General features: G+C 37.2%; 47 protein-coding genes (2 of these 47 running past the window's edge). 30 read left to right on the top strand and 17 right to left on the bottom strand.

What is annotated here, in order from left to right; genetic code table 11:
* On the bottom strand, positions 1-807 hold the 5' portion of the coding sequence (locus tag AC3FI7_RS17455; RefSeq protein WP_491460603.1) for a quinone-dependent dihydroorotate dehydrogenase. The gene continues 231 nt to the left of window position 1, outside the view; only the first 807 of its 1,038 coding nucleotides appear in the window; it begins with the start codon at positions 805-807; its stop codon lies beyond the left edge, outside the window.
* Positions 808-1,164: 357 nt separating this feature from the next.
* Entirely contained in the window at positions 1,165-1,860 is a 696-nt protein-coding gene (locus AC3FI7_RS17450) for a pseudouridine synthase (RefSeq protein ID WP_142726362.1), read from the bottom strand.
* Between the two features lie 184 nt (positions 1,861-2,044).
* On the opposite strand from AC3FI7_RS17450, the gene AC3FI7_RS17445 reads away from it, so the two are divergent.
* From AC3FI7_RS17445 to AC3FI7_RS17435, 3 genes are all read left to right on the top strand, one after another.
* Positions 2,045-3,586: a glycine--tRNA ligase gene (locus AC3FI7_RS17445; protein ID WP_142726361.1), complete on the top strand. Its 1,542-nt coding sequence runs from the start codon at positions 2,045-2,047 to the stop codon at positions 3,584-3,586.
* Positions 3,587-3,692: 106 nt separating this feature from the next.
* Positions 3,693-4,526 (top strand): hypothetical protein, encoded by an 834-nt coding sequence (locus tag AC3FI7_RS17440; RefSeq protein ID WP_491460602.1) that lies wholly within the window; start codon positions 3,693-3,695, stop codon positions 4,524-4,526.
* Positions 4,527-4,623: 97 nt separating this feature from the next.
* The gene (locus AC3FI7_RS17435; protein WP_142726359.1) at positions 4,624-6,153 is read left to right on the top strand and encodes a hypothetical protein; all 1,530 of its coding nucleotides are present in this window, start codon (positions 4,624-4,626) and stop codon (positions 6,151-6,153) included.
* A 126-nt stretch (positions 6,154-6,279) separates the two neighbouring features.
* Here the strand turns inward: AC3FI7_RS17435 and AC3FI7_RS17430 are convergent, their stop codons facing one another.
* A complete protein-coding gene (locus AC3FI7_RS17430) occupies positions 6,280-7,608 on the bottom strand; it encodes a M48 family metalloprotease (protein WP_491460601.1) in 1,329 nt (442 codons plus the stop codon).
* 99 nt (positions 7,609-7,707) lie between these two features.
* Between AC3FI7_RS17430 and AC3FI7_RS17425 the strand changes: the two genes are divergently transcribed.
* Both AC3FI7_RS17425 and AC3FI7_RS17420 read left to right on the top strand, forming a co-directional pair.
* A complete protein-coding gene (locus AC3FI7_RS17425) occupies positions 7,708-8,841 on the top strand; it encodes a serine hydrolase domain-containing protein (RefSeq protein WP_491460600.1) in 1,134 nt (377 codons plus the stop codon).
* A gap of 5 nt (positions 8,842-8,846) precedes the next feature.
* Positions 8,847-9,458: a YdeI/OmpD-associated family protein gene (locus AC3FI7_RS17420; RefSeq protein WP_491460599.1), complete on the top strand. Its 612-nt coding sequence runs from the start codon at positions 8,847-8,849 to the stop codon at positions 9,456-9,458.
* A gap of 30 nt (positions 9,459-9,488) precedes the next feature.
* On the opposite strand, the gene AC3FI7_RS17415 is transcribed toward AC3FI7_RS17420, so the two are convergent.
* The 3 genes from AC3FI7_RS17415 to AC3FI7_RS17405 form a co-directional block, all read right to left on the bottom strand.
* Positions 9,489-9,758: a hypothetical protein gene (locus AC3FI7_RS17415; RefSeq protein ID WP_491460598.1), complete on the bottom strand. Its 270-nt coding sequence runs from the start codon at positions 9,756-9,758 to the stop codon at positions 9,489-9,491.
* Positions 9,759-9,812: 54 nt separating this feature from the next.
* Positions 9,813-11,084, bottom strand: a complete 1,272-nt coding sequence (locus AC3FI7_RS17410; protein ID WP_491460597.1) for a Y-family DNA polymerase — start codon at positions 11,082-11,084, stop codon at positions 9,813-9,815.
* 194 nt (positions 11,085-11,278) lie between these two features.
* Positions 11,279-12,862 carry a Na+/H+ antiporter gene (locus tag AC3FI7_RS17405; protein WP_343660366.1) on the bottom strand — a complete coding sequence of 528 codons (1,584 nt, stop codon included), beginning with the start codon at positions 12,860-12,862 and terminating at the stop codon, positions 11,279-11,281.
* A gap of 237 nt (positions 12,863-13,099) precedes the next feature.
* On the opposite strand from AC3FI7_RS17405, the gene AC3FI7_RS17400 reads away from it, so the two are divergent.
* From AC3FI7_RS17400 to AC3FI7_RS17340, 13 genes are all read left to right on the top strand, one after another.
* A complete protein-coding gene (locus AC3FI7_RS17400) occupies positions 13,100-13,600 on the top strand; it encodes a M15 family metallopeptidase (RefSeq protein ID WP_142726352.1) in 501 nt (166 codons plus the stop codon).
* Positions 13,601-13,844: 244 nt separating this feature from the next.
* Positions 13,845-14,882 (top strand): patatin-like phospholipase family protein, encoded by a 1,038-nt coding sequence (locus AC3FI7_RS17395; RefSeq protein ID WP_142726351.1) that lies wholly within the window; start codon positions 13,845-13,847, stop codon positions 14,880-14,882.
* 154 nt (positions 14,883-15,036) lie between these two features.
* The gene (locus AC3FI7_RS17390; protein WP_491460596.1) at positions 15,037-15,282 is read left to right on the top strand and encodes a hypothetical protein; all 246 of its coding nucleotides are present in this window, start codon (positions 15,037-15,039) and stop codon (positions 15,280-15,282) included.
* A gap of 235 nt (positions 15,283-15,517) precedes the next feature.
* Entirely contained in the window at positions 15,518-17,746 is a 2,229-nt protein-coding gene (locus AC3FI7_RS17385) for a M14 family zinc carboxypeptidase (RefSeq protein ID WP_491460595.1), read from the top strand.
* A 225-nt stretch (positions 17,747-17,971) separates the two neighbouring features.
* Positions 17,972-22,126 (top strand): hypothetical protein, encoded by a 4,155-nt coding sequence (locus tag AC3FI7_RS17380; protein WP_491460594.1) that lies wholly within the window; start codon positions 17,972-17,974, stop codon positions 22,124-22,126.
* Between the two features lie 17 nt (positions 22,127-22,143).
* Positions 22,144-22,506 (top strand): hypothetical protein, encoded by a 363-nt coding sequence (locus AC3FI7_RS17375; protein ID WP_491460593.1) that lies wholly within the window; start codon positions 22,144-22,146, stop codon positions 22,504-22,506.
* Positions 22,499-25,177, top strand: coding sequence for a hypothetical protein (locus AC3FI7_RS17370; protein ID WP_491460592.1), 2,679 nt, complete (start codon positions 22,499-22,501; stop codon positions 25,175-25,177). The genes AC3FI7_RS17375 and AC3FI7_RS17370 overlap by 8 nt, the downstream gene beginning before the upstream one ends.
* A 15-nt stretch (positions 25,178-25,192) precedes the next feature.
* Positions 25,193-25,531: a YrhB domain-containing protein gene (locus AC3FI7_RS17365; protein ID WP_343686806.1), complete on the top strand. Its 339-nt coding sequence runs from the start codon at positions 25,193-25,195 to the stop codon at positions 25,529-25,531.
* A 307-nt stretch (positions 25,532-25,838) separates the two neighbouring features.
* Positions 25,839-26,225 (top strand): hypothetical protein, encoded by a 387-nt coding sequence (locus tag AC3FI7_RS17360; protein WP_142726344.1) that lies wholly within the window; start codon positions 25,839-25,841, stop codon positions 26,223-26,225.
* A gap of 140 nt (positions 26,226-26,365) precedes the next feature.
* Positions 26,366-27,286, top strand: a complete 921-nt coding sequence (locus AC3FI7_RS17355; RefSeq protein WP_142726341.1) for a helix-turn-helix transcriptional regulator — start codon at positions 26,366-26,368, stop codon at positions 27,284-27,286.
* A gap of 53 nt (positions 27,287-27,339) precedes the next feature.
* The gene (locus tag AC3FI7_RS17350) at positions 27,340-27,957 is read left to right on the top strand and encodes an energy transducer TonB (RefSeq protein ID WP_491460591.1); all 618 of its coding nucleotides are present in this window, start codon (positions 27,340-27,342) and stop codon (positions 27,955-27,957) included.
* Positions 27,957-28,388, top strand: a complete 432-nt coding sequence (locus AC3FI7_RS17345) for a nucleoside deaminase (protein ID WP_491460590.1) — start codon at positions 27,957-27,959, stop codon at positions 28,386-28,388. Before AC3FI7_RS17350 ends, AC3FI7_RS17345 begins: the two co-directional genes overlap by 1 nt.
* Before the next feature lie 107 nt (positions 28,389-28,495).
* Complete coding sequence (locus AC3FI7_RS17340) at positions 28,496-28,678, top strand: hypothetical protein (RefSeq protein ID WP_491460589.1); 183 nt, start codon at positions 28,496-28,498, stop codon at positions 28,676-28,678.
* Positions 28,679-28,776: 98 nt separating this feature from the next.
* Here AC3FI7_RS17340 and AC3FI7_RS17335 read toward each other — a convergent pair whose 3' ends face one another.
* Positions 28,777-29,304 carry a GNAT family N-acetyltransferase gene (locus AC3FI7_RS17335; protein WP_491460588.1) on the bottom strand — a complete coding sequence of 176 codons (528 nt, stop codon included), beginning with the start codon at positions 29,302-29,304 and terminating at the stop codon, positions 28,777-28,779.
* Positions 29,305-29,374: 70 nt separating this feature from the next.
* Entirely contained in the window at positions 29,375-30,133 is a 759-nt protein-coding gene (locus tag AC3FI7_RS17330; RefSeq protein ID WP_142726338.1) for a type III pantothenate kinase, read from the bottom strand.
* Between the two features lie 200 nt (positions 30,134-30,333).
* Between AC3FI7_RS17330 and AC3FI7_RS17325 the strand changes: the two genes are divergently transcribed.
* Positions 30,334-30,939: a hypothetical protein gene (locus AC3FI7_RS17325; protein WP_142726337.1), complete on the top strand. Its 606-nt coding sequence runs from the start codon at positions 30,334-30,336 to the stop codon at positions 30,937-30,939.
* 55 nt (positions 30,940-30,994) lie between these two features.
* Here the strand turns inward: AC3FI7_RS17325 and AC3FI7_RS17320 are convergent, their stop codons facing one another.
* The 3 genes from AC3FI7_RS17320 to AC3FI7_RS17310 all read right to left on the bottom strand — a co-directional run bounded on the left by AC3FI7_RS17320 (position 30,995) and on the right by AC3FI7_RS17310 (position 35,297).
* The gene (locus AC3FI7_RS17320; protein WP_491460587.1) at positions 30,995-32,833 is read right to left on the bottom strand and encodes a M1 family metallopeptidase; all 1,839 of its coding nucleotides are present in this window, start codon (positions 32,831-32,833) and stop codon (positions 30,995-30,997) included.
* 213 nt (positions 32,834-33,046) lie between these two features.
* Positions 33,047-33,517 carry a DUF1572 domain-containing protein gene (locus AC3FI7_RS17315; protein WP_491460586.1) on the bottom strand — a complete coding sequence of 157 codons (471 nt, stop codon included), beginning with the start codon at positions 33,515-33,517 and terminating at the stop codon, positions 33,047-33,049.
* A gap of 88 nt (positions 33,518-33,605) precedes the next feature.
* Positions 33,606-35,297 (bottom strand): DUF6909 family protein, encoded by a 1,692-nt coding sequence (locus tag AC3FI7_RS17310; protein WP_142723396.1) that lies wholly within the window; start codon positions 35,295-35,297, stop codon positions 33,606-33,608.
* Positions 35,298-35,602: 305 nt separating this feature from the next.
* On the opposite strand from AC3FI7_RS17310, the gene AC3FI7_RS17305 reads away from it, so the two are divergent.
* The 7 genes from AC3FI7_RS17305 (at position 35,603) to AC3FI7_RS17275 (ending at position 46,899) form a co-directional block, all read left to right on the top strand.
* Positions 35,603-37,798: a glutamine synthetase III family protein gene (locus tag AC3FI7_RS17305; RefSeq protein ID WP_142723397.1), complete on the top strand. Its 2,196-nt coding sequence runs from the start codon at positions 35,603-35,605 to the stop codon at positions 37,796-37,798.
* A 134-nt stretch (positions 37,799-37,932) separates the two neighbouring features.
* Positions 37,933-38,625 (top strand): response regulator transcription factor, encoded by a 693-nt coding sequence (locus tag AC3FI7_RS17300; protein ID WP_291901350.1) that lies wholly within the window; start codon positions 37,933-37,935, stop codon positions 38,623-38,625.
* Positions 38,622-39,974 (top strand): sensor histidine kinase, encoded by a 1,353-nt coding sequence (locus AC3FI7_RS17295; RefSeq protein ID WP_142723399.1) that lies wholly within the window; start codon positions 38,622-38,624, stop codon positions 39,972-39,974. Before AC3FI7_RS17300 ends, AC3FI7_RS17295 begins: the two co-directional genes overlap by 4 nt.
* An 80-nt stretch (positions 39,975-40,054) precedes the next feature.
* Positions 40,055-41,446 (top strand): TolC family protein, encoded by a 1,392-nt coding sequence (locus AC3FI7_RS17290; protein ID WP_491460585.1) that lies wholly within the window; start codon positions 40,055-40,057, stop codon positions 41,444-41,446.
* Positions 41,447-41,478: 32 nt separating this feature from the next.
* Positions 41,479-44,748, top strand: coding sequence for an efflux RND transporter permease subunit (locus tag AC3FI7_RS17285; RefSeq protein ID WP_491460584.1), 3,270 nt, complete (start codon positions 41,479-41,481; stop codon positions 44,746-44,748).
* Positions 44,749-44,775: 27 nt separating this feature from the next.
* The gene (locus tag AC3FI7_RS17280; RefSeq protein WP_491460583.1) at positions 44,776-45,882 is read left to right on the top strand and encodes an efflux RND transporter periplasmic adaptor subunit; all 1,107 of its coding nucleotides are present in this window, start codon (positions 44,776-44,778) and stop codon (positions 45,880-45,882) included.
* Positions 45,883-46,188: 306 nt separating this feature from the next.
* Positions 46,189-46,899, top strand: coding sequence for a C40 family peptidase (locus AC3FI7_RS17275; RefSeq protein WP_142723403.1), 711 nt, complete (start codon positions 46,189-46,191; stop codon positions 46,897-46,899).
* A 186-nt stretch (positions 46,900-47,085) separates the two neighbouring features.
* Here AC3FI7_RS17275 and AC3FI7_RS17270 read toward each other — a convergent pair whose 3' ends face one another.
* From AC3FI7_RS17270 to AC3FI7_RS17245, 6 genes are all read right to left on the bottom strand, one after another.
* Positions 47,086-47,667: a pentapeptide repeat-containing protein gene (locus AC3FI7_RS17270; protein ID WP_142723404.1), complete on the bottom strand. Its 582-nt coding sequence runs from the start codon at positions 47,665-47,667 to the stop codon at positions 47,086-47,088.
* Between the two features lie 89 nt (positions 47,668-47,756).
* Positions 47,757-48,986, bottom strand: a complete 1,230-nt coding sequence (gene rodA / locus AC3FI7_RS17265; protein WP_343660397.1) for a rod shape-determining protein RodA — start codon at positions 48,984-48,986, stop codon at positions 47,757-47,759.
* Positions 48,983-51,028, bottom strand: coding sequence for a peptidoglycan D,D-transpeptidase FtsI family protein (locus AC3FI7_RS17260; RefSeq protein ID WP_142723406.1), 2,046 nt, complete (start codon positions 51,026-51,028; stop codon positions 48,983-48,985). The genes rodA and AC3FI7_RS17260 overlap by 4 nt, the downstream gene beginning before the upstream one ends.
* Positions 51,025-51,531 carry a rod shape-determining protein MreD gene (locus AC3FI7_RS17255; protein WP_142723407.1) on the bottom strand — a complete coding sequence of 169 codons (507 nt, stop codon included), beginning with the start codon at positions 51,529-51,531 and terminating at the stop codon, positions 51,025-51,027. Before AC3FI7_RS17255 ends, AC3FI7_RS17260 begins: the two co-directional genes overlap by 4 nt.
* Positions 51,524-52,378: a rod shape-determining protein MreC gene (mreC, locus tag AC3FI7_RS17250; protein WP_142723408.1), complete on the bottom strand. Its 855-nt coding sequence runs from the start codon at positions 52,376-52,378 to the stop codon at positions 51,524-51,526. Before mreC ends, AC3FI7_RS17255 begins: the two co-directional genes overlap by 8 nt.
* A 27-nt stretch (positions 52,379-52,405) precedes the next feature.
* Positions 52,406-53,431, bottom strand: a complete 1,026-nt coding sequence (locus tag AC3FI7_RS17245; protein WP_002982450.1) for a rod shape-determining protein — start codon at positions 53,429-53,431, stop codon at positions 52,406-52,408.
* Positions 53,432-53,819: 388 nt separating this feature from the next.
* On the opposite strand from AC3FI7_RS17245, the gene hemA reads away from it, so the two are divergent.
* The 4 genes in view from hemA to hemE are tightly spaced (at most 56 nt apart) and all read left to right on the top strand, a layout consistent with a single transcriptional unit that may run on beyond the window.
* A complete protein-coding gene (hemA, locus tag AC3FI7_RS17240) occupies positions 53,820-55,094 on the top strand; it encodes a glutamyl-tRNA reductase (RefSeq protein WP_142723409.1) in 1,275 nt (424 codons plus the stop codon).
* Positions 55,081-55,989 carry a hydroxymethylbilane synthase gene (gene hemC / locus AC3FI7_RS17235; RefSeq protein ID WP_343660400.1) on the top strand — a complete coding sequence of 303 codons (909 nt, stop codon included), beginning with the start codon at positions 55,081-55,083 and terminating at the stop codon, positions 55,987-55,989. The genes hemA and hemC overlap by 14 nt, the downstream gene beginning before the upstream one ends.
* A gap of 56 nt (positions 55,990-56,045) precedes the next feature.
* Positions 56,046-56,729: a uroporphyrinogen-III synthase gene (locus AC3FI7_RS17230; protein WP_491460582.1), complete on the top strand. Its 684-nt coding sequence runs from the start codon at positions 56,046-56,048 to the stop codon at positions 56,727-56,729.
* 33 nt (positions 56,730-56,762) lie between these two features.
* A protein-coding gene (gene hemE, locus AC3FI7_RS17225) for a uroporphyrinogen decarboxylase (RefSeq protein WP_291901275.1) crosses the window boundary here: on the top strand, positions 56,763-57,671 show its 5' portion. The gene runs 123 nt beyond the window's last position; only the first 909 of its 1,032 coding nucleotides appear in the window; its start codon is at positions 56,763-56,765; its stop codon lies off the right edge, out of view.

Below are 57,671 nucleotides of genomic sequence, written 5' to 3'. Positions count from 1 at the left end.
CTTTCCGCTTAACCCTCCATTTCCTATCTGTTCTAAAACTTCCGGGGAAGTCTTCAGTCCTTCACGGTTTACAGAGGTATTGGAAACTACAATACCATCGATTTTTGTTTCTGCAATCAGCTCAATAATTTCGTCTAATTGATTGTCATTAAGGTCCGGTGCAATTTTCAGGAGTATGGGTTTCTGTACAGTTTTTGACTGATTTATTTTCTTTACTTCTGTAATCAGCTCTCTAAGATATTCTACATCTTCAAGTTTGGCATGACTTCCTACATTCGGGCAGCTTACATTCAGTACAAAATAGTCTACATAAGGATGAAGACCTTCAAAGCAGTCCAGATAATCCTGGGTATAGTTTTCAGGGCTTGTATCCGTATTTTTTCCGATGTTTCCACCGATGATTATTTTTTCTTTGTTGGATTTAAGTTTTTCAATAGCGGCCTGCAAACCGTCATTATTGAACCCCATCCTGTTGATGATCCCACCGTCTTCAATGAGACGGAATAATCTTTTTCTGGGATTTCCGGCCTGAGCTCTTGGCGTAACAGTTCCGATTTCTACAAATCCAAAACCTAAGTCTGCCAGTTCATTGAACAGTACTGCATTTTTATCAAAACCGGCAGCCAGTCCTACAGGATTTTTAAATTTCAATCCGAAAACTTCTCTTTCCAGACGTTTGTCTTCGACAGGTTTCGGGAAGAATAATTTAGTGAGAAATCCAAAATTCTTAAGTACCGAAAAAGTAAAGTGGTGGACATCTTCGGGATCAAATTTGAAAAGAATCGGACGAATGATCGATTTGTACATTGAAAAAAAGTTTTACAAAATTACTCATTTTAAAATTAATCATGGATTAACCTATGATATTTTATCAAAACGTCTGATATATAGTATCTATAAACCAGAAACATTTTGTCCAAACTGCGAATGAGTAAGATATTTTAACGCTACGATCGCAAAGAAATATGATCTGAAAACATTTTGTTCGCAAGGTCGTTTCACTAAACGAAGCCCGCGCTATCAGCCTTCCTGAATGAAGTGACTTAGCGATCAATAAATCATTCTTCAATAAACTTTGGAGCATTGCGTCAAAGCAATAGAAACAGAGAAATACCTACATCATCCCTGTCAAGATTTAAAAACCTTGACAGGGATATTAAAATCTTAAAGGTAAGCACCCAGATCAAAATTCAGAATATCTCCTACTCTTTTAAATTCCTCATCTATAGTAGCATTTACGGTAATTCTTTCGTTAGAAATAGGATGATTAAAAATCAACTGATGGGCATGAAGCGTCATTTTATTGATACCAAATGTTTGAAGCCACAACTTATTTTGTTTATTACAACCGTGTTTTCTGCAGCCTAAAATAGGATGCAGAATATGTTTAAAATGTTTTCTCAGCTGATGAAATCGTCCCGTTTCAGGAATGGCTTCTACCAAAGAATATCTTGAAGTCTGATGTTTTAAAAAAGGGAGATCTATTTCCGAAGTCTGCAAACGGCGATAGTTTGTAACTGCATTCTGCCTGACTTCATTTTCATTAATTAAATCATAATCAATCGTTTCTTCTTCTTTTGTCCAGCCTCGAAGAATGGCCAGATATTTCTTCTCTACTTCGCGTGAAGCAAACTGTTCGCTCATGATTTTAAGAGTGTCTTTATCTAAAGTAAAAAGCAGAACACCTGAGGTTTTCCGGTCTAACCTATGTACAGGAAACACTTTTTGTCCAATTTGTTTCTTCAGCTCCTGAATAGCATAGGTATCAGCTTCTCCGGCATAAAAGGATTTATGAACCAGTAATCCGCTGGGTTTGTTGATGGCAATAAGATGTTCGTCGCGATAAAGAATTTCTAACATGTTGCAAAAGTAGAGATTTTCAACCGATATAGCCCTGATTGCAACGGCATCCTTTTGCGAAGCAAAAGATATAGTGAAAAGCAGGTTCCCGGCTCCTAAATTCCTGCATCATAAAAACTTCCATCTTGCCGCTTCTATCTTCCCACATTTTCACTATTTTTGCACATCAGACGTTAAAAAAATTATGGCAAAGCAAGAAGATGTTTTCAAGAAAGTGATTTCTCACGCTAAAGAATATGGTTTTATTTTCCCATCGAGTGAGATCTATGATGGTTTATCCGCTGTTTATGATTATGGACAGAATGGGGCCGAACTAAAAAATAATATCAAACAATACTGGTGGAAAGCTATGGTACAGCTTAACGAAAATATTGTGGGTATTGATTCGGCAATTTTGATGCACCCGACAACATGGAAAGCATCAGGCCACGTAGACGCTTTCAACGATCCATTGATTGACAATAAAGATTCCAAGAAACGTTTCAGAGCAGACGTTCTGGTGGAAGACTACTGTGCTAAAATTGAAGATAAAGAAAACAAGGAAATCGAAAAGGCAGCGAAAAGATTCGGGGATGCTTTCGATAAGGATCAGTTTGTTGCTACGAATCCAAAAATCCTGGAATACAGAGCAAAAAGAGAAGCTATTCTTTCAAGATTGGCAAAATCTTTAGAAAATGAAGATCTTGCTGATGTAAAGGCTTTGATTGAAGAGCTTGAAATTGCTGATCCTGATACAGGTTCTAAAAACTGGACGGAGGTAAGACAATTCAACCTGATGTTCGGAACAAAACTTGGAGCTTCTGCAGATTCTGCAATGGATCTTTATCTGAGACCTGAAACGGCTCAGGGTATTTTCGTTAACTTCTTAAATGTACAAAAAACTTCCCGTCATAAGCTTCCTTTCGGTATTGCGCAGATCGGTAAGGCATTCAGAAACGAGATTGTAGCAAGACAGTTTATCTTCAGAATGCGTGAATTTGAACAGATGGAAATGCAGTTCTTCGTAGCTCCGGGAACAGAACTTGAATTCTACGAGCAATGGAAGCAGAAACGTCTGAACTGGCACCTGGCATTAGGGTTAGGAAACGAAAATTACAGATTCCATGATCATGAGAAATTGGCTCATTATGCCAATGCTGCTGCTGATATTGAGTTTAACTTCCCTTTTGGATTTAAAGAACTGGAAGGAATTCACTCAAGAACAGATTTCGACTTAAAAGCTCATGAGGAATTCTCAGGAAGAAAGCTTCAGTTCTTTGATCCTGAAAGAAACGAAAACTATGTACCTTATGTAGTGGAAACGTCAGTAGGATTAGACAGATTATTCCTTTCCATATTTGCACACTGCCTGAGAGACGAAGTGTTGGAAGACGGTTCTGAAAGAACAGTTTTATCACTACCTCCGGCATTGGCGCCAATTAAAGCAGCGATTCTTCCATTGATGAAGAAAGACGGCCTGGCAGAGTATGCAGAAAAGATCTTCAATGATCTGAAATACGATTTCAACTTATTCTACGAAGAGAAAGACGCGATCGGAAAACGTTACAGAAGACAGGATGCCATCGGTACTCCATACTGTATCACTGTGGATCACGACTCTCTTGTTGATCATACCGTAACGATCAGAGACAGGGATACGATGCAGCAGGAAAGAGTACCTGTGTCAGAGTTGAGAAGAATCATCGATGAGAAAACGAACTTCAGAAATTTACTTTCTAAAATATAGTATAAAAGCCCTTTTTCAGGGCTTTTTTTATTTTTTATACGTTCCAGACGAACATACCACAAAAAGTATTATTTTTAGCGGACTAAAAACTAAACTAAAAATAACCATGAAAAAACTGATTCTGTCTTCACTGACTGTGGCAGTGCTCTCAAGCTGTGTGTCTAATGATAATCCTGCTGATCACAGAGACAATAGCAATAATTCTCATAACAATAATAACGGGCCTCTTCATCTTGTAAAGAAAGCGACTGATGTTAGTCCGGGAGGTTCTACATATGTGGTGGAGTTTAAATATAATGGAAATAAGATTGTAGAAACCTACAATGCAGCAGATGACGATAGAGTTATTTATACTTACAGTGGAGATTATATTGCTAAAACAGAAGAATATATTGGCGGATCTCTGGTTCTTATGAGAGAATTCACCTATTCTAATGGAAGGCTTTCAACGGAAAAGATAACTGATAAAGAACAGGGAACACTTATTTATACTAAAATTTATCAGTATATCAGTGATACGCATGTTCAGTTTGAAGAATATAAAAGTGGAGCTTATAATCCTTCAACAGGAACGTATTCAAATCTTGTATTTGCACAGGTGGATGTTTATTTAACCAACAGCGGAAATGTGGCTTCAGCAAGCTATACTCATAATGGAATCACCTATAATATTACCAACACTTATGACACATTCAATAATCCTATGAAAGATATAAAAGGTTTTGTTAAGATCAATCTATTTGATGTAAGTGACGGGCAGATAGGTTATAATAATCTGCTGAACCAGACAGAGACTTACTCAGGCTCATCCAATGGAACCAACAAAATCAGTTCAGTTTATACTCTTAATGCAGATAACTACCCTACCAAAGCCGTTACCACTTATAATATCTCCGGTTATGGAACAAGCACTCATAACTGGCTTTACGAATACTATTAGTAACTTTTATATAGTAAGCTCTGAACTTATTTTCAGGGCTTTTATTTTTCATCAACATATCCGTTAATTTATTACTTTTATCCCTCAAATTTTAACCATGAAAAAAATAACACTAATGGTGTTTGGGCTGATCCAGACCTTTGCATTTTCCCAGACTCAGGATCTGACAACACTGGCTGCCGGAGATCACGTGGGCATGAATGCTCTATTTGATGATAAGGACAATCTTTACGGTTACGTTTCTTTATATTCTTACGGAAAATCCGGTGACAAGACCAAAAAGTTCGAATACGTAATCCTGGATAAAAACCTCAACCCTGTTGCCAATAAAGAATTTGAAGGAGATATCACTGCGGCCTCTTATTTAGGCTATGTTGATTTTAAGGGACAGATCATCCTAAAACCTTCCATGATGGATTATTCCCTGATAAAAAGTAAAGAGGTGTTTACTCCTGTTTCGATGGTAATAGATCCAAAAACAAACTCAATTACCCGAAAAATATATTATGACTATCTTGAGGATGGAACATTCAAAGAGATCAATGAACCCAAAAGCTGGAAAGAACAGCGTAAAGAAAACCGTGATGAGAAAAAAGAAAAAGGCTACAATTATGTCTCTGCTGTCGGAGAGCTGAAAGAAGGAGGTTACTTTGCCGTTGAGTACAAAGATTACGGAAAATATGAAAACAGCAACAGTCTGATAAAATTTGATCCGAATAAAAAGGAGGTCTGGAGATACAGATACAATACAGACGGAAGCAAAAAAGTGTATACCACTTTATCTGTTCTGGAAAGAGATGAGAACTATATGTACTGTATTATGAAAAAAGTGAATGACAAGCAGAAAACATTCAGTCTCATGGTTCTTGATATGAAAACAGGAAAGGAAACTTCCAACAAACCTGTTACAGGGTTATCTGATGATACAATAGACCGTATAGACTCTTTTTACTCCGGGTACAGGAAGATTGATAATGATAAAACTTTTGATGATAAAGTAGTGCTGCTGGGAAGAAACTATGATGATTCCGAATCAGTAGGATTTGCCAGAATGATCCTTAATAAGTCAGATTTCTCCGTAGATACGAAGGCGATCAATTATGAGCCCAATATATCGGCATTTCTTCCAAAGGTCAACAGGAATGGTATTGTAGAAAACGGCTATATGCTCCAGACCAAAGATATGTACTTTATGAATGACGGAAGCGTGGGTATTTTATCCGAAAAATACAAACCAGCAACTCAATATACCGCCCCGAAGACTACAGATCTTGTGTATATCTATACCGATAAAGATTTCAAAGTGAAAAACGTCCAGGTTTTTGAAAAGGAAAAATCAAAATGGGTAAACAGTGATTACCTATTCTCACAATACCTCAACGGAGGAAAAGATGTGGTATTTTTCTACCGTGACTATCAAAAAGATGAAGTCACCAGGCAGAAAAGATGGAATCTGTTTATCAATACCATTATTGACGGAAAATTCAAACAGGAGATCATTCCGATCTCTGAAAAAGATAATTATATAGTGACTCCGTATGTAGGAAAAGAAGGCTATATACTGCTTCGTGAGTATAATGAAAAGGAAAAGTTCAATAAGATCCGATTGGAGAAATTAAATTACTAAAATAATAAGAACCCTGACGAAACATCAGGGTTCTTTCTTTTATGTTTTGGCTAAAGTCAGCGGATTTTTTTTATTTCAAAAAGAGGCTAAAGCCCGTTTTTATTGATGTTTCACTTATAATGAAAATCAATTTACCTTTGCTATAGTATCATTCGTCTGGTAATAGTCTGCAATATTCTTTATTTCATCAAGGCTTAAGTTCCACATAAAGTTGAGGAACTGCTGGTAGCTTTCGCTTTGATTTTTAGGCTCTATCCTATCCAGATACCGGTTGAGGTTATAGTTTTTCCTTGCCTCATATATTTTGGAGAAGCATCTTCCCAGCCAGCTTTTATAATATTTTTCTTCCTCTTCATCCTGCAAAAACTGCATGGCAGCATATATTCCCAGTCCATAATCTTCAGAATGGAAATAATTGGGTAAAATTTCCATTCTTGCTGTTTTCTTTAATGTTATAAACAGATCCGAAGGCTTTTCCGGAGAAGCAGAAGCTTTCAGTTCTTCAAATGTTTTTTTAAGCATTTCAATCCTTCTGGAAACTTCAGGATGCGATGCCAGAGAATCTTTATTCAGTTTCTCTTTGTAAAAGTTGTAGTTGTATAATGAAAAATCTTCCTTTTTCATCCATTTTTCATTGAAGGCCTGTTTGGGAAGGTTAAACAGTTTTTTATACGTTTCTACCTTCAGTTCCCTTGGTGAAATTGTGTCAAAATCCTGTAATCTCTGCAGTGCATTGACAAACTCAGCCTTTTTAAAATCACTGTTTTTAAAAATAACATATCCTAAAGAGTCTGCCTGCATTTCATTTTGTCTTCTCTCTACCCCTTTCTTATAGACTGTATTTTTAAAAATATCAAAAGCTTTCTGATTCTGGATCTGGCTTCTGCTTGTTGTAGTAGATTTTATATTCTCAACAACGATTTTATCCAGCTTATCCTGTTCGATGATTTTTAAAAAGGTCCTCAGGGAATGCTCCTCTATTTTATGCCCCAGTTCATGGGAAATCACAGCAGCAATCTGCTCCTCATTATTCAGCCAGCTGTACAATCCCATATTGATAACAAAAGTTCCGTCAGCAAGGCAGTAAGCATTGGGCGTATTGTCCTTTGCAATCAGAATTTTCAGGTCTTGAGGAATTTTAGGATTATTCTTTTTCAGCCGTTGAATAATAGATTGTATACTGGTCTCAAACTCAGATTTAAAAATAAAGTCTTTATTTTTCACCTGCTTTTCAAAATCAGTTCCGAATTCTTTGTAAATTCTGGATAATTCAGAGCCTGTTTTCCCGGAATACTGGGACTTTAATCTCTTTATTGTTATTTCATTATTTGTCTCAAAATTCTTTAAGAACACCTTTCTCTTTGTATAATCTGCAGTATCTATCGGTTTATACATCTGTGCCATTCCCATCATCGAAAATAAAAGGTATCCCAATACAAAAAGTTTTCTGGTCATAGTTTTCATCAATAAGAACAAAAATAACTTATTTGCCGGTTCATTTTAAATTTTATTGTCAAATTATTTTAAATTTGTTTAAGACCCATTCATGAAAAAATGAGAATACTGAAGTATATGATAGGCGGAGCTGTAGCAGGCGCTGTAGCTGCTTATTTCCTGGGATATGATTATTTATTTAGTGGTATTTCCAAAACCTATCTGAAAGGAAAATCAAGCGCACACATTGATGACGGAAATCTTTTCCCAAGCCATCCTATTGCTGCTGAGAAACCCAAACGCTGGGAAAAAGATCCGGACTACAACAAAAAAGAGTTACCGAAACATTTAGTTGAAAACTTAAAACATTCCAGAACAGCGGCTTTTGTAGTCATAAAAAATGGGAAAATTCTTCATGAACAGTATTGGGGAGGTTATAATCAGTTATCACAAACCAATTCATTTTCGATGGCAAAAGCGGTGACGGTAATGCTATTGGGAAAAGCACTGGAAGAAGGCGTTATTACGGACATTCATGAAAAGCTTTCATATTTTTACCCGGATTTTAAAAATAAAGCATTTGGAAATCAGGTTACGCTTAAAAACTTGGCACAAATGGAAGCCGGGCTGGATTGGGATGAAAATTACAATAACCCTTTTCTTCCCAATGCTAAAGCTTATTATGGAAAAAGTCTTGTAAAAGCCCTATTCTCAAGAAAATTCAAGGAAGAACCCGGAACCAGGTTCGAATACCAGAGCGGTTCTACTCAGCTTCTTGGCTTTGCGCTCAGAAAAGCGCTGAATCAACCATTGGCAAGCTATTTATCAGAGAAATTCTGGAGGCCTTTAGGTATGGAACAAAATGCCAAATGGAGTACAGACGATTACGGTATGGAAAAAACCTATTGCTGTATTCATTCTAATGCCAGAGATTTTGCCAAGCTTGGACAACTGTTCCTGGATAATGGTAAAGCCGGAGATCAGCAGATCCTTAACGCAGATTTCATTGAACAGATGAGAACTCCAACAGAAAAGTCTGAAAACATTTATGGAATGGGCCTCTGGATCAACCATGACAATCCGGTCAGACATTATTATTTCCTGGGATTACAGGGCCAATATATCATCATGGTTCCGGAGCATAATATCGTTATTGTAAAGACCGGAAGCTATCTCAATAACCCCAAAAACGATAGAGGAAGACCTGATCAGGTAAAATTCTTTGTGAATGAAATTGTACAATTATTCCAATAAATACGATGGAAAAATACAGTCCTAAAATTGACGCATATATTGAAAAATCACAGGATTTTGCAAAGCCTGTCCTGCATTACATCCGTGAAACCGTTCATGAATTCTGTCCTGATGCTGAAGAAACTATGAAGTGGAGCTTTCCCCATTTTATCTATAAAGGGAAAAACCTGTGTGCTATGGCTTCCTTCAAGCAGCACTGTACTTTTGGGTTCTGGCTGGAAAAGGAAATGAAAACCATGCAGGAAATGACTCAGGATATTGAAAAAAACTCAATGTTCAGCTTAGGAAAAATTACCCGGATTGAAGACCTTCCATCCAGACCTCAGCTAAAAAAAGCGATTAAAGAAGCCATGGAACTTACAGATATGGGAGTCACCATGAAGAAAGCACCATCCTCCAAAACAGAAATGGACGTTCCTGATTATTTTCAGTCAGCCCTGCATGCCCGGCCAAAAGCACTGGAAGTTTTTGAAAAAGCTTCACCATCATTCAGAAAAGAATATATTTCCTGGATTACGGAAGCCAAAACAGAAGCTACCAGAAATAAAAGATTGGAACAGTCTCTGGAATGGATCGCTGAGGGTAAAGGAAGAAACTGGAAATATGAAAGGAAATAAATCTGATTATACATAAAATATTCTGAATCTTCACAATCCCTGAAGATCAGCTAAAAGCTCAGTATATGATATATTGAATCTTTCCCTCAATATTTCTCCTGTTTCAAATTCTTCCATAATGATATCATAATGGCCGGTTTGGGAAAAATCAAATGTTGAAATATAGATAAGCACGTTTCTCTTTTTCAATCCTATGGCAGTGGTATCTCCATTCCAGTAATTAACGAATTCATATCCGGAAATATCTTCTTTAGATAATTTACGCAATAAATTATTAACATCAGCAGTTTTATTTTTCATACACTAATAAATCCTAAGGGAAAAATAAACAGAATTTTTAAAATAAAATAATGTCTAGTGAAATCTGAAATTGGCTTCCGGTAATGTATTCTTTTTCAGGAAGGCTTCATATTCAGGGGACAGCTTTGCACGTCCGAAAGTATTCTCTCCGCTCATACTTCCCAGACGGACTTTATCCTTTCCGAACTTTCTGTTCATAGCATCCATTGCTTTCATCACGGGAAGGTGCTGATTTTGTATGTCTTCTTCAAAAAGGCTGATCTGTCTCTGATCCTCAGGAACAAAATCATTCACGATTACGCCAGCTCTTTTATAATGAAACCCGTCTCTGTAAATTGTTTCAAAAAGCTCGTTAACTACTCTTCCAATCAGAATGGATGAATTGGTAGGATTGGAAAGAATCCGGGTCATTGCATTTTTGTATTCGGGCAGATCTTTCCTGAATCGGTTGGTTTGTACAAAAACTGTAATCATTTTACAGCAGGTATTCTGCTTTCTCAATCTTTCTGAGCAATACATTCCAAAAGTTTCTACCCGTTCCCTTACTTCTTCTTTTTTGGTAATCATCTGCATAAAGCTTCGGGTAACTGCGATGGATTTTTTGGGAGAGGGAGTATCCAGCTCCAGCTGGCGAATTCCCTTCAGCTCGTTGATCATCCTTACTCCATGAATTCCCATGATCTTCCGTACCCACATTTCAGGTTTCTGAAGAAGGTCCCAGGCTTTGTATACTCCGCTGTCATTCATTTTGACAGCAAGTCTTCTTCCTATCCCCCACACATCCCCTATATTAAGCCATTTTAAGGCTTTTTCTATCTTTTCAGGAGTCTCTAAAATGTAAACTCCATTAAAATTCTCCGGGAAATCTTTTACAATCCTGTTCGCAACTTTACATAAAGTTTTGGTAGGCGCAATTCCTATACTTACGGGAATGTTTTCTTTCTCCCTGATCTCTTCTTTAATTTTAAGGCAGTACTCATACATATCGATATACTTAAATCCTGTTAAATCAAGAAAAAGTTCATCAATACTATATACTTCATGATCAAGCACATAGGATTTGGCGATATTGATGACCTGCTGACTTTTATAATTATACAATTCAAATTTTGCAGAAAAGCTTTTTACATCATGTTTCTGAAAGAGTTCTTTGTATTTGAATGCAGGAGCCGCCATCGGAATTCCCAGGTCTTTCGCTTCTTTACTTCGGGATACAACACAACCATCGTTATTGGAAAGAACCACAACGGGTTTGCCTTCAAGATCAGAATCTAAAGTCCTTTCACAGGAGACAAAAAAATTATTACAGTCAACCAGAGCGTACATGACAATTGCATCATAAATATTGATACAAAATTATAGTTTTTTAAGAATAAAATTATCTTTTAGACTATAATTAACATCATATTTAACAAACTGAAAAACAAACGAATAAATTTTTATAATACGACAGGTTCTGTCGCATTAGCGCTTTAATTTTGTTTTCAAAAACTTTCTTGCATAAGCGCATCAACCGGCGTTTAAATCATCTTTAAACGTTCCTCCTCAAGGTCAATTTGATAGAGCTGATGACGGATGATTTCTTCATTCACGGAAACATCCTTGTTGAGCTCTGCGAGAAACTGTCTCTGGCTTTCCAGCATTTCAAAAAAGACAGCTTTATTTTTGTCATTCATCCATTCCGTATCATTGGTCTGTATCTTTTCTTCCCAGTGTTTCAGCATCCTTTCTAATCCGGCATGGCTGTTCAGCTCACTTTCATGCTTATTTTTAAGGAAATGATAAACATGCTGTTTCAGCTTGTGCTTTATTTCATCTCTAGACTGTCTGTCCTTCTCTTCATCTGCAAAATCGTCAAATACGCGGCCATATGTGATCAGATATGGAAGTGTAAGTCCCTGTACAAGTAATGTAAGCAGAATCACAACAAAAGTAATGAAGAGGATAAGATTCCTGTTGGGAAAAGGAAGCCCGTTTTCGAGGGTTACCGGAATAGCCAGGGCAGCAGCTAATGAAACCACCCCCCTCATTCCCGTCCATCCAAGTATAAGAGGCATCATCAGGCGTCTTTTTACAGAAGATGCGCGGGGTGCTACACTGGGACGGAAAATAATTGTAGCTACCATTGCTGCATAGGAGCTTATTATTCTGGCAGCAATAAGAATACCGGTCACCAAGATCCCATATTGAATGGCTATTCTCAAAGGAATACCTTCAGACCTGAGTCCCCCGACAATTTCAGGAAGTTCCAGCCCGATAATTAAAAATACAATGCCATTCAGAATGAAAACAAAACTTTCCCAAACACTGTAGCCTCTTATACGGCTGGTACTGTTAAGGAATATCATTCTTTTACCGGACATGTACAGCCCACCGCAGACTACCGCTAAAACCCCGGAACAATGAAGCTGTTCTGCCACCCAGTACATCAGATAAGGCTCAATAATTGTCAGTGCAATATCTGATGAAGGTTCTGTAGGAAGCCGTTTATGAGCCTGCACAAAGATCCATGCCAGCAGCAGTCCGATACCTGCACCTCCGGTGATCATCCATAAAAAATCCAAAGATGCTTCCTGCCATACAAATTGTCCGGTTCCTACCGCTATCAGCGCAAAACGGAATATAATCAGTGATGAGGCATCATTCAACAGACTTTCTCCTTCCAAAATAGCAGAAGTCGCAGACGGAACTTTTACAAACCTCATAATAGCTCCCGTACTTACCGCATCAGGGGGAGATACAATTCCTCCTAAAAGAAATCCAAGAGCAATCGTAAATCCGGGAATAAAGTAATTCGCTGTAACGGCAACTGCCAAAGCTGTAAAAAAGACGACCAGAAAAGCAAAGCTTCCGATAATCCGCCACCATCTTTTCATTTCTTTAAAGGAAATAGACCATGCTGCTTCAAATAGTAAAGGAGGCAGAAAAATAAAAAAGATGAGATCCGGATTGATCTTCACAACCGGCAAGCCCGGTACAAAGCTGACAAGCAGCCCAAATACAACAAGTAAAATGGGATAAGCAATTTTCAGTTTTGTTGCCCACATGTTCAGCAGCACAATCGCTGCTATCATAGCCAATAAAAAAGGTAGGATGGTGTGCATTTGATATTGTGTTTTTTGAACATCATATTTACTACTTCTATTTGATTTTTAAAAATTTAAAGGCTGTTTTTTTCCTGTTTTTTTATGATGAAGGTTAATTTATATCCTATACATCTGCTGGCATAAATGTTTTTGCCTGAGACTGAATAGCGTAGAATTTAATATAAAATTCAAATAAAACACGTCAAGTTTCGTCGCTTCTGCGCTATACTTTTGTCCTGTAACAAAATAAGAAATATGGACAAAGTAACCTTAGAAAGAATTCAGAAACTTCATCCGTTGGTAAGAGATGAAGTAAAGCAGATTATCCAGGAATGTGATGAAGCACTTACCGGAAGAGCACGGGTACGAATCACTCAGGGGTTAAGATCTTTTGAAGAGCAGGAAAAGCTTTATGCGATCGGAAGAATTACTTCAGGAAAAAAGGTGACCAATGCCAAAGCAGGACAAAGTATTCACAATTACGGACTTGCAGTTGATATTTGCCTGATGATTGACAGAAAAACAGCAAGCTGGGATACTGTAAAAGACTGGGATAATGATCAGGTAGCAGACTGGTACGAGTGTGTAAAAATTTTTGCCCGTCATGGCTGGGACTGGGGTGGAAACTGGAAGACATTTAAAGATCTTCCCCATTTTGAAAAAAAGAATATTCCCTCTAAAAAAGAAGCTGTAAAAACCAGCTGGAGAACTCTTTTAAAGATGCCCAGAGATAAGCAGGGGTATGTTATTTTTTAATTCTTATTTATTGAAACAAAACGAACAACCACTTGATTTAACGCAATTTAAACCAATTAAACCAATTAAAATTATTTATAATACGACAAGTTCTGACGCTTCCTCCTTCTATATTTGCTTTATAAGAAAAACACCAAGAGCATCCTCATAAATAAGCTAAAACCAATAGACATTTTTCAGAAATCTATTGGTTTTACTTGTCTAAAGCTGCTCAATGTTTCTTCTAAAAAATGAAAAAAATAATATGAAAAAGACAACCATTCTTTCTTTGGACGGAGGCGGAATAAGAGGAATCATCACCTGTATTATTCTGCGTTACATAGAAGAACAGCTACAGCATTATGATAAACCCACCGCTAAGCTTGGGGATTATTTTGACCTGGTGGCTGGCAGCAGTACCGGAGGTCTGATTGCTTCTATTATTCTATGTCCTGATGAAACCCGAAAAGCAAAATATTCTATTCAGAAAGGTTTGGAATTGTATGCGGAAAAGGGCGGCGATATCTTCCAGGTTTCCTTTTGGGAAAGGCTGATCAATCCATTCGGATTATTGAATGAAAAAATTCCACAGGAATCACTTGAAAGGAATTTAAATGACTTTTTTGGGAATCTAGAATTAAAAGAATTAATAAAACCCTGTTTAATAACAAGTTATGACATAGAAAACAGAAGGGCAAAACTTTTCAACTCATGGAAAGCCAACCTCAGCACAGATAACTTTTATGTAAAAGATATCTGCAGAGCCACTTCAGCGGCTCCCACCTACTTCAGCCCCGTTCAGATCAAATCAATGTACGGGCAGATTTTCAGCCTGATTGATGGCGGAATGTTCGCTAATAATCCCGCCCTTTGTGCTTATGCAGAGGCAAGGAAAATCCCTTTTGCTGAAGTGTTGAAAAATCATCAGAAAGCCAATTATCCGAGCGTAAATGATATGATCATTATCTCTATCGGAACCGGAATTGAAGCCAGGCCTTATCCTTTTAAAAAACTGGAAAAAGCAGGGAAAATTGGATGGGTAAACCCAATCGTTGACATTCTGATGTCTGCGAATGCCGAAACAGTAGATTATCAGCTGGGACAGATGTTCCAGACTTTAGGCCTCAGAAACCAGAAAAATTATTACCGCTTGAATCCTTCACTGAAAAATGCTTCTCCGGCAATGGACAACGTCAGAAGGTCTAATATTGAAAATCTGATCCAGGCCGGATTAAGTTATATCGATGATAACAGGGAAACATTGAACCAAATTGTTCAAAAACTCATCAAAAATAAAATATAAGCTTTTTAACTTATAAAGAGATAATATAATCTTTAAAGCTTATACAAAAAAAATAAAACATTTTTTAAACACGTCAAGTTTTGTCGTTTTGGCCCAATATCTTTGGAGTATCAAAAAAGACACAAAATAATAATCCAAAAAATCTTAAAAACCTTTGAATTCGAGATTCACCTATCCTGAACAACCCAAGATATGTTCAAAACATAATCCTCATTTTATAATACAAAAAGTAGAAACCCCAGATCATCATCCAGATCTTCCCTTCGATCAGGGCCTCTATACAATAGAATGGAGCGATATCGAAAATATTGAGATGGATTACGAAAATTATCTCAACGATATAGAAAGCTTCTTCAGAGAAGATTTTGAGAATGATATTCTCGGAAAAGATTCATTTTAAATATTAAAAAAACTAATAACCATACTCAGTTCTGACGCTGTCCGGTATTCCTTTTATAATCTCTAAATACGCGCAAAGCAGTCTCATTAAACTTTCTCAACACTTTTGAATTCACCATTCACAAAATGCTGGACAGCCAGAACTATGTCTTAAATACAGCATAGAAATAGACCTGCTCTATTACAAGGCAGTACATAACCATCAATTTATTAATTAATACATCACACAACGTTTTATGAAAACAAAACAAGAATTAAAAAAATACTTCGAAAACGGAGATATTCCGGTTCAGGAAGAATTCTGGGAGTGGCAGGATTCTTACTGGCATAAAGATGAAATGATTCCATTAAACCAAATTGCCAACATTGATGCCTTAAGTGTTGGGGGCCTCTTAGAAAATATAAAAACAGGAGGAATTAGGGAATGGGTTCTGGGTTCTTACAAAGCAGGGGAAATTGTTCGGTATCTTAATATTTTATGGAAAGCCAAAATAGATATTACAAGTGCTGTTCCAGGGAATAATGCTAATTGGGAGGTTTATTTCCCTTTTCCTAAGTCACCGGGCATTTTTACCTCACATTCCACCACCTTGACCATTGATACAGTTGCTAATACAGTTACACTAATTGGTACTTCAACAAATAAAATTATTACCAATCAAGGTGTATTTAATGTTCGGGCACAATCTGTTGATACTTCGGCCAATCCGACATATTATGCAATTGTCTATAATACATTAAGTACAAATGCAAGAGCGGTTACAATTTATGATAATGCGGCAAGGCCCTTAGGCATTAATGACTATGTGTTATTTTATGTTTTAAATTTAAATTCAACACTACAGGATATTTTCGGAGCCAAAGGATATACACTAATCAATGCAAATGGGACAACTGCTTACCCAGTAAAGCCTGTCGCATCTGCTGATGTTTTATATAATAAAACATTTTCAACCTGGCAGGAATTGAGAACTTCAGATGAAAAATTCTGGCTTAGTAAAGCCATTTTAGACGCGGAATTTTATAATGTAAAAGACAATGCGGTGGTAACATTCTATGGACTGGGGAAAAACGTTACTGCTAACAATTCATACCTTGGTTTTATTTATGCGGAAACAGGTAAGCCCGCTCTGTTTCTATATGCAGATGAATTTAATAATGCTTTTTCTATGTCTTATGATCCTGTATTACACTCAGGAGTAAAAACGTATTATCTACGATCAGGGACTAAAAGAGAATCTAATACGACAATATATGGAAAAGTAACAATTGACTGGTCTCAAGTTCCCAACCAGAAAAGAGTGGTTGAAAGTAATTCAGGAGTTAGCAATAATAGTAACTTAAGTAGGATATTATATAAAAAATCAGAAGTTTTTAATAATCCTTTAGGATTTGTAAAATTTGCAAGGTCCTACAGTTTTAATAATTATTATTCTGCCCCAATATTAGATAGTTATGAAGGTCCGGATGGTTCTGGCATTCCCCAAAAGCCCTATGAAGACTGTAGAGAATGGTCATTAAAATGGGATGAACTTATCACCAATGTACCTCCAGGATACTCAATTATTAAGGAAACGCTTACAACTGATGTTCCTACAGATACAAATGCCGAAGGGAAACTGCCAATTTATGGCTATACATTTTTACCTAACAAACTAAGCGCTGGCGATCCTACCGGAAACAACGCTCAGACATTGCCGAGGATTTTTTTAAATTGTTCAATTCATGGTTTTGAAAAGACTCCTTCATTTGTTGTTTATGAACTCATGAAACAAGTTCTGACAAATTGGAAGTCACATCCGTTTTTAGAATATTTGCGATTTAACGTTGAGTTCGTGATTATTCCCTTTGCCAATCCACACGGATGGAACGCTGGATCCGGTGCAGGAACTCGAAAGAATTATAACTCGGTTGATTTAAATAGAAATTTTCCGGCATTCTGGGCAGGTGGCGGTACTTCTACAGACCCTACCTATCCTGGTCTAGCAGCGTTATCAGAAATTGAGTCTCAGGCAGTATATCAATTTATGCAGAAAAAAATTACATCAAATACGATAATGGGTGTAGATTTTCACAATTTCCATGGAACACCGCAGGCAGATCCAAAAAATTATAATATGGCGTGGGTCGTAAATCTTGGTTCTGAATTAGGCCAAAGTTCAGCCAATATTTTAATGAAAGAACTGTCAGCAAAATATAAGGCGAAATCTTTATTAATTCCACAATCTGATGATTATTGTATCGGACAGTCAAATAACTATAACGGCCCGGGCTTTAGTGGTTCTGCTATGAAATCTTTGGGAGCTCTTTATGCTTCAACATTTGAGGTCTGTCAGAACTTCCGATTCAATCCAGCTTTTAAAAGCCATGACAGTGATGCTATTACTTTTGGCTTGGAAACATTTACCAACTATTTACGAATTTTTCTGGCCGAACATTTAGAAGAATATAACAGAACAAAATAAACTATCAAAAATCTTTTGCAAGTTTATTTTTATATCTATTTTATCATCATCCAACTCCAAAAATTTTCCGTATCTCAGCATTTGCGGGTAGTCAATAGTGAAAAAACCTTTATCGCCATCGAAACAAAAATGGTCATCATAGAACTATTGAATATACCTGATTATAATTATTCCCGTATCAACTCGTTTACTCTAACTCTTGAGTATACAAAAAAATAAACAAAAATGCCAGCAAATAATACATCAGCAAAATCCGCATTTACCGTCGGAAAATCCTTCATAGGAGAAGGAATTATTAATTATAAACAAACAAACACTATGAACACAAACAACCCATCACAAACACTTTTCAGATTTGTAAGCTTAAGAAGTCCGCAATTACCCGATGAAGATAAACAAAGCAAAAAATTCATTACAATTCCGGATTCTTTAAAAAGCGACAATACATTTTATGTACCTGTAGCCACAGGAACAAGGCCCAAGCAGGAATTATTAAAAGAAAGAGCTGCTGTTTTTGCCCAAAATGCCAATTTTATTGCTGATATGGACGCATTGAAACAAACCTATGGCATTGTGTATGATTACGCACTTTGGCTTGCAAAAAATAAAAACACCTGTTCTTATAATCAATTTAATGGGAAAAAGAATCAGGTAAAACTATCCTCTTCTTATGCATTTCCTGATCTCATCAATTTATGGAACAACTTAATTTATCAGATAGCTACCCATAAAGACTTTTATGTTAAAGAAGGACTCATGCAGGTTTTATTGGCAGCCCATACCCTTACCTCTGAAAATTCAGCTCCGGCCGAAAATGAATACAAAGATCTATTATCCGCAAGAGTTGTAATTCCCAGAGAACTGATGCTGGATACTCCGGATGCCAACCCTATTGGCATTACTTCAAAAATGGAGGAAAAAGAATCAGGAGAAGTTACATCACCGTCCTCTTACATGGAAAAGCAGCAAAATATCCAGGAAGCCCAGGCTCTTCTCAAGAGATATGAAGTGTTAACCAAAGAGATGTCTCTTATTGAGAACAGTTATAAAAAAGAATATACACGAGAATATAAAGCCAGTGAAGAAAAACATAACGAATCCAACCAATCCATCCTTGACGAATATTATGCCCGCGTAGAAGAAGCAAGGAGAAAATATTGTGAGATCAGAAATCCTGAGTTGCCATATGATCCTGAAGACCCTTGTAACAAACCAGAAGAAATTCCCTATCCGAAGCTTCCGAAATTTGAATTCTCCTTCCGTCCTGAAGTTGACGCGAAAACTCTTGTAAGTGGATTGAAACCCGACAGCATTGATACAATATTATCCCTTTTAGAATATGATTTTTCAGAGACGGGTAAAGAAAGAATTGATGACTCATCACTAATTGATCGTTTGCTGGCAGGAAGAAATACGTTCAATGAATTAAAAGACATTATTTCCAACGCTACGGAGAGTGCTAATAAAGTTATTCTGGATAATATCATGGATAATTCTGAAAGCTATACAAGCATTGGTGGAGTCATTCTTCCTGTCTCAAGAGTAGAAACGATTCCTTTTACCTATCAGTTATGCCCAAGGCATATTTTAAGAAATACATGTCTGGACTTATCTATCGATGTTCCTGATGCTTCCTGGAATGTAGCAAGTATGAGCTATACTTTCTATACCAATGCAGGACCTATTTCCGGTACTTATTTTGAAAAAAGCCGTGTTGGTAATAAGATTTTCTTAAGTAAATTATTAGGAAGCGCAACAACAGACGGTGTATACATTTCTCAAACAGAGAACTTTACAATGGATGTTAAAATCACCTTTACCAATGGTAAGGTAACGACTTTCTTCCCAAGAATTATTTCAATGAAGTCCTGCTACACCTCATCTTTTGAGTTTGTAAATGAAATTAAAGATCCTGTGCAGGAACCTGATGATTCTTATATCCCTTCCGGATTTGGATTTAAACAAATCGGTATTGCTGACTATCTTAAAGTAGAACAGACTACCCATGCATATGTAGAAGGGGAAGTGGCTCATATTGAAAACATAATGGCCCGTGAGTACCGTGAAAAAGCAACAAGAAGACTAAGAAGAAGCGAAAACACCACTACTACATCTTCAGATACTGAAAGAGAAAAACTTACAGACACCACTACTGCAACCAGATTTGAAATGCAGACTGAGATTGCCAAAATGTTGCAGGAATCCAGAGATGCCAATGTACAGGCACATTTTGATGCCACCTGGAAAACTGGAACAGGAGCAATGGGGGCAACAATAAGTACAGGAATTGCCGGTGGATATGCCACTCATTCTTCCAAAGAAGAAAGTACAAGACAAGCGCTTACCCAAGCTCAGGATATTACAGCAAGAGCATTAGACAGAGTGGTCACAAAAGTTCATGAAGAAAGAATTGAAAAGATCATTGAAGAGTTTGAAGAGAATAATAAACATGGTTTTGATAATACCAAAGGAGATAAGCATGTTGTGGGTGTTTTCCGTTGGGTAGACAAACTTATGAAAAACCAAATCTATAATTATGGCAAGCGTCTGATGTTCGAATTTATGATTCCTCAACCTGCTAAATTACATACGCTGGGAATGACATTGGACAATTCAGCAACGAAGAGCGATCTTGTAAAACCTGAAGACCCAAGAAAAGCAAGCTATCTGCCATTAGAAAACTATTCATCTTTAGGTAACGAAGCTGCGTTAAAATATTGGATAAGTAAATACAATGCCGAAATTGATGAGAGACCTGCAGAATCCTTTGCTATAAGTAAATCATTCAGTGGACGTGATGGAAACTTCGGAGGAAAAGATGATGACAAGGTTCAGATTGTAAACGGAAACGGAGAAGTTGAAGTTCCGGAAGGTTATTTATTAAAAACTGTTGATTATACTTTCCAAACTTATCCACACAGCTTTAAAGGAGCTCACCAGGCTTTCATGACTATTGGAGGACAAGGTACTTACTGGATTTCTTCACCGAACAGCACACAGGTAAGTGGAACAACAACAACCTTGAATATCAAAAATAAACTGGAATTTAGTTTTGCTACAGGAGAAAGCCCAATTATGCAAGGTACTCTGAAACTGAATTTAGAGCTTACTCCGGAAGCAAGAAATGCATGGCTTCAGAAAACATTCAAAGCCATTATTGACAGCTATGAAAAGGCTTTAGCAATTTACGAACAGAAAATAGCGGAAGAAAAAGCTACCGGTATCCAGATTAAAGGATCCAATCCGGGATTTTATCGCCAGATCGAGAATACGGTACTCCGTAAAAACTGTATCTCTTATATGATCAACAGATCAGCCAATTCTACCCATGGCTATGGTATGGCAGGGCTAACTACCGGAAGCACCTTTACAGATTATGAAACAGATCTGTCATCAACACTGGATAAATATACTGCCTTCCTTAAGTTTATGGAACAGGCCTTCGAATGGGAAAACCTTTCTTATTATCTGTATCCTTACTATTGGGCTAATAAAACAGAATGGACTAATCTTTACCAGGCTGAAGATGTAGATCCGTTATTCAGAGCATTCCTGCAAAGTGGTATGGCAAGAGTTGTTGCTACGGTACGCCCGGGATTTGAAGATGCTGTTCAGTTCTATATGGCAACGGGTAAAATCTGGAATGGAGGTGAAGTTCCTGTCATTGGAGATTCTCTTTATCTATCTATTGTAGATGAAATGAAACAGCCTAAAGGCATAAAACAAGGAAAAGCCTGGATTACCAGACTTCCAACTCCATTAAATATTCTTCAGGCTGAAAGCATCGGCTTAAAAGTAGCGCATGCTTTACCATTTAGTGCCGAAGATCCTAATGAGTTTGAAGTACCGGGAGAGGTGATTACGGAAAGTAACTTTGTGAAGGATAATTCTTTAATGGGAAATAAATCCAGCATAAAACAGATCCAATTCTCTCTGAAAGAATTAGATAGTACAGCCTCGTATAATACCATTGGAGACCTAGACCAAGCAGGCGAGTTTCCTAGAAAATACGAATGCATGGGACAAACCATTGAGGTTGTAAGAGACGCAACATGGGCAAAAACAGATTCTCTAGTGAAGGTTTATGGAGCTTTAGCTTCCGGACTTTCAGGAATAGATGGCATTGAAGCTTTTGCCAATACAGAGAATGGAGTTACGATCCGAGTAGACATAGACAAAATCAAAAATTTCAAATTTGTCAAACCTCCTTATACAGAAATGTCAGACACATTAGCCTTTACAACGGATGGAATTAATTTCCTGAAATTTGCTGATGATTTCTTCACCGGTTCATCCAACCGACTTTTTGACAAAGACGATAAGCTGGTTGATGCCCAAGAATATGCTGAAAAGCTCTCTCTATCAAGATTCCTAATTTAATCTAAAAACAAAAAACCATGAGCCGGGTAAAACCCGAGGCTATCTGGCAGCACGATAAAGTGCTGCCTTATATCCTCACGACCTTAAAGGACAAGATTGATGATATTACTGCTGTAGAAAAGATATTTCTTTTCGGAAGCAGAGGCAGGGTACCATTTGATAAATGGGACACGCTGGAAGGAAAAGACTGGGATGTTTTGGTACAGGCTAAATGCAAACTTAAAAATGCCCACGCACTCCTTGATAAAGATTACTATCTGGATCTTCTCGTGTTGGATGAAGAAACAATTCAGAAGCATTATTACAACAATAAGCTTACAATGATTTTTCCGGAAAATGAATTATCATCCGTAAACTCTAAAACCAACGAAAATGACTGACTTTGAACAAATCATTGAGTTTCTAAGGCTCTATCGAAGGTCTGAAGAAAGCGCAAAAAATGCGTTGCCTCCCACTGAAGTTCTTTTAACACCTTTAGATGATGGTAATGCTTATAATGTCAATAAGAACATTTTTGAAACAGATTTTAATAAATACAAACGAATTTTCGGGCTTCTGAATAGCCATAATGCTGAAGCAATTTATCTGCTTAAAACAGGAGGAAATAATAAATATTATGTAAAAACCCTCACCGGAAAATATTTCGATCTTTTAGAAGAAACTACTGAAACCATACCTGATGAATGGCTTATCGAATTTCCTATAGAATTTGGGACTAGTTCCTACATTTATGATACCGTTAAAAATCTAGTTGTCATTTATTCTGAAAGTCTAAGGGCTGTAACCATTTTTCCAGACAATATATACTATGACCCCAATGGAAAATATCTGAAAGATTTAGAAAATGACACCTATACTTACGATTATACTGATCATGTGACAACTTTTGGGAAAATTATAAAAATATTGTTTGATGATGAACAATATTTATGGAATAATCCGGAAAAGAAGGTTCAGGTTCTGAAATCTGAAAAGGAAGGCAGAATGACTTTGATTCCCTTTCTTCAGATAGAATATGGGCTAAAGAATTTCATACTAAAATACAGATATTATGAAAAAGGATACAGACCCAAGTTCTTCCTATATGATGACGAATGCTCCATTATATTAAAATTTACAAGTATCGGCGGGATACTTACTTTTTTAGATCAAACCCTGTTTAGTGAAGGGTTCTCCTTAGAAAAAGGAGATAACACCAATCCCCAGCGAGATTCTTTCAGAGATCAGTTTATGAACCAGGTTATACATAAAATAGAAGACAGTATTAAAAGTAAAAGTACCCTTGCTTACTATGATGCCATGAAAACGCTGTTTTATTTACCGGAATCTGTAGCTGTAATGTTTAATGAAGACTTCCTATGGAAACTTATGGAAATGGCTGTAAGAAGGGATAGCCTTACAAATAAAAAAGATCTTGCGGAAGAAAACATTTTTATAAAACTTATAAAAATTATTCTGCAAAAAGAAGGACAGGAAGTAAAACTCATGAATTGGTTCCTAGAGACAATAAAGGACGGAGACAAAAATATTTCCAAGTTTGAATTTATTTATGACAGGATCAATGGAGAAAATTTTCTGGAATTTGCAAAACTGATCAGCCAGACATGGAAAAAGTCAAGGTTTATATACCCTGATACAGAAAAAAATCCTGAATTTGCAACTACTGATGGGCTTTTATTCCTGCCATATTCTTCTCAAAAAGCTTTCGGTTTTTATTTCAGTAATGTAAGTATGTCTTTTGATACCCATCAGCAAAAAGGAAGGCTGATAAAAACTTTATATGATACGGGAAAAACAGAAATTGAAATGAGGCCAGGTCTGAAGACTGATAATCTAGTGCCTACGCAGGTTCCTATTATAGATCAGTTCTGGTATCATCCTTTTTATCCTATCTATCTTAAGGATATTGAAAATCAGGAAACAGAAATGAAGTTGGATTCTGTTGTCCCAGCCTTTATGTTGAAAGCCAATCGTGACAAACAGTTCTGGAGTAACGTTATTACAAGCGCAGAATATGTCGCAGATATTTTAACTACCGTTTCCGGAGTAGGAAACATTGGAAAATTCAGATATCTGGCAAAATTTGCAGCGAAGGCAGAGAAGCTTAGATTTGTAAGTAAAGCAGGAAGAGCCGTAGCGAATGTAAGAAAGGCCGTAGCAGCAACAGCAGCCGTAGTAGAAATTACCAGCGGTACAGTCAATACATTACTGAAACTTTCCGGAGCAAGAGATGCCTCATGGGGCAAATCATTATCTGAGTATTTATTTTGGCTGGAATTATTATCTTTATCCGGTGAACTTTCTGTAGCAATTCATAATGGATTGAGAAAAAGTGCTAAAGAAATTCTGGAGCATGAGGATGATATCAGAAAATCTGCAAAGAATGCTGATGAAGCTAGTGAAATAGACGAGGCTTTAGAGCAAATGAAACATGAAGGAGGCAGTGGTGGCGCCTCAAAAGTAGCAACAACAAATGAAGCAGAGATAAAAATTTTTAAGGAATTAGAGGACAATTTTTTAGATAAAACAATTGAAAATTCTCTTGAAAACCTTAAGAAGATATTACCGCTGTTTAATCATTCATCTATTGGTGAAACAGCTGTAGTTCAATTACATGATTATAATTGTGCAGAGGTTGTAAATGTCGTTATTGAATTTTTAAAAACAGGTAAGGTTACAAAAGCACGTCAATCCGGATACCAAGAATTTGAAAAAGTAGTTGCAAAACACGGTGGAGGCTACTTTCAATCCGTTGAAACATTCGGAAGCATAAAAAATTCATTAAAAGATAAGCAAATTGCTATAATTTATGGTATCAATGAATTAAATAATGTAAGAGGTACAGGAGGACAAATTGTTCAACAAACAAAAGGACATTATTTTGTAGGGATAAAATTGGATGGAGATTTACATTTATTTGATGGACAGACTGCAGAACATGCTGTATTTGCATTAAAAGATGTAAAATTCAGTAATTTTCTAAAAGGTAAATATAATCCCAATTATAAATATAAAGATGGAGGAGGCTTTAAATTTTTATTAGTAAGATAACACAAAATATAAATTATGTTAACAGACAAAGAAATGCTACACATAGCACAACAATTTTTAAAGAAATTAGGTGAGGGAGGCGATGATATTGAAGTAGTCATAGATAAAGTCATTAAAAAGCCATACGGTAATGTATACTCTTATGACTCTAAAGAATATCTTCTATCAGGAAATTTCAATAAATCATTAGTGGGTAACGCGCCTTTTTTAGTAGAAAAAAAATCTGGCAGAGTGGTTGGTTTTGGTACTGCAAATAGCCTAGAAAATTATCTACAAAATTATGAAAATGGAACACTAACACTTAGCTTAGACCGTTATTGGTATCCTGATGAAGACAGATTTGATTATAAATAATTATTAGATTTATAAAAAAACAAAAGAGTATAACTCTTGAGTAAAACCAGCAGTAAAGATACTGCTGGTTTTATTATTGACCTGATCATATGATTTATAAAAATTTAAGAGGTAGTGTCTATTTAATTGGATAGTTATTTTAAGATTGAAAATCTTATTGAACACAATTGGAATTAATTTTTAGAATGGAATCCCAACATTAAAGAATGGGGTAAAAGAGTATTGATATAGAGCTTGATAACTATCTTGCTGGAGAATGGAATTTAAAAAATGATTTAAAAAAAATTAAATATACATTATTAAAAATATGAAACCGACAAAAGAACAAATCATACAAATAGGATTAAAAGTAGTTGATGATGTCTTTAAAGAAGCTTATAATTTGCAAACGGCTTCAGCAACAAAAGATAAAGTAAAAGTATATTCATTAGGCAATGATGGATATTATGAACATGACGGATGGCATTTTAGTGTGAATAGTAAAGAAAAATATGATAATGAATATAAATCTTTTTTTATATACTTTTTAGATAGTGGTGTTTCTCTTCACATGACCTCTTTTTTAGGAGATGACAAACCGAGGTTTGTTTATGCTATAAAAGATAAAAATAATAAATACACTGTTGTTGATGAAGATAAATATTTTAAACATCAAAATTTTGACTTTAAAAATTTTGTAAGGAAGAATTTTTAACACACTTCCAATAAGTTTATATAACAAAACTTTACTACAAAAAAATAAAACACGACACGTTTTGTCGCATGAACCGCATATATTTGTCTTATAAAACTTTACCATGAATCGCAGTTTCGCTGCACGCTAAAAATAGAGAAATGAAAAAAGATTTTTATCTGACAAGATATGCCTTAATTATTAAAAGATTAGAAAGTTCTCCGGCTACTTATTCCCAGCTGGAGGACTATCTTTTAAACTCTTTTGAATTCCAGGATGCAGGAATCAAGAGCTACTCTATCCGTACTCTGCAAAGGGATATCCGGGAGATTTCAGATCTTTTCAACCTCTCCATTCATAACAAAAAGAAGGGTGACAACCGGTATTATATTGAGAGCCGCCCGATTATGGAAGTGGATGAATACAATCAGAAACTTCTTGAGTCCTTTCAGGTAAGCAATGCGCTGAACCTTCACCCGGATTTTTCAGATTTCATCTTTTTTGAAAGCCGTAAACCAACCGGTGTAGAGCATTTTTATGACCTGTTCTTTGCCATCCGCAATAAACGAGTGGTAACTTTTGAGCACTACAATTACAAAAACAAACTGATGACCTCCAGAAAGGTGCACCCTTTGGCTTTAAAAGAATCAAAAGACCGATGGTATCTTATTGCCATTGATACAAAAGATAAAATTTTAAAGTCATTCGGGCTTGACAGGATCAATTATCTGGATGTCACTAAAAACCAGTTCAGAGAAAAATATAAATACAACTTCAGGGAGCATTTCAAAAACGCATTCGGAGTGATGAATCTGACAGAACAGAAACCACAGAATATTGTATTGAAATGTACCCGCCATCAGGGAGAATATATCAGAAGCTTTCCTCTTCATCAATCGCAAAAGGAGACCAAGGAAACTCAGGAAGAAATCTATTTTGAGTTCTTCCTCCACCCTACGTATGACTTTATGCAGGAAATTCTTTCTTATGGAAAAGAAGTAACCGTATTAGAACCGAAAGGTTTAGTTGATGACATCCGAAATCATCTTCAGGAATCCCTGAACCGCTATCTTGAAAGCTGATCATAAAGAACTTATTTCATATTTTTTGTTATATTTACATAAATATACCCTTATTGAAAACTTTATTCATTGGCATCAGCTGTTTTATTTCTACCTTTTTTCTCTCACAGCAGAAAGAAGAGTTCAGGCTTGTAAAGAGCTATTATAACCAGCACAGGAACATGCTGAACAAAGAATTCAAAAAGAAATTTGATGCAGAACCCAATGCCGTAAAAAAAGCAGAAATAAAAGGAGATTTTCTTTTTTTCATGAAAAAAATGGACAGCATTGAAAACAGCGCATTGATCGGAGCTTTATTAAAAGTTAGAAACCTTGAAGACCTCCAGTCTATCAATAAACCCAGATTAGGCCTATCCCAAAGGTTCCCGGAAGTGGAAAAGATTGCCGATTATCCCGGAGGGCTCAATTCCCTGAGACAGGAAGTGGCCAACCTATTGTATGTGGACGGCGTATATTCTGAGGAAAAAACAATAAAGACAGATGTTGCCTTCACGGTAGAAAAAGATGGCACGGTGAGCAATGTTCACGCACAAGGTGATAATTTCACCTTCAACAGACAGGCGGAAATTGCCTTGTACTCTCTGGCAGAGAAATTTTCCCCGGCAATGATAAAAGGAGATCCAGCAGTCTATTGTTTTAAGCTTCCTTTAACCTTAACAATGACAGATTAATGTTTACTGACGAATATTATATGAAAATGGCGCTGCAGGAAGCAGAAGCCGCTTTAGAAAAAGATGAGGTCCCCATCGGATGTGTTGTAGTTTCCAATAACCGGATTATCGCAAGAGCGCACAATCTCACAGAAACATTAAATGATATCACTGCCCATGCAGAAATGCAGGCTATCACCTCAGCAGCCAATTTCCTTGGAGGAAAATACTTAAAGGACTGTATACTGTATGTAACCATGGAACCATGCGTCATGTGCTCAGGGGCCCTTTCCTGGTCCCAGATCTCAAAAGTCGTCATTGGTGCAAGAGATGAACAGAGAGGATTTATCAATAAACATCTTACCCTTCATCCAAAAACAGAAGTTATCACAGGAATCATGGAGGCGGAATGCTCTTCTATTGTTAAAGATTTTTTTAAAAGTAAAAGATAGACTGTATTTCTCAATTACAATTTTTCATAAAAAGTAATATTATATACAACCAATTGAATAATTGACTATATTTGAATACAAACTAATACTAAAATACCATGAAAAACATGAAAAAACTAACAAGAAAAGAGGTTGCAAAAATTAAAGGAGGGATTCGCCCTGATCAATGTTTTTATACCGATGCCAATGGTGTCAGAAAAATAGGATGCAGAAACTTCCCTTTCCAGGACGGGAATGGTGAATGGGTATATCCATTAATAGAATGTGATTCCTGTACTGGTGGACTATAAAGCCAGTCTTATATTTTAGAAAGTAATAATACTATAAAAGACAGAGAAGATTGGACATTTTCTCTGTCTTTATTTTTATTGAATTTTGACTAAGTGCACTAGTTTCTGAAAATAGAATATCGCACCAGATCAAAATATTCTTCGTCTTTTTTAATTTCCTGAATTAAAACAGCTTCCTGCTCCATTCCTATTTTCTCCATAATTCTTCCAGACGCAGGATTATGGAGAAAATGAGTTGCAAAAATTTTATGAAAGCCCAGTTCATTAAACCCAAAATCAACGATGGCTTTTGCGGCTTCCGTTACGTATCCCTTATTCCAGTACGGAATTCCGAGCCAATAACCCAGTTCAGCCTTATCATCTTCCCTGTCATGAAGCCCGATAGCTCCGATAATATGTCCTTCTTTATTACGAATCCCAAAAGTATAGCCGGTATTGTTTTCAAAAGCATCCTTTGACATTCTCAGCCAGAATCTGGCATCACTTTCTGTATAAGGATAAGGAATATTGGAAGTAAGATCTGAATAAATCCTATGCTGAAGATATTCAACAATAAAAGGGATATCCTTCTCTTCCAGCTTGGAAAGAATAAGTCTTTCAGTTTCTATAATCGGAAACTTTTTCATGATTTTAAAATTAAGGTTGAGGTGAAGACTAAGGTATTACCTGGATTCAAACCCAAACCTTACTCTTTAATTATAAATCTTTCCCCAGGAAATAAAGCCCTTTCAGGGTATGAAGCCTGTCCATCACATGAATTTTATCTGTCAAAGGCTTATAAACGTGGGAAACACCTCCGGTTGCCACCACAAAACAGTCATCATTTACCTCTTCATTGATGCGGTTCACAAAACCTTCAACCATTCCCAGGAAGCCATACACCATACCACTTTGCATACAGGTTACGGTATCCAGCCCCAGAACAGATTTTGGTTTTTTCAGTTCAATATCAGGAAGCTGCGCAGTCTGGTTGATCAGAGAATTCAGAGATGTAACAATTCCGGGAGCAATAATTACCCCCAACGTTTCTCCGGTTTCTGCCACACAGCTTGCCGTAAGGGCAGTTCCGAAATCAATGACAATTTTTTTGCGACCAGGGTATAAATTATGAGCAGCGACCAGATTGGCATAAATATCAGTTCCCATCTGCTTGGATTTTGCCTGCACCGCTGATGGAGTATTTCTGTCTACAATAACAGGTGTCGTTCCATGAATTTTTTTGATTCCTGAACTCATTACTTTGGTAAGCTGAGGCACGACTGACCCAATAATGACTTTATCGATTTCTTTGGGTTCAATTTTATAGGTCTGATAAAGCATCAGCATCTGTACATAAAGCTCGTCTGCTGTTCTGTAAGGTTTTGTATTGATGACCCACGAAATATCACAATTATCACCATTGAAAAGACCAAATCTGATATTGCTGTTCCCTACGTTGATTACGATTGAATTCATTGACATATTTTTCAGAAGTTCCCCTGCCATTCCTGATAAAAAGAAAAGGGAAAATCTCCATTAATTTTGCAGCCCTAAATTTAATCATTTTAAGAAAAAAATCCGTCATTATAGAACTAAATTGCGTTCCTTATTCATTTCTTATTTTCATTTTTAAAACAAATCAGTATATTTAAACATAAATATTATTGGAATATCTCATGAAAAAACTGATCATCGGCACTTTATTATGCCTCAGTATCCATGTTTTTGCACAGTCCGGAACGCCTCCTATTACACAGGTTTTCCAGAAAATAAAATCTCAGTCAAAGATCGATCCTGATGACAGAGTGGTTTACGATCTGATGGATGAGTTTTATCAAAAAAATCTTCAGGCTGAAAATGGCGAGATGACTCCTGAACTGATGCATAAAATTCAAAAAACAATTTCTGATTCCAACACTAAAAATCTACACCTGCTGTATCTTCTTCTGATGTACCAGCAGCATATCAGCCAGTCGATATCAGAAGGAAAAAGCCCCAATCCTGAATTTCAGATCGAAACTATGAATCTTCTGGAAAATGAAACAAAAAATTTATACGGAAAAATCCCGGCACTCGTGTATATTTTTAAAGCTGAAGCCTTAGATAGCGGTCACAAGAAGGAAGAAGCAAAAATTACCGTTGCCAACGGACTGAAGGAATATCCTGATTCTGTTCCTTTAAAAGTCTATACTTATTTAAATACTAAAGACGAAGCTTTGAAACAGGATCTTATCAAAAATCATTCACAGCATTGGATGGTACAGCAATTTGAGATAAAATAAAAAATCCCACAGAGCTCAATCTGTGGGATTTTTTATATTTTATGCATTATGCGGCTTATTTCACCTCAACAAAATTGTCTGTCATATTTATATCTGCAATTCTCTGGCTGAAATCTATTCCCAGAACAGATAGCTGAGATTTTGTGTAAGGAATGGTAAGTGTGTATTCTTTCTGAGTCCATGGCCAGTAAGGCATTGTTTTGAAATCACCGTAAATATCCTTTTCTTTCCATGTATGGGTCATATTCAATGGGATCTGATACGTAACAATTTTCTTATCTGCTGTCATCACTCCAAAATCAATTGGCATTGGCACCTGACCATTATTAACTAAGGTAATGGTTGTAGACTTGGCATCATATTTTACGTCCTTAATACCGTAATCAATGGTTTTTGTCGTATTGATCCAGTAATTGTGGAACCATTTCAGATCCATCCCGGAAACTTTCTGTGCAATATGAAGAAAATCTCTGTCTGAAGGATGTTTCATACTCCACTGGTCATAATATTGCTTTAGGGTTTCTGCAAGATTCTGCTCTCCCATAATATATCCAAGCTGCACCAGGTATAATTCACCTTTTACATAAGATGCATACGTATAAGATGTTCCGTTATCATGGTGATCCCCTAACCAGACAGCTGGTTCTTCGATTCCTTTTTTAACAAATTTTCTGTAGGCATCTAATCTTTCAACAAAAGGATTCGGCAGATCTTCCGGGAATAACTGATACATGGTATATCCTTCTGCATAGCTTGTAAAACCTTCATCCATCCATGGACGTACAGATTCGTTAGTAGCAAGCATCTGCTGATACCATGAGTGGGATCCTTCATGAGCCATCAAGCCCATTAAATCCTTAACGTTTTTAGCTTCTCCTAAAATCATGGTACACATTCCGTACTCCATGCCGCCGTCTCCTCCCTGAATAAATGCGTAGGTTGGATATACATATTTTCCAAAGTGAGCATTCATGATCTGGAAATACTTCGTGATATAAGGCTGCGCCTCACCCCAGGCTTTCGTTTTATCATTTTTCTGATAAACCAGATATACTTTTGGACCTTCCGGAACATTGAAGCTTTCCACAGAATAATCTCTGTCTGCACTCCATGCAAAATCAAGAATGTTTTTTGCTGTCCATTTCCAGACTGCCTTTTTGTCTTTTTCTGTTTTTATCTTAGCATTAGCATCATAGCCTTTTACTTCTTCCGGATTCTCAAGAATACCTCCTGCACCCACTACATAATCCTTATTGATTTTAATGGTAACATCAAAATCTGAGAATGGTGCATGAAATTCTCTCCCGATATAATCAAAAGTGGCCCAGCCGTCATAATCGTATTCTGCAATTTTCGGATACCATTGTGTCATCGTCATATCCACTCCTTCCTTATTATTTCTTCCGCTTCTTCTGATCTGCTGAGGAATCACCGAATCCCAATCCATTGTAAACGTAGTCGTAGAATTCGGTTTGATAGGTTCAGCCAGATACACTTTCATAATGGTTTCCTGAACTTCAAATTTCAGATCTTTCCCATTCTGTTTAATCCAGTGGATATTCTGAGCGCCTTCCTGATCTTTTGGAATGGAAGCAAGTCTTGAAATACCATCTTTCTGCAGTCTTGAGTCTCCATTTTTCCCCTGGGAAGCCACTCTCTGATCCATCATGGAATTAGGTTTGAAAGCATTCCAGTATAGGTGAAAATAAACCACATTCAGCTCATCCGGTGAGTTGTTGGTATATTCTATTGCTTGTTTTCCCTGATAGGTAAATTTTTCAGCATTGACATCAATATCCATCTTGTACTTCGCAGCCTGCTGATAATAAGCTCCTTGCTGAGCCTGAAATTGTGAAATGATAAACGCAAAAATGATTGCAGCCGATTTTCTCATTTAAAATTTTATTTTTTCTAAAGGTAGGTAATTTAAATAAGAACCTCAAATAGGAGTTATTTTGAGATTTCATTCTGTTTATAATGGTTTTAGATAGATTTTAACCTGGATTGTTAAATTCTTTTTTGAGTTTTCTTGAAATATCCTTGTCAAGGTTTTGAACCTTGACAAGGATAAACGATTCCCTGCTTTTCAAAGATGTTATACCTATTTTCAGCCATTTTTTAACAGCTTTTTGATCAGAGTAATCTGCCCCAGGTGATAATAGCTGTGTTCGATCATTCCATCAATATTTCTCCGGTAGGTTCCATACTTTTCATCAACAAAAACCTCATCGAGTTTAGAATCAGGCATCTGTTCCAGCAATGTTGCAAATTTTTCGGAATCTGTCCAGAGTTTATTCAACAGACCCTCCCATTGTTCCTGTGATTCTATGGGTGGAAGATCAAAACTAAACTGATCTTTAATCTCAAGATTGCCCCCTTCAAAAACATTAACAATTCCTGCAATATAATAATCAATATGAAAAGTAAGCATTGCAATCGTGTTTAGAGAATCAATCTTTGCCACAGCCTGTTCCCAGGTCACATCTGAAAGCTGATCTTTAAAATTGGTATTGGCGATCCAGAGACCATCCAGCAGAACTTCTCTGAATCTTTTTGATAATTGTGATACTGAACTCATAAGTTAATATTTTTATTTTCTAAGATACACAATAAAAAGCCTCAGGTACAAAATGTACTGAGGCTGATATTATACTATTGAATTACAATTATTTTTTAGTCGAAGCTTCTTTTTTTCCGCTTCTTAAAATCTTCTCAAGGATTCTTAAAGTAATCAGATAGGTTGGTTTCACACCTGTAAGACCCAAACCGCCTGAAGATAATGTACTTCCTGTTTCCAGCGGGTTATCTGATGCATAATAAGCATAACATACGAACAGATCCGGTGAAATATGATGCCTGATCTTGGAAGCTACCTGAATGGCTTTCTGATAATGCGCTCCTTCCATTTCAAGACCGATTGCCTTCCAAGAAGTGTTCATAAAGTAAGAAAGAATGTCCTTGTTCTGAAGGGAAGTTCCCAGAACCGTAATCATTGGTCCTTCGAAAGCTTTCAGTTCATCATCGATGAAATCTTCCAGCTTTAATGCATTTTCAAAAGGATAGTTGTCTGCAGTTCCTTCAAAAATATGAGAAGTAGGGATCATGATATCTCCTTTCGCTCCGGTAAGAATACCTGCTTTTCCCATGATGGAAACGGATTTTACATGCATCATGTATACTTCACCTTTGTGTTCAAAAGGTCTCAGCAGTTCATCCATCACCTCGAAAGCCTGTTCTCCGAAAGCATAATCAAAAACCATGACCACATCATCTCCTGAGAACTTGATATCTGCAAACGGAGTATTCTTCAGATCTGTTTTGCTGAGGTCTATGATCTGAACGTCAATATTACTTCCACTCTTGTCCGCAATATGGATCATTCCTTCATCCAAAGCATATTTTAAAACTTTATCACGAAGTTCTTTCTTGTTTGAAATCTCTTCATACAGTTTATAATCAACTTCATGATGCTGTTTCTTTTTAAGTGCATGATTCGCATACAGCATATTTTTCACTGAATGCATATTGGCAGAAATAATATGCAGGGGACGCATGTGAAGGTTATTTTCAAACAAAACCTCTTTCACTTTGTTGGCCCATTTCTCACCAAAATAATGGTGACCCACTCTCTCTTTTAATATTGAGCTGAAATAAATTTCTCTTTCTCTGCTTCCTTTTGCATCTTCAAGACTTACTTTTCCAAGATTGTAAATGATTTTAAACAGACGGTCAGGATTATGGTCATCACCGAAAGTATTATAAGCTCTTAAAGTTTCATCAAAAGATCTTCCTATTAAAGAAGAAAGATGAATAAGTGCCACCTCTTTTTCCTTTCTGCTGAATTTCTTTTCACCCTTCACCACTTCTTCAATTATTTTGAAAGCACGGGTCGGTTTCCAGTTTTCATCCTGGATGAATGCCAGGTTACGGATTTTATCAGCTTCTATAAACAGGAATGTCAGGTGGGTAAGAATGTCATAAATTTCAGAACGGCCCAAAAGAACCTCAATATTCATCTGGTGTTCGTCTATTCTATAACAGTTTCTTCTTCTTTTCTTTGGAACAATAGGTTCGAAACTTCCTTTATCAAACCCTTCATCAGATGTAAGATGAATAAAAGCACATTCCTCAATCCCTTCCGGAAGCCTGTCCAAAACATACATCAAACCGTCCAATTCCAATTTGCTTGGGATATTCATGGTTCCATAAATCTCCGGATTGATGGTTTTCAACAAACTTCTGATACTCTCTCCTGAAACTCCTCCCGGCTTGAAAAACCCTCTATAAAATAAATGTCTCATAGAAATGTATAGTCTTTCAATAGCCTCTGTTGTTTCTCTTGCTCTAGAATTTGTCATAAAATAAATTTCACACAAATATACAAAATCTTTGCCCACTTTATTTTAACTGTCTTTTAATAAGTAGCTTAATGCATCAGCATTATTGTTAATGGTACAGTAAGACGTATTTTTACTTTACACCGTATAAAAACAGGCTGGGGATCTCATGTCTCAAACATTAAATCACAAAACACCCCTGTTAAAAAACACCAAACAACTGTTTAAATTGTATAAAATTTCAAACCACCCCTTAAATTTTTAGGGTTAAAATATTTTGAATTCATTTTTTTTGTAAATTTGCCCTGTAAAAAATCAACCCATTTATGTCAACCTTAAGATTCAAAGCGTTAGAAACCCTACCATTTAAGGATTTCAGAAGAGATAACTCTATTGAAGTTCCTGTAAAGTTATCAGAATTATTCTGCCAAAATGTTTTCTCAGAAGAAACAATGAGAGAATATTTAACGAAAGAAGCATTCCAGTCTATTATGGATGCGGTAAAAAAAGGGACTAAAATCCAGAGACACATTGCAGACCAGGTAGCTGTAGCAATGAAAGACTGGGCAATGAGCAAAGGAGTAACTCATTATACACACTGGTTTCAGCCTTTGACAGGGACAACTGCAGAAAAGCACGATTCTTTCTTCACTCCTATCGAAGGAGGCAGAGCTATTGAAAGATTCAGCGGAAACTTATTGATTCAGCAGGAACCGGATGCATCTTCTTTCCCGAACGGAGGAATCAGAAACACTTTCGAAGCCAGAGGTTATACCGCATGGGATCCTACTTCTCCGGCTTTCATCATGGGAACTACATTATGTATCCCCTCCATCTTCATCTCTTATACCGGAGAAACTTTAGATTATAAAGCTCCTCTTTTAAGAGCTTTGAATGCTGTAGATGAAGCGGCGACCAATGTAATGCAGTATTTTGACAAAAACGTAACAAAAGTAACTCCTACTTTAGGTTGGGAGCAAGAATATTTCCTGGTAGATTCAGCATTATACCAGTCTCGTCCGGATCTTGTATTAACAGGTAAAACTTTGCTTGGACATTCTCCTGCAAAAGGACAGCAGCTGGATGACCACTATTTCGGTTCAATTCCTACAAGAGTAATGAACTTTATGAAAGAGTTGGAAATAGAATGTATGAAATTGGGTATTCCTGTAACCACAAGACACAACGAGGTAGCTCCAAACCAATTTGAGCTGGCTCCAATGTTCGAGGAAGTAAACGTTGCTGTAGACCACAACTCTTTGTTGATGGACATCATGGCAAGAATTGCTCACAGACACCATTTCCACATTTTGTTCCACGAAAAACCATTCGCAGGAGTAAACGGAAGCGGAAAACACAACAACTGGTCTCTAGCTACTGATACTGGTGAAAACCTTTTAAGCCCAGGAAAAAATCCTAAGAAAAACCTACAGTTCTTAACATTCTTCGTGAATACAATTAAGGCTGTTCATGAATATGCTGATCTTTTAAGAGCAAGTATCGCTTCTGCAAGCAATGACCACAGATTGGGTGCCAACGAAGCTCCACCGGCAATTATTTCCGTATTCATCGGAAGCCAGCTGTTCAGCGTGTTGGAAGAACTTGAAAAAGTAACTGAAGGGAAACTTTCACCGGACGAAAAAACAGATTTAAAATTAAATGTTGTTGGAAAAATCCCTGAAATCCTGTTGGATAATACTGACAGAAACAGGACTTCTCCATTTGCATTTACAGGAAATAAATTCGAGATCAGAGCGGTAGGTTCTGCTGCAAACTGTGCAGAATCTATGACGGTAATGAATACGATCGCAGCAAAACAATTAAATGATTTCAAAAAAGAAGTAGATGCTTTAATTGAAACGGGGCTTAAGAAAGACGAAGCTATCTTTAATGTATTGAGAGAATACATCAAGCAGTGTAAAAACATTATGTTTGAAGGAGACGGATATTCTGATGACTGGGCGAAAGAGGCTAAGAAAAGAGGATTGAACAACCTTAAAACAACTCCTGAAGCATTAAAGCAGGAAATGGACAAAAAATTCCTTGCCCTTTATGAAGAAATGGGAATTTTCAACCACAGAGAAGTAGAGGCAAGAAACGAAATCAAATTAGAAAAATACTCTACTGTTATTGATATTGAAGCAAGAGTTTTAAGTGATATTGCAAGGAACCATATCATTCCATCTGCTTTAAACTATCAGAACAGATTAATTGAAAACGTAAAAGGCCTTAAAGATATCTTTGGCGATAAAGAATTCAAACCATTGGCAAAAGAGCAGATGAGTTTAATTACAAGCATTTCTGAAAATGTTTCTAAAATTAAGCTTGGTGTTGAAGATCTTATCAAAGCCAGAGAAGCAGCAAAAGGTATAACCAACAGCCAAAAACAGGCAGAAAGCTACTGCAATAAAGTAAAGCCATTATTTGATCCGATCAGGGAAGCTTCTGATGCGTTGGAAATGATGGTTGACGATGAGCTTTGGCCAATGACAAAATACAGAGAAATGTTGTTCACAAAATAACACCTGTAAAGTTCCATATTAGTTTAAATTCCCCGTAAATCGGGGAATTTTTTATTTAGATTAAAATACTAATAGACAAAGACTTCCAGAACTTCAAAATTCATACAGAATTTAATTTTACCTTTGCTTTCATTATGAAAATCCTGATCATAGAAGACAACAAAGAACTTGCCCAAAGTATGAGATATTATCTTGAAGGCGAGAACTACATCTGTGAATGCGCTTACCACTACCACGAAGCCCTGGAAAAACTCAGCTTCAATTCGTATGACTGTATTCTATTGGATATCATGTTGCCCGACGGAAACGGATTAAACATTTTGAATTATATTAAAACCGAAAAAATCAGCAGTGGAATTCTCATTATTTCTGCAAAAAATGCCTTAGATGATAAAATCAACGGGCTGGAACGCGGCGCAGACGATTATATCACAAAACCCTTCCATTTACCGGAATTACACGCCAGATTAAGAGCCGTCTACCGAAGGAAAAAAATGGATGGCTATAGTGAAGTCAAATTCAATGAAATCATTTTAAACACTGATACCTACGAAGTTGTTATTAACGAAACAAGGTTAGAAGTCACCCAAAAAGAATTTGAACTGTTGCTGTATTTTCTCGTCAACAAAAACCGTGTATTATCAAAACAGTCTATTGCCAATCATCTCTGGGGTGATTATACTGATAATTTAGCTAATTTTGACTTTGTTTATCAGCATGTTAAAAATCTCAGAAAAAAAATTGGCGCTGCTCAGGGAAAAGACTATATCGAAACCATTTACGGGTTAGGCTACAAGTTTAATGCTTTAAAATATAACGGTTCATGAATTTATTGAATAAAATATCTGTCTGGTTTATCGCCATTGTATTGCTGGTCACCCCCGTAAGCATGTATATATCATATACCGGCATCAAAAAAAGACTTGATAATGTTGAGATAGAAAGACTGAAATCCGTTAACAGTTATGTTATCAGCCAGCTCCGGAAAGGAGAAACTCCGGCAAAAACCTCACAGGGACTGCCTATTACCATAAGCCCCTTTCAAGGAAAAAATATTCCTTCAGAACCGCAAATTATTCACACATGTCTTGAAGATCAGGGAGTTTCCAGAAATGAATGTAAAATCCAGATCAACTCTTTCGCAGACATTGACAGCAAAATCTATAAAATTTCTTCATACGCCTACATCACAGCCACAAAAGAAATCATGGGAGGCATGTTGATTGCCCTTTTCTGGAAACTTTTATTAATCACAGCCGTTGTTTTTATTACCGCTCGTATTTTGTCTAAATTTATATTAAAGCCTTTTCACCACGCAATTGACAGACTTCAGAAATTCAGTATTCAGAAAAAAGAAAGGCTTGACCTTTTACCCACAAGCACAAAAGAGTTTAAAAAATTAAATGAATTTCTGAAAACAATGACAGACAAAGCCCTGGAGGACTATGCTTCTGTGAAAGAATTTTCCGAAAATGCCTCGCATGAAGTCCAGACGCCTTTGGCCATCATCCAAAGTAAAATTGAGTTACTGGCAGAAACAGAGATCAATGAAAACCAAGCAGTTTTATTAACCGACATTCAAAATTCCATCGATAAATTAAGCAGAATAAACCGCTCATTAATCCTGCTGACAAAACTCAACAACAACGAATTCCCCACCCATGAGGAACTAAAATTCTGCCGTGTGGAAAGAGAAGCTTTGTGCATGTATTCCGATCATTTAGCCTTAAAGAACATTACTTTAAACAGAAATTGCGAAAAGAATGTTTACATTAAAATCCACCCTACTTTAGCAGAAATTCTATTGAGCAATCTTCTCTCCAATGCCATTCGGCACAATCTTGAGGGTGGAAAAATTGAAATTAATTTAACCCGGAATTATTTTCAGATCAACAACACCGGTCTGCCTCCCCACGTTCCCACCCAGGAACTATTTAAAAGATTCAAGAAAAGCAATCAGGCACAGGAAAGCATTGGGCTCGGACTTTCCATTGTCAAACAGATCTGCGAGGTAAATGATTTTGCAGTTCATTATGATTTTGCAGATGGATGGCACAGTATCACGGTATATTTTGACGGCAACAATATGCATGCAGCTTCAATTTCTGAAAAAACATCAGCCGAAAATACCACCGCTTTTGAACCCATAGAACAGATGGTAAATTTTGCTAAATAATTAGGTATCGATATCAATTTTTCAACTTCAAATTTGCTTCAAAATGTATTTTTTACTTTGAAAAAAGAAAAATACGTTAGATGCTTTCAAGAATTTTTATTCTCGCCTTATCATCCGTTTTTTTTGTCAACACAGCAAAAGCACAGGAAGTCCTCACATTGCAATCTGCACTGGAAACTGCTGTTCACAATTACGGAACCATCAAAGCCAAAGAATCTTACCGGCTGTCATCACAGGAATCGATAGAACTGGCAAAACGGCAATATTTGCCTAATCTTAACATCAGTCTGCAGCAGGATTACGGAACCGTCAACGGACAAAACGGTCCTTTGTATGGATTCGGAGGATATGGAGTCGCTTCATCCGGACTCCCGCTTCCGGATCAAAACTGGAATGCTTCTTTTGGAGCTTTATATTTAGCGAATATCAATTGGGAATTTTTCTCTTTCGGAAAAGCAAAACAAAGAGTAAAAGTCGCAGAATCCAAGAATCAGAGAGATACCCGGGACTTATCCGATGAAATCTTTCAGCATAAAGTCAAAGTTGCTGCCGCATACCTGAATGTTTTAGCGGCAAAAAAATTGAAGCAGTCTTATGCCCGCAATCTCGGAAGGACCGATACCATCAGAAGAATTGTTGAAGTAAAAGAAAGAAACGGTCTCGTTGCCGGGGTTGATCTATCCCTAGCAAAGGCAGATTATGCCAATGCTATGATTACGTATACCAAAGCAAAAGACAACGAACAGGAACAGGAAAATAAACTGGCTCAGCTGCTGGGAATCCCGGCACAGGAATTCGTTTTGGACAGTACCTTACTGAAAAGGATTCCGACCGATTTTCCCAATCAAAATATTTCTTCTTTGGAAAGCCATCCATTGCTGGCTTTATATAAAAGCAGAATCAACGTAAGCGAACAGGAAAAGCAATTTCTGAAAACACAGTACTATCCGTCATTTTCCATGGTGGGCATTTTTCAGACAAGAGGTTCCGGGTTTGGAAGCGGCTATGCTCAAAATCAAAGTGATTATTCCACCTCGTACTGGGACGGAATTCATCCTACAAGAAGCAATTACCTGTTGGGACTAGGCGTTTCATGGAATTTTACCCAGGCATACAGGTTGTCAAAGGAAATCAGTGCTCAGGATTATATAAGCCAGGGACTGAAACACGAATATGATCTTGCCGAGCAGCAATTAAAAGCCCAAATGGATTTATCTGAAAACAAATGGAAAAACGCCATAACGGTCTATGATCAGGTTCCCATTCAGCTTAAATCCGCAAATGACGCATACATCCAAAGGTCTGTTTTATATAAAAACGGACTGACTGATCTTGTGGATCTGTCTCAGGCCATTTATGCTTTGGTAAGAGCAGAAACCGACAGAGATATTGCCATCAGTAATGTATGGAATGCTTTATTATTGAAAGCAGCAGCACTCGGTGATTTCACTGTTTTTGAAAACGAACTGTAAGGTTAACATCAATTAAAATCAATAGTATTTCAATGAACTTAATAAGATTTGCATTAAGAAAACCCATTACGATTTTAGTGATCGTTGCCGGATTGTTTTTCTTCGGAATACGGTCTGTAAACTCCATTAAAGTCGACATTTTCCCCAAACTGGATCTACCGGTAATCTATGTTTCCCACCCTTTCAGCGGCTATACTCCGCAGCAGATGGAAGCATTTTTTGCCAAACAATACATCAATATTTTCCTTTTTGTAAATGGAATTAAAAGTATTGAAACCAAAAACATTCAGGGACTGACTTTAATGAAAATTAATTTCTATCCCGGAACCAACATGGCCCAGGCCGCAGCTGAGCTAAACTCATTCTCCACCAGGATTCAGGCGGCTTTCCCCCCGGGTTCCAACCCTCCTTTTATCATACGTTTTGATGCCTCCACACTTCCGGTCGGGCAGCTTGTTTTAAGCAGTGATAAAAGATCAAACAATGAACTGCTCGATCTTGCTAACGTATATGTCCGTTCTACATTTACTTCAATTCCGGGAATTGTTTCTTCACCCCCTTTTGGAGGAAATATCCGTACAGTTGTCATTAATGCCAATCCGGAATTACTTCGCCAGCATAATATGACACCGGATCAGCTTGTGGAAGCGTTGCGGCTGAACAACCAAACTGCACCTTCCGGAAATGTAAGAATAGGAGACAAATACTATATTACTCCTACCAACACGATGATTAAAAATGTAAAAGATTTCGAAAACATTCCTCTCTACAAAGGCAGTGTTCAGAATCTTTATTTAAAAGATGTTGCGACAGTAACAGATGGAGCAGATATGACCTCGGGTTATGCCTTGGTAAATGGCAGACGTTCAGTTTACCTGAGTATTGCCAAAAGCGCTGATGCTTCTACCTGGGACGTGGTTCAGAATCTTAAAAAACAATTGCCACAAATTCAGTCTAATCTTCCGGATGATGTGAAAGTAAGTTTTGAATTTGACCAATCCACTTATGTCATCAATTCCGTTAAAAGTTTATTGAGTGAGGGAACCATTGGAGCTGTTCTTACCGGATTGATGGTCATTTTATTCCTTGGGGATATCCGGGGGGCACTGATTGTGATTCTCACCATTCCCACATCCATCATTTCAGCGGTTTTATTTTTAAATCTTTTTGGGCAGACCATTAATATTATGACCTTGAGCGGACTTGCCCTCGCCATTGGAATTCTTGTCGATGAAAGTACCGTTACCATAGAAAACATTCACCAGCATCTGGATATGGGAAAACCAAAGTCCCTCGCAATTTGGGATGCGTGTAAAGAAATTGCCTTTCCCAAATTATTGATCTTATTCTGTATTCTTGCTGTTTTTGCACCTGCATTTACAATGGGAGGAATTCCCGGATCATTATTTCTACCTCTTGCCCTGGCGATTGGTTTCAGTATGATTGTTTCTTATTTTCTTGCCCAGACATTTGTTCCCATCATGGCCAACTGGATCATGAAAGTAAAGCATCATAAAGCAAAAGACGGCCATATTCTGACAGACTCTGAAGAGCTTCAGAAAGCAGAATTGAGTGATGAAAGTGATACTTGGAGTCAGAAAGAAATTCTATTGCAAAATGAAGACAGCAACCGCGATGGAAAAGTAAGTATGTTTGAAAAAATCAGGTTCCGTTACCTGAAGTTCTTAGACAGGATCATGCCCTACCGAAAAATATTGGTCTCAGCTTATATTATATTAATGATGGGAATGGTGGCTTTATTTTTAAACAGTATCGGACGGGATGTTTTACCTCAGGTGAACGGAAACCAGTTTCAGGTAAGAATGCGTATTCCTGATGGAACAAGGATTGAAAAAACTGAGCTGCAGACATTGAAACTACTGGATGGCATTAAGGAAATTGTCGGAAAAGATAATGTTTCTATCACCTCTGCGTATGTAGGGACCCATCCCACTCTTTTCTCGGTAAGCCCTATTTACCTATGGATGGCAGGTTCACATGAAACCGTTTTACAGGTTGGTTTAAATGAAGAGTATCATACCAATATGGATGACCTGAAAGATAAAATCCGAGAGAAGGCTAAAAGCATTAATCCTGATATGAAATTATCTTTCGAACCGATTGAATTGACAGAAAAAATTCTAAGCCAGGGATCCCCTACTCCCATTGAAGTAAGACTATCAGGAAGGGATAAAAGTGTCAATGAAGCGTATGCAAAGAAAATCGAGGCTGAGCTTAAAAAAATCCCCTATCTGAGAGACGTTCAGATCGGGCAGTCCATAAAATACCCGGCGTTGGATATAACCGTTGATCGTATTCGCGCAGCTCAGCTGGGAATCGATATGTCTGATATTTCCCGCTCACTGGTAGCTTCCACCTCATCATCCCGATTTACTGAAAAAAATATCTGGACAGATGAAAAAGCAGGTTACAGCTACAATGTTCAGGTTCAGATCCCTGAAAACAAAATGAACAGCAAAGAAGAGATTGCAGGGATTCCTTTACAGAAAAACTCCAACAGACCTAACCTGGGTGATGTTGCAACGATTAAAAACAGTTATACATATGGAGAAACTGATAATCTGGGCGCAATGCCAACCCTTACTGTGACAGCAAATCTTAATCACACTGACTTAGGGACAGCTTCGGGAGATGTGCAAAAAGTCATTGATAATATGGGAGAACTTCCAAGAGGGCTTAACATTCAGCTGATAGGCCTAAGCCAGACTTTACATGAAACCTTAAGCAGCCTACAAAGCAGCCTGATTATAGCCATTGTAGTCATTTTTCTAATGCTGGCAGCCAACTTCCAGTCCTTCAAGGTATCAGGAGTGGTTTTGGTAACAGCTCCGGCAGTCTTGGTTGGATCTCTTGCTTTATTGATCATCAGCGGATCAACACTTAATCTTCAATCTTATATGGGAATTATTATGTCCGTCGGAGTTTCAATATCCAATGCGGTTTTATTAATTACCAATGCAGAGCAATTAAGAAAACACAACGGAGATGCTCTCCTGTCTGCAAGAGAAGCCGCTGCCCTGAGACTAAGACCAATCGTAATGACAGCCTTGGCCATGGTGGTGGGAATGATCCCAATGGCATTAGGACTGGGAGAAGCCGGAGATCAGGTTTCACCGTTGGGCAGAGCTGTAATCGGCGGTTTGGTTGCCTCTACATTTGCTGCTCTTTTCATCCTTCCACTAGCCTTTGCATGGGGACAGGGAAAAGCAACAACGCAAAGCGTTTCTCTTGATCCTGAAGATGAAGAAAGCATTCACTTTATACCTGAAATTGTAAAATAAATTACCTTAAGCTATTAAAAATAAAATATGAACCCATTATATAAATATTTAATTCCGGCAATACTGATTTTCAGTCTTCACAGTTGTGGCCATGAGGAGAAAAAAGAAACTAAAAAATCTGCAGAACCTTCTTCACCAGATATTGAATCCGTACATCCTACACAAGCAGATTTTTCATCTTCAACGACAATTCCGGGAGAATTACAACCCTATCAGAAAGTGGATATCTATGCCAAGATAAGCAGCTTTGTTAAAAAACTGTATGTAGATGTAGGAAACGAGGTAAAAGCAGGTCAGTTGCTGGCGACCTTAGAAGCTCCCGAAATTAATTCTCAGCAAAGTGCTGCATCATCAGCTTTAAAATCAAAAGAAGCCCTGTATATTGCCAGCAAAGCAAAGTATGACCGTCTAAAAGAGACAAGCAGGACTCCAGGTACAATTTCAGCGCTGGATCTGGAACAGGCTTTAGCTGCCCAAAAATCAGATCTGGCACAGCTTGAAGCCGCACGGGCTTCATACCGTGAAGTTGCAGATGTTAAAAATTACCTACAGATAAGAGCTCCTTTCAGTGGAAATATTGCAATGAGAAATGTGAGTGCCGGAGCTTATGTAGGACCATCAGGAAAAGGTTCGGATCTGCCGATGTTCAGTCTTGTACAACAGGACAGACTGCGTTTGGTCGTAAATGTTCCGGAATCTTACACCGGGTTGTTAAACAGAAACGGAGAAATTAAATTTTCAATTCAGTCAATTCCCGGAGAAACATTCACAGCCAGGGTATCAAGATTTGCCGGAGCTCTCGATAACAAACTACGCTCCCAATGGATAGAGATGGACGTTTACAATAAAGAAAAAAGACTGCTTCCCGGAATGGTAGCCAATGTAATTCTCCCTTTAAATGAAAATAATAAATCGTTATCTGTTCCCTCTTCCGCCGTATTGAATTCAACCCTAGGAGTATTCGTCATCAGAGTAGATAAAAATAAAGCCCACTGGATACCGGTTACTTCGGGAATTGCTAATGGAGAAATGACAACAATCATTGGCCAGATATCTCCAAAAGATATAATTGTTAAGAATGCATCAGAAGAAATTCGTGATGGGCAGAATATTAGAGTTAAACTGCCAAAATAAGCTTATAATCATTGATTTATTAACAAAAATTATAATCCTTCCTTTTGGTATAAAAATTAAAAAAATACCGTTACTCAGGATAAAATGAAATGATTTTGTTAAAGAGTCTTAATAAAAAAAACCGCACACTGACCAAAAATAGGCTGTTGCGGTTTATTTTTCTTTAACATATGTAAATAATATGTTAAATAGTGTTAAAATAAGATCCTGATAATTATCATAACAGGGGTCTTTTGCTCGGAATCTCTACTTTTGTAATGCTTTTGAAAATAAATATTCCTTTTTAACACGGTTAATCAAATATATATGAAGAAAAGAGTTTTGTTTTATTTAGTTGCTATAGTTACTACAGTTTCAATGCAATCGTGTGCTACTAATTATGTGGTTTCAAAACCAGCAACTTACACAAAAGAATACAAAACAGATGCCAAACTAGCTTCTATAGATAACAAAAAAATGGAGCAGGATAAGCAGAGACTTATTGACTCTTTCCTTGCAGAAAAGGCAGCATCTATAGCCAATGCTAAAAAAGCAATTAAGAATTCTGAGATTGCCAAAGCAATCAAACATAATAAAACCATTGATGGTATCCTTGAAGAAGCTGAAACATACCTTGGAACTCCTTACAGATATGGAGGGACTACAAGAAACGGTATAGATTGTTCAGCTTTTGTTCTTTCTGTATTCGGAGCAGCAGCAGGTCTTAGCTTACCAAGAGTAGCCGCATCTCAGGCTCAGGAAGGAGAAAGAGTAGAAAGAGGAGAACTACAGAAGGGAGATCTTATTTTCTTTTCTCATGGAAGAAGAATTTCTCACGTAGGTATTGTAGAAAGTGTTTCTGAAGATGGTGAGATCAAATTTATCCACGCAGCAACATCAAAAGGAGTAATGATTTCTTCACTGAATGATTCTTATTGGGGACCTAAATTCAGATTTGCCAAAAGAGTAATCAACGAAGAAGGAGAAGCTTACAATAACTTAGCCGCTGTTACTCCAGCTACACCAGCAAATTTTTAATTTTATAAATAATTGATTTAAATAATGAAGCCATCAGAATTCCTGATGGCTTTTTTATGTGATATTTTACGATAAATGCAGACTAAAGCCAATGGAATATGCATTTAAAAGAAAACACGTGAAAACTCCGCTCCTATTGATTCAATATTATATTTGTATATCAACGCACCGAATAGCCATTAGTTCTCAACTGTTCTTATCAATTTCAATATCCAGTTTATACAAGAGTCCATAGATTTCGGAAAGCGAAAATTTAGCTTTTTTAAGCCTGTTTAAAGCCGGATCTATTGAATAGTTAACAGAAGTCCTGAAATCTGTTTTTTCAAGGTTTGTACCCTCGAAAACAGCACCCGACAGATCACAGTTACTGAAGACAGCACTTGATACATCACATTCAGTGAAATCCACTTCAATTAATTTAGAATCTTTGAAAACCGTTTTCTTAATGGATGTCTGGTAGAAAACGGAATTATTTAAAGCACTTCCTTCAAATCTGAAGGATAATCCAAACGCATTACAGTCACTGAACTGAAGCCCGAACATTTTACATTCTCTGAAAATCACCTCACGAAAAGCAGTTTTTACAATTTTTGCCATGCTGAGGTTACAGCCAATAAATTCACAATCTGTAAAGCTAAAGCCAGACAGGTCTGCATACTCAAAATTACAGTTACTGAACGTACAGTTTTCGTATTCACTTTTTTCTAAAGAATGCTGTGCAAAATCTTTGTTCTCGAAATTTTCGTCTGAGAAATAGAATTGTTTCATAAAAAATGTGTTGATGAAGTCGATTTAGAAAACGAATGATCAGCAGAACAATGATAAACTTCCATCATCCAGCTTCCAACCTCCCTCTTTTACACCAAACTATTCTTATCCGAATAATTAAGCTTAAAGAAGATAAAAGTCATCATCGAGAAAGCCAGTAAAGAACTTCCACCATAACTGAAATACGGAAGCGGGATTCCAACCGTAGGGAAAAGCCCCATAACCATCCCTAAATTGATCGAAAAGTGCATCAGCAGGATCGAGGCAAAGCAATAGCCGAATACCCGGTTAAATGTGGACTTCTGCTTCTCTGCCAGATAATATATCCTCCCGATATAAACCATATAGCATAAGATAAGAGTCGCACTTCCTAAAAAGCCCCACTCTTCTCCTACTGTGCAGAAAATATAATCCGTTTCCTGTTCCGGCACGAATTTACCCTGGGTAACTGATCCCTCACGGTATCCTTTTCCCCAAAGCCCTCCTGATCCGATGGCTGTTTTAGAATATAGCAGGTTATATCCAGAAGTATCTCTGAACGCCTTCTCACCCTTGTAAAGAACCTCAATTCTTTCTCTCTGGTGTTTAGGCAGCTTTTCTAAAATATAAGGAGACCCGAAAGCTAATCCGCATAGCAAAAGAACAGATCCGGCGATTCCTGAAATAGAAATCACATCCCAGGACATTCTATGATAATTCATAGCAATCAGAATACCGGCAATGACTAAAACCGCTACCGCTACGTAAACCGGAGGGATAGCCAATGAAATCAGAAAAACGCCTGCAAAAATAAATCCTATCCCAAACAAAAGTCCGCTTAGTCCCTCTCTGTATAAAGCAATAAAGAATGCGATAAATACAAGCATGGAACCTACATCCGGAATAGCGAGAACAACCGCTGCAGGAATTCCTATAATTGCAAGGGCCGTCCACAGAGACTTTTTATTTTTAAGATTAAAATCCGGACTTGAAACATAATTAGCCACCATTAACGCTGTTCCGATTTTGGCAAACTCAACAGGCTGCATGGTAAAACTACCAAACTTATACCAGTTCTTTTGTCCGAGGATTTCTTTTCCAAAGGGGAAAAGACCTACCAGCAGCAAAACACCCCCGATATAAATAATCCCCGCCATATTTTCAAAGAACTTACTTCTCCCTACAAATATAACAAGACCTACAAATAAAGAAATACAGAAGAAAACCAACTGTTTCTCTCCCAGTTTCTGGTCAACACTGTAGATATTTGCAATCGCAAAAATGCAAAGCAGGAAATACAGCCCAAGACCCAGTTTATCTATTCCTTCTGTCCATTTCATGGCTTCACCGTTTTTTTTGCAGTATTATTCTTTTTAGCTTCCTCGTCTATTTTCTTTTGCAGTTTTGCCTTTTGTTGTTTTACCAGCTCCAGGCTATCCTTAATCCTTTTTTGTTTAATGGAATCAGGTTTAGGATCTACATACAGTCCTTTACGTTTCAAATCTGCAATCCATTGCCTTTTATATTCAGGCATGAAACTGGAGGTGATCATTTTTTTATAAAGATTTTCTCTTTTCAAATCACCGGTAATATATTTTTCAGCAATCACTGTACAGGCCGGGCCTGCCCAGGTAGCACCAAACCCTGCGTGTTCCATCACTGCCACTACAACAATTTTAGGTTTTTCTGCAGGAGCAATCAGTACAAAAATTGAGTTATCTTTTCCTTGCGGCACCTGTGCAGTACCAGTTTTAGCCAACTGTGTAAAGTCATTGGATTTCAACCCCCGGGCCGTACCTCTCAAAACCACAGCCTCCATTCCTTTCAGAACAGGTTCAAAATGTTTAGGGTCAACCAAGGTTTTATGTTTTACTTTGAATCTTGGATCAGGATTAGGCTTTCCATCAATTGCTTTTACGATATGAGGAGTGTAATACCATCCTCGGTTAGCAATAGCTGCTACATAATTGGCCAACTGAATAGGAGTTACCAATACATCTCCCTGTCCCATTCCATTATAAATAGCACCGGTTGACATCTCATCCCAGTTTTTGAAATCGGTTCTCTGAGAACCGCTTGCTTTCATGATGGCTTTAAATCTTCTTTCGTAAAAATCTCCTGATGGGATTCTTCCCCTTGCTCCAACAGCAAAATCATTATTCAAAAACTCTCCGACTCCAAAACTGCTCATGATCTTTTTCCATTCATCAACACCTTTTGAAGGGTTTCCAGGGTATTTTTTGATAATCGCAATAAAAGCATAGGTAAAGAAGCAGTTACTTGAAACCTGAATAGAAGGAATCAACGGATCTGCTCCACCATGGCCTTTAATTCTTTTACCTTTATAGAAAAAACCTCCTCCACAGGGGAAAATAGTCTTTTCATCCATTACTCCCATCTGCATTGCCGCTAAGGCAGTCAACAGTTTAAAAGTTGATCCAGGAGGATATCCTGCCTGTAATGCACGGTCAAAAGTGGGTTTATTTTCGTAAAGCGTATCTTTTGACAGGGCATATAAATTTTTAGATTTATTGGGTCCGGTGAAAAGGTGCGGATCAATATCCGGCCCGGTGGCAGAAACCAATACTTCTCCGTTATTCGGATCCAAAGCTACAATTGCTCCGTGTTTGTTGACAAGCATTTCTTCAGCGGTTCTCTGAAGATCGTAATCAATCGTTAATGTAATATCTTTACCTGTAATAACATCCTTATCCAAGGCGCCATTCTTATAGGAACCAATATTTCGGAGCCTGATATCTTTCTGGATATATTTTACTCCTTTTATTCCGCGAAGTTCTTTTTCGTAAGATTTTTCAACACCTGTTTTTCCGATGAAATCACCAGGTAAATAATAAGTAGAATCTTTTTTAATATCTCTTTCGTTCACCTCACTGGTATATCCCAAAAGATTTCCGGATGTGGAAACTTCATACTGACGCTGAGGTCTTGATACAATGTTGAATGCGGGATACTTAAAAATAATCTCCTGTACCCTTGCAATATCCTCCCTGCTGAGATCTTTGATAAAAGTCATCGGGGTCAGCTTAGAATAATACTTCTCTTTTTTGATAACATTGATTCTATTGATAAAATCCTGTTTTGTAATTTTCATTAAGCTGCAAAAAGCAAGGGTATCAAAGTCAGGCTTCATCAAAGCCTGGGTAAACGAAATTTCATAGGCAGGCTGGTTACCTACCATGATTTTACCGTTTCTGTCAAAAATCACCCCACGCTGAGGAATGATATACTCTGTCTTAATGGAAGTATTGGCAGCATTCAAGGCATAACGGTCTGTGAACAGCTGCAAATAGGCAAGCCTCGCCACAAAAATAAGGGCGATGGTAACGAGAATGGAAAAAATTTTTAAATAACGTGTGTTCAAACTTTTTGTTTGATTTTAAATATTAATGCGTAGATGACTATAAAGATAAATGAAATTACACTTGTTACCAACACATTAAATAATATTTCAAAAAATCTGCTGAACTTAAAGAATTCAATATATTGAACTAAAAGCTGATGCAGAAAAATACTTGAAAATAAAAACAGTAAAAACTGTGCCCACTGAAGGGACTGAAAAGAGAAAAAGTCTGTAGATGTATCTGTGGACGTCCTGAAGATCAACGTTCTGAAATAAGCAATTAAAGTTGTTGCAAATGCATTGATTCCCCACGAATAAAGAAAACCATCAACAGATAATCCTATTAAAAAGCTCAATGCCAGGAACTGAAATTTATTTCTGAAAAATGGATAGAACATGACAAACACAGGATATAATACCGGAGTATATTTCCCGAAAAGTGTAATCCTGTTCAGTACAAAAATCTGTAATGCAACAAGAAAGATCATGATCAATATATCGGTAAATAAAGTTCTGCTAATCATTTTCTTTTTTTATTACAGCCTGCATAGTGTCCTGAATCTTCTGTACTTCTGCTTTCTTAAGATTCTTCACTACATACACTTTATTCAACGCTCCCATTTTTTCACTCAGCTCAACGGAAATATCCCAGAAGCCGGTTTTGTTATCTACAGAGTAACCTGCAATGGTACCAATGGTCACTCCTTTAGGGAAAATAGCAGACTTACCATCTGTCACTACCGTATCCCCTATTTTTAATGCAACATATTTCGGAATATCTGCCAGGTGCATCACCCTTGAGTTATCCCCGTTCCATGTTAAAGTACCAAAATACCCTGAATTTTTTAGTGCCGCATTAATTCTGATCTTATTGACACTCAATACGGACTGAACTAATGCATAACTGTCTGTAGAATTGATTACAATTCCCGCAATACCTCTCGGCGCCATGACTCCCATCTGAGGAAAGACTCCGTCTCTGCGGCCACGGTTGATTGTAAAATAGTTGTTTCTTCTGTTGATGCTGTTGAAGACAATCTCTCCATCAACAAAAGTATAGATCTGCCCACCACCAATGGTATCATGAACTCTTTTGAAGACAGGATTCTTAGTCCCGTCTTTTCCATAGAGATCAGTCATAAGGGCTTTATTCTGAGCCACAAGATCCTCATTGATCTGTTTTAGCTTCAGATAGGAAACTCCTTCATCAATATATCCGGACACCCAGGAATTGAATGCAGCCGTTTGGCCTGCAATCCAGGATCTCTGCATGGCATTTCTGGAGAATATCAAAACCAGAGCAATAATTTGCAGGAATATAAAGAAGACGAAAAGAGTATTCTTCGAAAATAATCTCAGCAAAAATCCCATTCAGATATACAGTCGTAAAAGTTAAAATTATTTAATTAAGAAATTGAACTTATCCATATTCTTAAGTGCAATACCTGTTCCGCGAACTACAGCTCTCAACGGATCTTCAGCAACGAATACCGGAAGACCTGTTTTTTTGTGAATTCTGTCCGCAAGACCTCTTAATAAAGCACCTCCTCCGGCAAGATAAATACCTGTTTTGTAAATATCAGCAGCTAATTCCGGTGGCGTAAGAGAAAGGGTTTCCATTACAGCATCTTCGATTCTGATGATCGATTTGTCTAATGCACGTGCAATCTCTTTGTATCCAACCATAATTTCTTTAGGCTTACCCGTGATAAGGTCTCTACCTTGTACCGGGATGTCCTCGATATCTACGTCAAGATCCTCTACAGCAGAACCTACTTCAATCTTGATTCTTTCTGCTGTTCTTTCTCCGATATAAAGGTTATGGTGAGTTCTTAAGTAATAAGCAATATCATTGGTAAACACGTCTCCGGCAATCTTTACAGATTTATCGCATACGATACCTCCCAGAGCTACCACAGCAATCTCAGTAGTACCTCCACCTATATCGATGATCATATTTCCTTCAGGTTTTTGTACGTCAATTCCTACCCCGATAGCAGCTGCCATTGGTTCATAGATCAATCTTACTTCTTTCGCGTTTACTTTCTGAGCAGAGTCTCTTACCGCTCTTTTTTCAACTTCAGTAATACCAGAAGGGATACAGATTACAATTCGTAATGCCGGCTGAATGAATTTACCTTTGATTCCGGGAATTTTTTTAATAAATTCCTTGATCATGTGCTCAGAAGCATGGAAATCAGCAATAACCCCGTCTTTCAAAGGACGGATGGTCTTGATATCCTCGTGAGTTTTACCCTGCATATGCTTGGCCTGCTCTCCTACGGCAATCGGCTTACCCGATGAACGTTCAATTGCAACAATTGAAGGTTGATCTATAACAATTTTATTATTATGGATGATTAGGGTATTAGCAGTTCCAAGGTCTATCGCAATTTCTTGCGTAAACATATCAAATAAACTCATATTTTTCTTCTGATTTTAAGTTTACAAAGATATAAATTTAACACTACTAAAGAAATTTCCCACCAACTTAATTTGGTTAAAATTTTATTAAAATTTATAATTCTTTATTAACTTTCAGTCTAGATATTTACAGACTTTGATTTCAACTAAAATTAATGGAGTGTTAAAAGGGTTAAAAAGCGAAATAGCAAAAGGGTAAAAGACTAAGAAGCACAACAATGAAGACAAAATAAAACTTGAAAACAGTAAAAACTTTTTATACAATATGCAATTTGCTGTTTTACAGTTTTTCCTTTTGCGGCATTCGCTTTTATAGTTTTTTACGATAATTATCATATACACTATCAGAGAATGATTAATTAAAAAAATCGTAAATTTGCGACTGCTTATGTTACAGTATTCCAACATCCATCAAACATCGAATTTTGCCGTGCTTTCCATAAGCTACGAGAAAGCCGATGTAGAAACGAGAGGAAAGTTTGCATTCTTTGATGAAAACATCAAAAACTTTGTTTCCAGAGTCCATCAGGAAGATCTTGGAGATGCATTTGTGGTTTCCACCTGTAACAGGACCGAAATCTACACCACTTCGCCCAATTATCTTTTGGTAGCTGAAGAGTATTGCAAAACCATTGGAGTACACCTTACGGATTTTCTTCAGTTTGCCAATATCCTTACCAAAGAGGAAGCGCTGATTCATCTTTTCAGGGTAGCAGCCGGACTTGAGAGTCAGATTATCGGGGATTTTGAAATCATCGGGCAGATCAAAAAAGCATACAGCCGTTTCAAAAAAGAGAGACAAAACTCTAATCCTTATCTGGAAAGAGCCATCAATGCTGCTATTCAGATTTCAAAAAGAATAAAAAACGAAACCGGCATTTCCAATGGAGCAGCATCTGTTTCTTATGCAGCGGTTCATTATATTTTAAACAGCCAGAAAAGAATTGCAGAAAAAAACATTCTTCTTTTGGGAGTGGGTGAAATCGGGCAGAATACGGTTGAAAATCTGGTAAAGCATGTTTATCAGCCAAAAATTAAAATTGCCAACAGAACTCAGGAGAAAGCTGAAAAGATTTCCCAAAAGTATAATATTCCTCACGTTGATTATTCTGATTTTGACCAGGAACTTAGAAACACTGATATTCTGATTGTTGCAACAGGCGCCAAGCATCCTATTGTCAACCAGTCACATTTCCCGAATGGCAAAGAAACACTGGTAATTGACCTTTCCATTCCGCATAATGTTGAAAAAAATGTTACCGAAAATAAAAATGTAACACTGATTGATGTAGATGAACTTTCAAAACAGATCCAGGAAACGATTCAACAGCGCGAAAAAGAAATTCCGAAAGCTGAAAAAATCATCAAGGAACTGATGAAAGATTTTATCGAATGGGAAAAAAAGAGAAAGCTGGCTCCCAATATCCATCATTTCAAAGCGGTTTTAAAAAATATGGAACGTAATGAAATGCATAATTTTTACAAAAAAAACAAATACATCAACATCACGGACATGGAACTTTCTGACAAAATGATTCAGAAAATCACCAACCGTTTTGCAAAATATATCATTGATAATCCTTTAAAAGCCGAAGAAATTAGTAAATTAATGCACGAAATATTAGTTGAACAACCAAACAACGAATTCAATGAAAAGCATTAGAATCGGAACGAGAAATTCCGCACTTGCACTTTGGCAGGCTAGAGAGGTTGCGAGGCACCTTCAGAACAACAATTATTTAACGGAGATTGTTCCTATCGTTTCTTCTGGCGATAAGAATCTTAATCAGCCTTTATATTCTTTAGGAATTACCGGGGTTTTCACAAGAGATCTTGATATTGCCCTATTGAATGACGAAATTGATATTGCCGTACATTCTTTAAAAGATGTTCCTACGCAATTGCCTCAGCATATTGAAATGATCGCTTATCTGGAAAGAGATTATCCGCAGGATATCCTGATCAGAAAAGAATCTTCAAGAAATAAAGAGTTTCATGAACTTAAACTGGCAACCAGCAGTTTGAGAAGAAGGGCTTTCTGGCTGAGAAATTATCCTACTGCTGAGTTTTCAGATATCCGTGGAAACATTCAGACCAGACTTCAAAAACTGGAAGACGGAGATTTCGATGCAACGATACTGTCTTTGGCCGGAATCAAAAGAATGAAAATGGAAATTGATTATGAAATGCTTCCATTAATGATTTCTGCTCCATCACAAGGGGTAATTTCCGTAGCCGGACATACTGATAAACCTGAGATCAACGAAATTGTACGTCAGATCAATCATAAGCAGACCCAGGTGTGTGTAGAAATTGAAAGAAACTTCCTGAGCACTTTAGAAGGAGGCTGTACTGCACCTATCGGAGCTTTTGCAGAAATCATTGGCGATCAGATCCGATTCAAAGCTGCACTTTGCTCTTTGGATGGAAAAAACTGTATTGCTGTGGATGAGAACTTTGTCTATACTCCAGCAGAAAATTTCGGAGAAAAATTTGCAAAAGCAGTTCTTGAAAACGGAGGAAAAGAATTAATGGCAGAAATCAAAAGCCAGATCTGATATTTCAGATTGTACATTCTTCAACTGTTCTTTTTCATCTTCTTAATTTTACAGACATGAAAATCTTATTTACCAAAAATATAGACCCATCTATTATATCCAAAGAATTAGGAGAGGATATTTCAGTAGACTGTGTTGAGGTAATTAAGACCAATCCTATAATGGTCACCCCTTTCGATCTGAAAAACTATTCTCTGATTTTCACCAGTGTCAACGGAGTGATGTCTTTTTTTAAAAATGGTTTTAAGCCCAATGAGGATTTTACTGCAAAAAACTACAATAAGATCTATTGTGTAGGCGAAAAGACAAAAAGAGAGTTAAGAAAACATGGCTTTGGTACATTTAAAGTACTGAAAAATGCTGAGACACTTTCCAGGTTTATTATTGGAAAATGCCAGCATGAACAGTTTCTTCATTTCTGCGGCAATCTTGCCATCAACGTTCTGGACAAGGATCTTCCACTGCAAAATATTAAATACAAAAAAGTTACGGTTTACAATACTCAGGAACTGAATCCTATAATAACTGAAAAATATCATGCTGCGGTATTTTTTAGTCCGAGCGGAGTTCGTAGTTTTGCAAAGCGAAATTCTCTGGAAGGCTTAACGTTATTTTCAATAGGGGAAACTACTTCCGTAGAGTTGAGAAATTATACGCAAGACAGAATCTATACTTCTGAAGGCAATACTCTGATATCAGTTTTTGAATTGATCAGAAAAGAAATACGAAGTAGAATTTAGATTTTTTTTGCGGTAATTATTAGTTAAAAGATTATGATAAAAAACGACCTATATTTAAAAGCACTTCGCGGAGAAACCGTTGAAAGACCTCCTGTCTGGATGATGAGGCAGGCTGGAAGATATCTGCCGGAATTCATTGCTTTAAGAGACCAATATGATTTCTTTACCAGATGCCAGACTCCTGAGCTTGCGGCTGAGATCACTTTACAGCCTATCCGCAGATTTCCTTTGGATGCAGCAATTCTGTTTTCCGATATTCTGGTAGTTCCACAGGCAATGGGTATTGATTTCAAAATGAAAGAATCTGTTGGTCCTTGGTTAGATACTCCTATCAGAACAATGGAACAGGTTCAGAACATTGAAACTCCGGATGTGAATGATACCTTAGGTTACGTTTTTGATGCTATTGAACTTACACTTCAGAAATTGGACAATCAGATTCCACTGATCGGTTTTGCCGGTTCACCATGGACCATTCTTTGTTATTGCGTGGAAGGAAAAGGAAGCAAAGCATTTGATATTGCAAAATCTTTCTGTTTCCAGCAGCCTGAAGCAGCTCACCTTTTATTGCAAAAGATTACAGATACTACCATTGCTTATTTAAAGAGAAAAGTAGAAAAAGGAGTTTCTGCTGTACAGATTTTCGATTCATGGGGTGGAATGCTTTCTCCTACAGATTATCAGGAGTTCTCATGGCAGTACATCAATCAGATCGTTGAAGCATTAAGTCCGCTTACCCATGTGGTAGTATTTGGAAAAGGATGCTGGTTTGCTCTGGAAGACATGACGATGTCAAAGGCTTCTGCTCTTGGTGTGGACTGGACCATTAAACCGGAATTCGCAAGAACACTGACCAACCATACAATGACGTTACAGGGGAACTTTGACCCTGCAAGACTTCATTCAACACCTGAAACCATTAAGAAAATGGTCAACGAGATG

Source organism: Chryseobacterium sp. TQ-BC-N36 (assembly GCF_058382295.1).
Note: the sequence above shows the minus strand (reverse complement) of the source record. Positions and strands in the feature narration are given on the sequence as shown.

What these genes read in the sequence shown, in the direction of transcription:
- AC3FI7_RS17450 (WP_142726362.1), bottom strand. Translation starts at nt 1,860, where the DNA reads ATGTTAGAAATTCTTTATCGCGACGAACATCTTATTGCCATCAACAAA.
- AC3FI7_RS17445 (WP_142726361.1), top strand. Translation starts at nt 2,045, where the DNA reads ATGGCAAAGCAAGAAGATGTTTTCAAGAAAGTGATTTCTCACGCTAAA.
- AC3FI7_RS17440 (WP_491460602.1), top strand. Translation starts at nt 3,693, where the DNA reads ATGAAAAAACTGATTCTGTCTTCACTGACTGTGGCAGTGCTCTCAAGC.
- AC3FI7_RS17435 (WP_142726359.1), top strand. Translation starts at nt 4,624, where the DNA reads ATGAAAAAAATAACACTAATGGTGTTTGGGCTGATCCAGACCTTTGCA.
- AC3FI7_RS17430 (WP_491460601.1), bottom strand. Translation starts at nt 7,608, where the DNA reads ATGACCAGAAAACTTTTTGTATTGGGATACCTTTTATTTTCGATGATG.
- AC3FI7_RS17425 (WP_491460600.1), top strand. Translation starts at nt 7,708, where the DNA reads ATGAGAATACTGAAGTATATGATAGGCGGAGCTGTAGCAGGCGCTGTA.
- AC3FI7_RS17420 (WP_491460599.1), top strand. Translation starts at nt 8,847, where the DNA reads ATGGAAAAATACAGTCCTAAAATTGACGCATATATTGAAAAATCACAG.
- AC3FI7_RS17415 (WP_491460598.1), bottom strand. Translation starts at nt 9,758, where the DNA reads ATGAAAAATAAAACTGCTGATGTTAATAATTTATTGCGTAAATTATCT.
- AC3FI7_RS17410 (WP_491460597.1), bottom strand. Translation starts at nt 11,084, where the DNA reads ATGTACGCTCTGGTTGACTGTAATAATTTTTTTGTCTCCTGTGAAAGG.
- AC3FI7_RS17405 (WP_343660366.1), bottom strand. Translation starts at nt 12,862, where the DNA reads ATGCACACCATCCTACCTTTTTTATTGGCTATGATAGCAGCGATTGTG.
- AC3FI7_RS17400 (WP_142726352.1), top strand. Translation starts at nt 13,100, where the DNA reads ATGGACAAAGTAACCTTAGAAAGAATTCAGAAACTTCATCCGTTGGTA.
- AC3FI7_RS17395 (WP_142726351.1), top strand. Translation starts at nt 13,845, where the DNA reads ATGAAAAAGACAACCATTCTTTCTTTGGACGGAGGCGGAATAAGAGGA.
- AC3FI7_RS17385 (WP_491460595.1), top strand. Translation starts at nt 15,518, where the DNA reads ATGAAAACAAAACAAGAATTAAAAAAATACTTCGAAAACGGAGATATT.
- AC3FI7_RS17380 (WP_491460594.1), top strand. Translation starts at nt 17,972, where the DNA reads ATGCCAGCAAATAATACATCAGCAAAATCCGCATTTACCGTCGGAAAA.
- AC3FI7_RS17375 (WP_491460593.1), top strand. Translation starts at nt 22,144, where the DNA reads ATGAGCCGGGTAAAACCCGAGGCTATCTGGCAGCACGATAAAGTGCTG.
- AC3FI7_RS17370 (WP_491460592.1), top strand. Translation starts at nt 22,499, where the DNA reads ATGACTGACTTTGAACAAATCATTGAGTTTCTAAGGCTCTATCGAAGG.
- AC3FI7_RS17365 (WP_343686806.1), top strand. Translation starts at nt 25,193, where the DNA reads ATGTTAACAGACAAAGAAATGCTACACATAGCACAACAATTTTTAAAG.
- AC3FI7_RS17360 (WP_142726344.1), top strand. Translation starts at nt 25,839, where the DNA reads ATGAAACCGACAAAAGAACAAATCATACAAATAGGATTAAAAGTAGTT.
- AC3FI7_RS17355 (WP_142726341.1), top strand. Translation starts at nt 26,366, where the DNA reads ATGAAAAAAGATTTTTATCTGACAAGATATGCCTTAATTATTAAAAGA.
- AC3FI7_RS17345 (WP_491460590.1), top strand. Translation starts at nt 27,957, where the DNA reads ATGTTTACTGACGAATATTATATGAAAATGGCGCTGCAGGAAGCAGAA.
- AC3FI7_RS17340 (WP_491460589.1), top strand. Translation starts at nt 28,496, where the DNA reads ATGAAAAAACTAACAAGAAAAGAGGTTGCAAAAATTAAAGGAGGGATT.
- AC3FI7_RS17335 (WP_491460588.1), bottom strand. Translation starts at nt 29,304, where the DNA reads ATGAAAAAGTTTCCGATTATAGAAACTGAAAGACTTATTCTTTCCAAG.
- AC3FI7_RS17330 (WP_142726338.1), bottom strand. Translation starts at nt 30,133, where the DNA reads ATGAATTCAATCGTAATCAACGTAGGGAACAGCAATATCAGATTTGGT.
- AC3FI7_RS17325 (WP_142726337.1), top strand. Translation starts at nt 30,334, where the DNA reads ATGAAAAAACTGATCATCGGCACTTTATTATGCCTCAGTATCCATGTT.
- AC3FI7_RS17320 (WP_491460587.1), bottom strand. Translation starts at nt 32,833, where the DNA reads ATGAGAAAATCGGCTGCAATCATTTTTGCGTTTATCATTTCACAATTT.
- AC3FI7_RS17315 (WP_491460586.1), bottom strand. Translation starts at nt 33,517, where the DNA reads ATGAGTTCAGTATCACAATTATCAAAAAGATTCAGAGAAGTTCTGCTG.
- AC3FI7_RS17310 (WP_142723396.1), bottom strand. Translation starts at nt 35,297, where the DNA reads ATGACAAATTCTAGAGCAAGAGAAACAACAGAGGCTATTGAAAGACTA.
- AC3FI7_RS17305 (WP_142723397.1), top strand. Translation starts at nt 35,603, where the DNA reads ATGTCAACCTTAAGATTCAAAGCGTTAGAAACCCTACCATTTAAGGAT.
- AC3FI7_RS17300 (WP_291901350.1), top strand. Translation starts at nt 37,933, where the DNA reads ATGAAAATCCTGATCATAGAAGACAACAAAGAACTTGCCCAAAGTATG.
- AC3FI7_RS17295 (WP_142723399.1), top strand. Translation starts at nt 38,622, where the DNA reads ATGAATTTATTGAATAAAATATCTGTCTGGTTTATCGCCATTGTATTG.
- AC3FI7_RS17290 (WP_491460585.1), top strand. Translation starts at nt 40,055, where the DNA reads ATGCTTTCAAGAATTTTTATTCTCGCCTTATCATCCGTTTTTTTTGTC.
- AC3FI7_RS17285 (WP_491460584.1), top strand. Translation starts at nt 41,479, where the DNA reads ATGAACTTAATAAGATTTGCATTAAGAAAACCCATTACGATTTTAGTG.
- AC3FI7_RS17280 (WP_491460583.1), top strand. Translation starts at nt 44,776, where the DNA reads ATGAACCCATTATATAAATATTTAATTCCGGCAATACTGATTTTCAGT.
- AC3FI7_RS17275 (WP_142723403.1), top strand. Translation starts at nt 46,189, where the DNA reads ATGAAGAAAAGAGTTTTGTTTTATTTAGTTGCTATAGTTACTACAGTT.
- AC3FI7_RS17270 (WP_142723404.1), bottom strand. Translation starts at nt 47,667, where the DNA reads ATGAAACAATTCTATTTCTCAGACGAAAATTTCGAGAACAAAGATTTT.
- rodA (WP_343660397.1), bottom strand. Translation starts at nt 48,986, where the DNA reads ATGAAATGGACAGAAGGAATAGATAAACTGGGTCTTGGGCTGTATTTC.
- AC3FI7_RS17255 (WP_142723407.1), bottom strand. Translation starts at nt 51,531, where the DNA reads ATGATTAGCAGAACTTTATTTACCGATATATTGATCATGATCTTTCTT.
- mreC (WP_142723408.1), bottom strand. Translation starts at nt 52,378, where the DNA reads ATGGGATTTTTGCTGAGATTATTTTCGAAGAATACTCTTTTCGTCTTC.
- AC3FI7_RS17245 (WP_002982450.1), bottom strand. Translation starts at nt 53,431, where the DNA reads ATGAGTTTATTTGATATGTTTACGCAAGAAATTGCGATAGACCTTGGA.
- hemA (WP_142723409.1), top strand. Translation starts at nt 53,820, where the DNA reads ATGTTACAGTATTCCAACATCCATCAAACATCGAATTTTGCCGTGCTT.
- hemC (WP_343660400.1), top strand. Translation starts at nt 55,081, where the DNA reads ATGAAAAGCATTAGAATCGGAACGAGAAATTCCGCACTTGCACTTTGG.
- AC3FI7_RS17230 (WP_491460582.1), top strand. Translation starts at nt 56,046, where the DNA reads ATGAAAATCTTATTTACCAAAAATATAGACCCATCTATTATATCCAAA.